57 protein-coding genes (2 of these 57 running past the window's edge) are annotated in these 56041 nt (G+C 62.8%); 16 read left to right on the forward strand and 41 right to left on the reverse strand.

Annotated elements, in window-relative coordinates; all coding sequences use genetic code 11:
• A protein-coding gene (mazG, locus tag M2267_RS25850; RefSeq protein ID WP_429118472.1) for a nucleoside triphosphate pyrophosphohydrolase crosses the window boundary here: on the forward strand, window positions 1–404 show its 3' portion. The gene continues 430 nt to the left of window position 1, outside the view; 404 of the gene's 834 nt are visible here — the last part of the coding sequence; the start codon falls outside the window, past its left edge; its stop codon occupies window positions 402–404.
• An 80-nt stretch (window positions 405–484) separates the two neighbouring features.
• Here the strand turns inward: mazG and hflX are convergent, their stop codons facing one another.
• The 9 genes from hflX to dusB all read right to left on the reverse strand — a co-directional run bounded on the left by hflX (window position 485) and on the right by dusB (window position 12028).
• Window positions 485–1810, reverse strand: a complete 1326-nt coding sequence (gene hflX / locus M2267_RS25855; RefSeq protein WP_043622194.1) for a GTPase HflX — start codon at window positions 1808–1810, stop codon at window positions 485–487.
• 78 nt (window positions 1811–1888) lie between these two features.
• Window positions 1889–2131 (reverse strand): RNA chaperone Hfq, encoded by a 243-nt coding sequence (hfq, locus tag M2267_RS25860; protein ID WP_003535434.1) that lies wholly within the window; start codon window positions 2129–2131, stop codon window positions 1889–1891.
• A 109-nt stretch (window positions 2132–2240) separates the two neighbouring features.
• Window positions 2241–3104 carry a D-amino-acid transaminase gene (locus M2267_RS25865; protein WP_429118480.1) on the reverse strand — a complete coding sequence of 288 codons (864 nt, stop codon included), beginning with the start codon at window positions 3102–3104 and terminating at the stop codon, window positions 2241–2243.
• Between the two features lie 10 nt (window positions 3105–3114).
• The gene (gene trkA, locus M2267_RS25870) at window positions 3115–4491 is read right to left on the reverse strand and encodes a Trk system potassium transporter TrkA (RefSeq protein ID WP_043622072.1); all 1377 of its coding nucleotides are present in this window, start codon (window positions 4489–4491) and stop codon (window positions 3115–3117) included.
• 48 nt (window positions 4492–4539) lie between these two features.
• Entirely contained in the window at window positions 4540–5904 is a 1365-nt protein-coding gene (gene ntrX, locus M2267_RS25875; protein WP_043622069.1) for a two-component system response regulator NtrX, read from the reverse strand.
• Window positions 5894–8164: an ATP-binding protein gene (locus M2267_RS25880; protein ID WP_429118483.1), complete on the reverse strand. Its 2271-nt coding sequence runs from the start codon at window positions 8162–8164 to the stop codon at window positions 5894–5896. The genes ntrX and M2267_RS25880 overlap by 11 nt, the downstream gene beginning before the upstream one ends.
• A 221-nt stretch (window positions 8165–8385) precedes the next feature.
• The gene (gene ntrC, locus M2267_RS25885) at window positions 8386–9840 is read right to left on the reverse strand and encodes a nitrogen regulation protein NR(I) (protein WP_034795776.1); all 1455 of its coding nucleotides are present in this window, start codon (window positions 9838–9840) and stop codon (window positions 8386–8388) included.
• The gene (locus M2267_RS25890; RefSeq protein WP_429118486.1) at window positions 9837–10988 is read right to left on the reverse strand and encodes a two-component system sensor histidine kinase NtrB; all 1152 of its coding nucleotides are present in this window, start codon (window positions 10986–10988) and stop codon (window positions 9837–9839) included. The genes ntrC and M2267_RS25890 overlap by 4 nt, the downstream gene beginning before the upstream one ends.
• The gene (gene dusB, locus M2267_RS25895) at window positions 10985–12028 is read right to left on the reverse strand and encodes a tRNA dihydrouridine synthase DusB (protein ID WP_429118489.1); all 1044 of its coding nucleotides are present in this window, start codon (window positions 12026–12028) and stop codon (window positions 10985–10987) included. Before dusB ends, M2267_RS25890 begins: the two co-directional genes overlap by 4 nt.
• Window positions 12029–12176: 148 nt before the next feature.
• Here dusB and M2267_RS25900 point away from each other — a divergent pair, with 148 nt between their 5' ends.
• Together M2267_RS25900 and M2267_RS25905 are read left to right on the forward strand one after the other, a co-directional pair.
• Window positions 12177–13382, forward strand: coding sequence for a bifunctional 2-C-methyl-D-erythritol 4-phosphate cytidylyltransferase/2-C-methyl-D-erythritol 2,4-cyclodiphosphate synthase (locus tag M2267_RS25900; protein WP_429118691.1), 1206 nt, complete (start codon window positions 12177–12179; stop codon window positions 13380–13382).
• Complete coding sequence (locus M2267_RS25905) at window positions 13382–13879, forward strand: CinA family protein (protein WP_429118694.1); 498 nt, start codon at window positions 13382–13384, stop codon at window positions 13877–13879. Before M2267_RS25900 ends, M2267_RS25905 begins: the two co-directional genes overlap by 1 nt.
• On the opposite strand, the gene M2267_RS25910 is transcribed toward M2267_RS25905, so the two are convergent.
• From M2267_RS25910 to M2267_RS25980, 15 genes are all read right to left on the reverse strand, one after another.
• Entirely contained in the window at window positions 13867–14316 is a 450-nt protein-coding gene (locus M2267_RS25910; RefSeq protein ID WP_043622054.1) for a type II toxin-antitoxin system RatA family toxin, read from the reverse strand. The two genes, M2267_RS25905 and M2267_RS25910, sit on opposite strands and share 13 nt — an antisense overlap.
• A gap of 9 nt (window positions 14317–14325) precedes the next feature.
• Complete coding sequence (locus tag M2267_RS25915) at window positions 14326–14916, reverse strand: AAA family ATPase (RefSeq protein ID WP_429118492.1); 591 nt, start codon at window positions 14914–14916, stop codon at window positions 14326–14328.
• Between the two features lie 85 nt (window positions 14917–15001).
• On the reverse strand, window positions 15002–15973 hold the full coding sequence (gene lipA / locus M2267_RS25920; RefSeq protein WP_043622048.1) for a lipoyl synthase: 972 nt from the start codon (window positions 15971–15973) through the stop codon (window positions 15002–15004).
• Window positions 15974–16103: 130 nt separating this feature from the next.
• A complete protein-coding gene (locus M2267_RS25925; RefSeq protein WP_043622045.1) occupies window positions 16104–16355 on the reverse strand; it encodes a GlsB/YeaQ/YmgE family stress response membrane protein in 252 nt (83 codons plus the stop codon).
• 74 nt (window positions 16356–16429) lie between these two features.
• A complete protein-coding gene (gene lpdA / locus M2267_RS25930) occupies window positions 16430–17875 on the reverse strand; it encodes a dihydrolipoyl dehydrogenase (RefSeq protein WP_043622043.1) in 1446 nt (481 codons plus the stop codon).
• An 18-nt stretch (window positions 17876–17893) separates the two neighbouring features.
• Complete coding sequence (locus M2267_RS25935) at window positions 17894–18475, reverse strand: GNAT family N-acetyltransferase (RefSeq protein ID WP_429118495.1); 582 nt, start codon at window positions 18473–18475, stop codon at window positions 17894–17896.
• A gap of 2 nt (window positions 18476–18477) precedes the next feature.
• Window positions 18478–19119, reverse strand: a complete 642-nt coding sequence (locus M2267_RS25940) for an SGNH/GDSL hydrolase family protein (protein WP_429118497.1) — start codon at window positions 19117–19119, stop codon at window positions 18478–18480.
• Window positions 19120–19185: 66 nt separating this feature from the next.
• Window positions 19186–20517 (reverse strand): pyruvate dehydrogenase complex dihydrolipoamide acetyltransferase, encoded by a 1332-nt coding sequence (locus M2267_RS25945; protein ID WP_429118499.1) that lies wholly within the window; start codon window positions 20515–20517, stop codon window positions 19186–19188.
• Window positions 20518–20532: 15 nt separating this feature from the next.
• Complete coding sequence (locus tag M2267_RS25950; protein ID WP_043618014.1) at window positions 20533–21903, reverse strand: pyruvate dehydrogenase complex E1 component subunit beta; 1371 nt, start codon at window positions 21901–21903, stop codon at window positions 20533–20535.
• 17 nt (window positions 21904–21920) lie between these two features.
• The gene (pdhA, locus tag M2267_RS25955) at window positions 21921–22967 is read right to left on the reverse strand and encodes a pyruvate dehydrogenase (acetyl-transferring) E1 component subunit alpha (RefSeq protein ID WP_043618011.1); all 1047 of its coding nucleotides are present in this window, start codon (window positions 22965–22967) and stop codon (window positions 21921–21923) included.
• 136 nt (window positions 22968–23103) lie between these two features.
• Window positions 23104–23424: an FtsB family cell division protein gene (locus M2267_RS25960; RefSeq protein WP_192447137.1), complete on the reverse strand. Its 321-nt coding sequence runs from the start codon at window positions 23422–23424 to the stop codon at window positions 23104–23106.
• A 146-nt stretch (window positions 23425–23570) separates the two neighbouring features.
• A complete protein-coding gene (gene eno / locus M2267_RS25965) occupies window positions 23571–24845 on the reverse strand; it encodes a phosphopyruvate hydratase (protein ID WP_034795843.1) in 1275 nt (424 codons plus the stop codon).
• A 135-nt stretch (window positions 24846–24980) separates the two neighbouring features.
• On the reverse strand, window positions 24981–25823 hold the full coding sequence (gene kdsA / locus M2267_RS25970; RefSeq protein ID WP_429118501.1) for a 3-deoxy-8-phosphooctulonate synthase: 843 nt from the start codon (window positions 25821–25823) through the stop codon (window positions 24981–24983).
• Window positions 25823–26713: a VOC family protein gene (locus M2267_RS25975; protein ID WP_429118504.1), complete on the reverse strand. Its 891-nt coding sequence runs from the start codon at window positions 26711–26713 to the stop codon at window positions 25823–25825. The genes kdsA and M2267_RS25975 overlap by 1 nt, the downstream gene beginning before the upstream one ends.
• A 547-nt stretch (window positions 26714–27260) precedes the next feature.
• Window positions 27261–28073 (reverse strand): class I SAM-dependent methyltransferase, encoded by an 813-nt coding sequence (locus M2267_RS25980; protein WP_429118507.1) that lies wholly within the window; start codon window positions 28071–28073, stop codon window positions 27261–27263.
• Between the two features lie 534 nt (window positions 28074–28607).
• On the opposite strand from M2267_RS25980, the gene M2267_RS25985 reads away from it, so the two are divergent.
• The 7 genes from M2267_RS25985 (at window position 28608) to M2267_RS26015 (ending at window position 33731) form a co-directional block, all read left to right on the forward strand.
• Window positions 28608–29252 (forward strand): lysophospholipid acyltransferase family protein, encoded by a 645-nt coding sequence (locus M2267_RS25985; RefSeq protein ID WP_429118696.1) that lies wholly within the window; start codon window positions 28608–28610, stop codon window positions 29250–29252.
• The gene (locus M2267_RS25990) at window positions 29249–30199 is read left to right on the forward strand and encodes a phosphatidate cytidylyltransferase (protein WP_043617993.1); all 951 of its coding nucleotides are present in this window, start codon (window positions 29249–29251) and stop codon (window positions 30197–30199) included. The genes M2267_RS25985 and M2267_RS25990 overlap by 4 nt, the downstream gene beginning before the upstream one ends.
• Window positions 30196–30594, forward strand: coding sequence for a hypothetical protein (locus M2267_RS25995; RefSeq protein ID WP_429118510.1), 399 nt, complete (start codon window positions 30196–30198; stop codon window positions 30592–30594). The genes M2267_RS25990 and M2267_RS25995 overlap by 4 nt, the downstream gene beginning before the upstream one ends.
• Window positions 30578–31234: a CDP-alcohol phosphatidyltransferase family protein gene (locus M2267_RS26000; RefSeq protein ID WP_429118512.1), complete on the forward strand. Its 657-nt coding sequence runs from the start codon at window positions 30578–30580 to the stop codon at window positions 31232–31234. Before M2267_RS25995 ends, M2267_RS26000 begins: the two co-directional genes overlap by 17 nt.
• Window positions 31235–31478: 244 nt before the next feature.
• Window positions 31479–32666, forward strand: coding sequence for a DUF418 domain-containing protein (locus tag M2267_RS26005; RefSeq protein WP_429118514.1), 1188 nt, complete (start codon window positions 31479–31481; stop codon window positions 32664–32666).
• Window positions 32667–32817: 151 nt separating this feature from the next.
• The gene (locus tag M2267_RS26010) at window positions 32818–33087 is read left to right on the forward strand and encodes an autorepressor SdpR family transcription factor (protein WP_429118517.1); all 270 of its coding nucleotides are present in this window, start codon (window positions 32818–32820) and stop codon (window positions 33085–33087) included.
• Complete coding sequence (locus M2267_RS26015; protein ID WP_429118519.1) at window positions 33084–33731, forward strand: SdpI family protein; 648 nt, start codon at window positions 33084–33086, stop codon at window positions 33729–33731. The genes M2267_RS26010 and M2267_RS26015 overlap by 4 nt, the downstream gene beginning before the upstream one ends.
• 93 nt (window positions 33732–33824) lie before the next feature.
• On the opposite strand, the gene M2267_RS26020 is transcribed toward M2267_RS26015, so the two are convergent.
• The 6 genes from M2267_RS26020 to M2267_RS26045 all read right to left on the reverse strand — a co-directional run bounded on the left by M2267_RS26020 (window position 33825) and on the right by M2267_RS26045 (window position 39240).
• On the reverse strand, window positions 33825–35462 hold the full coding sequence (locus M2267_RS26020) for a CTP synthase (protein WP_305877765.1): 1638 nt from the start codon (window positions 35460–35462) through the stop codon (window positions 33825–33827).
• Between the two features lie 138 nt (window positions 35463–35600).
• Window positions 35601–36092 (reverse strand): preprotein translocase subunit SecG, encoded by a 492-nt coding sequence (gene secG / locus M2267_RS26025; RefSeq protein WP_043617978.1) that lies wholly within the window; start codon window positions 36090–36092, stop codon window positions 35601–35603.
• A gap of 131 nt (window positions 36093–36223) precedes the next feature.
• Complete coding sequence (tpiA, locus tag M2267_RS26030) at window positions 36224–36994, reverse strand: triose-phosphate isomerase (protein ID WP_429118521.1); 771 nt, start codon at window positions 36992–36994, stop codon at window positions 36224–36226.
• A gap of 142 nt (window positions 36995–37136) precedes the next feature.
• On the reverse strand, window positions 37137–38030 hold the full coding sequence (locus M2267_RS26035) for a class I SAM-dependent methyltransferase (protein WP_429118524.1): 894 nt from the start codon (window positions 38028–38030) through the stop codon (window positions 37137–37139).
• A 59-nt stretch (window positions 38031–38089) separates the two neighbouring features.
• On the reverse strand, window positions 38090–38575 hold the full coding sequence (locus M2267_RS26040; protein ID WP_429118527.1) for a GNAT family N-acetyltransferase: 486 nt from the start codon (window positions 38573–38575) through the stop codon (window positions 38090–38092).
• Between the two features lie 185 nt (window positions 38576–38760).
• A complete protein-coding gene (locus tag M2267_RS26045; protein WP_156134116.1) occupies window positions 38761–39240 on the reverse strand; it encodes a hypothetical protein in 480 nt (159 codons plus the stop codon).
• A 193-nt stretch (window positions 39241–39433) separates the two neighbouring features.
• Here M2267_RS26045 and M2267_RS26050 point away from each other — a divergent pair, with 193 nt between their 5' ends.
• Both M2267_RS26050 and M2267_RS26055 read left to right on the forward strand, forming a co-directional pair.
• The gene (locus M2267_RS26050; protein WP_429118699.1) at window positions 39434–40054 is read left to right on the forward strand and encodes a cytochrome b; all 621 of its coding nucleotides are present in this window, start codon (window positions 39434–39436) and stop codon (window positions 40052–40054) included.
• A complete protein-coding gene (locus M2267_RS26055) occupies window positions 40051–40650 on the forward strand; it encodes a YceI family protein (protein WP_429118531.1) in 600 nt (199 codons plus the stop codon). The genes M2267_RS26050 and M2267_RS26055 overlap by 4 nt, the downstream gene beginning before the upstream one ends.
• A gap of 36 nt (window positions 40651–40686) precedes the next feature.
• On the opposite strand, the gene M2267_RS26060 is transcribed toward M2267_RS26055, so the two are convergent.
• The 6 genes from M2267_RS26060 to M2267_RS26085 all read right to left on the reverse strand — a co-directional run bounded on the left by M2267_RS26060 (window position 40687) and on the right by M2267_RS26085 (window position 47603).
• Window positions 40687–42138 carry an aspartate aminotransferase family protein gene (locus M2267_RS26060; protein WP_429118534.1) on the reverse strand — a complete coding sequence of 484 codons (1452 nt, stop codon included), beginning with the start codon at window positions 42136–42138 and terminating at the stop codon, window positions 40687–40689.
• A gap of 11 nt (window positions 42139–42149) precedes the next feature.
• Window positions 42150–43160, reverse strand: coding sequence for an NAD-dependent epimerase/dehydratase family protein (locus M2267_RS26065; RefSeq protein ID WP_429118537.1), 1011 nt, complete (start codon window positions 43158–43160; stop codon window positions 42150–42152).
• Window positions 43157–43597, reverse strand: coding sequence for an EamA family transporter (locus M2267_RS26070; RefSeq protein WP_192445983.1), 441 nt, complete (start codon window positions 43595–43597; stop codon window positions 43157–43159). The genes M2267_RS26065 and M2267_RS26070 overlap by 4 nt, the downstream gene beginning before the upstream one ends.
• Window positions 43598–43690: 93 nt before the next feature.
• The gene (locus tag M2267_RS26075; protein WP_429118540.1) at window positions 43691–45013 is read right to left on the reverse strand and encodes an FAD-binding protein; all 1323 of its coding nucleotides are present in this window, start codon (window positions 45011–45013) and stop codon (window positions 43691–43693) included.
• Window positions 45010–46452: a UbiA family prenyltransferase gene (locus M2267_RS26080; RefSeq protein ID WP_429118543.1), complete on the reverse strand. Its 1443-nt coding sequence runs from the start codon at window positions 46450–46452 to the stop codon at window positions 45010–45012. Before M2267_RS26080 ends, M2267_RS26075 begins: the two co-directional genes overlap by 4 nt.
• A gap of 230 nt (window positions 46453–46682) precedes the next feature.
• Window positions 46683–47603: an alpha/beta hydrolase gene (locus M2267_RS26085; protein ID WP_429118546.1), complete on the reverse strand. Its 921-nt coding sequence runs from the start codon at window positions 47601–47603 to the stop codon at window positions 46683–46685.
• 212 nt (window positions 47604–47815) lie between these two features.
• Between M2267_RS26085 and parE the strand changes: the two genes are divergently transcribed.
• Complete coding sequence (gene parE, locus M2267_RS26090) at window positions 47816–49876, forward strand: DNA topoisomerase IV subunit B (protein ID WP_112983712.1); 2061 nt, start codon at window positions 47816–47818, stop codon at window positions 49874–49876.
• Between the two features lie 84 nt (window positions 49877–49960).
• On the opposite strand, the gene M2267_RS26095 is transcribed toward parE, so the two are convergent.
• Window positions 49961–50431, reverse strand: a complete 471-nt coding sequence (locus M2267_RS26095; protein WP_429118550.1) for a GNAT family N-acetyltransferase — start codon at window positions 50429–50431, stop codon at window positions 49961–49963.
• 218 nt (window positions 50432–50649) lie between these two features.
• Here M2267_RS26095 and M2267_RS26100 point away from each other — a divergent pair, with 218 nt between their 5' ends.
• Window positions 50650–51063: a hypothetical protein gene (locus tag M2267_RS26100; RefSeq protein WP_429118553.1), complete on the forward strand. Its 414-nt coding sequence runs from the start codon at window positions 50650–50652 to the stop codon at window positions 51061–51063.
• 14 nt (window positions 51064–51077) lie between these two features.
• Here the strand turns inward: M2267_RS26100 and M2267_RS26105 are convergent, their stop codons facing one another.
• Complete coding sequence (locus tag M2267_RS26105; RefSeq protein WP_429118555.1) at window positions 51078–52097, reverse strand: SDR family oxidoreductase; 1020 nt, start codon at window positions 52095–52097, stop codon at window positions 51078–51080.
• 31 nt (window positions 52098–52128) lie between these two features.
• Window positions 52129–53265, reverse strand: coding sequence for a DUF2336 domain-containing protein (locus M2267_RS26110; RefSeq protein ID WP_429118557.1), 1137 nt, complete (start codon window positions 53263–53265; stop codon window positions 52129–52131).
• Window positions 53266–53339: 74 nt separating this feature from the next.
• Here M2267_RS26110 and M2267_RS26115 point away from each other — a divergent pair, with 74 nt between their 5' ends.
• Window positions 53340–54041, forward strand: coding sequence for an aldolase (locus tag M2267_RS26115; protein ID WP_429118560.1), 702 nt, complete (start codon window positions 53340–53342; stop codon window positions 54039–54041).
• Window positions 54042–54063: 22 nt separating this feature from the next.
• Here M2267_RS26115 and M2267_RS26120 read toward each other — a convergent pair whose 3' ends face one another.
• Both M2267_RS26120 and M2267_RS26125 read right to left on the reverse strand, forming a co-directional pair.
• Entirely contained in the window at window positions 54064–54666 is a 603-nt protein-coding gene (locus tag M2267_RS26120) for a flavin reductase family protein (RefSeq protein WP_192445974.1), read from the reverse strand.
• On the reverse strand, window positions 54666–55250 hold the full coding sequence (locus M2267_RS26125; RefSeq protein WP_034795936.1) for a nitroreductase family protein: 585 nt from the start codon (window positions 55248–55250) through the stop codon (window positions 54666–54668). Before M2267_RS26125 ends, M2267_RS26120 begins: the two co-directional genes overlap by 1 nt.
• Before the next feature lie 100 nt (window positions 55251–55350).
• On the opposite strand from M2267_RS26125, the gene M2267_RS26130 reads away from it, so the two are divergent.
• Window positions 55351–56041, forward strand: the 5' portion of a protein-coding gene (locus M2267_RS26130; protein WP_043616516.1) for a hypothetical protein. The gene runs 323 nt beyond the window's last position; only the first 691 of its 1014 coding nucleotides appear in the window; its start codon is at window positions 55351–55353; its stop codon lies off the right edge, out of view.

Genomic DNA, 56041 nt, shown 5'->3' on the forward strand with positions numbered 1-56041 from the left:
CAAACCATCTGGGCTCGGTGCAGCGCTCATTTCCGGCGCTCGTAGAAGCCCTGAAGCTGCAGGAGCGCGCTGCAAAGGTCGGCTTCGACTGGTCCGAGCCGGAACCAATCCTTGACAAAATCGAGGAAGAAATCGGCGAGTTGCGCCAGGCTCTGCGTGAAAAGGACCGCGCCAAGGTCAGCGACGAACTGGGCGACCTGATCTTCGCCGTCGTCAATATCGGCCGCCATGTCGGCACCGATCCGGAAATGGCGCTTCGCGGCACCAACACCAAGTTCCGCCGCCGCTTCGCCCATATCGAGCGTGAGCTCGGTGCTGCCGGCGAGACGCTGGATGAGGCAACGCTGGAGCGGATGGAAGAGCTCTGGCAGGCGGCGAAGGCGATCGAACGGCAACTGGGCTAGAGCGAGCGGGACGCGTGCTCGCATGCGTCCCCTTGCCCAAAACCGAGGCCGACAGTCGCCGACCCCGGGAAAGCTATGGCTTACCAGTCTTCCGCGACCGGCTTTGGCCCGTTTCCGAGGCGACGCTCCAGCTCGGAGGCCTCGTTCTCGGTCAGCCTGAGATCAAGGCTTACCCGGCCATCTTCGAGGTCTTCACGACCATCAACGATCGCGTGCTGGTAGACCCAGGGCAGAAGCTGCAGCTGATCGATGCCGAGAACGACCGTGCATTCCGTCAGGACACCGGAAAGACGGCGGCCGATTTCGGCGAGCAGTTCGTCGACACCGTCACCGGTGATCGCCGAAACGGCCACCGTGTTGTTGGACGTCGCCGCCTTGCCGCGCAATGCCTCGCGCGATTCGTCGTCGAGCCGGTCGATCTTGTTCCAGACCTCGATCAGGCGCTCGGAGGCTTCCTTCTCGTCGATGCCGAGATCGGAAAGGATTCTGAGAACGTCGCTTGCCTGCGCCTGGTTGTCCGGGTCAGAGAGGTCACGCACGTGCAGGATCAGATCCGCCTCCAACACCTCTTCAAGGGTCGCGCGGAATGCGGCGACGAGGTGCGTCGGCAGGTCGGAAATGAAGCCGACAGTGTCGGAGAGGATGACCATGCGGCCATGCGGCAGCTTCAGCCGCCGAAGCGTCGGGTCGAGCGTCGCAAACAGCATGTCCTCGGCAAGAACGCCTGCCCCGGTCATGCGGTTGAACAGCGTCGATTTTCCGGCATTGGTGTAGCCGACGAGAGCGACGATCGGGTGCGGCACCTTCTTGCGCTTGGAGCGATGCAGCTGCCGTGTGCGGCGCACCTGCTCCAGCTCGCGCTCAAGCTTGACGATGCGATCCTGCAGCAAGCGCCGGTCCGCTTCGATCTGGGTTTCACCCGGACCGCCCATGAAGCCGCCACCGCCGCGCTGGCGCTCAAGGTGGGTCCAGCTTCGGACCAGGCGGCCCTTCTGATAATTGAGGTGCGCGAGATCGACCTGCAGCGTGCCTTCCTTGGTGGAGGCACGGCGACCGAAGATCTCGAGAATGAGGCCGGTGCGGTCGATGACCTTAGCGTTCCATTCCTTCTCGAGATTGCGCTGCTGCACCGGCGTCAGCGGATGGTCGACGATGACAAGGCCAGCGTCGAGCTCGACGAGGATATGGCCGATCTCTTCGATCTTGCCGGTGCCGAGCAAGGTGCCGGGCTTCGGCTGCGCCACCGGAACGATGGCGCCATGCACGACCTCAAGGTCGATCGCCATGGCCAGACCGGTCGCCTCTTCGAGGCGACTTTCGTCCGAGCGCGTCGTGGTGGTCGAGAGGATATCTGCGGACTGCCGTCCGGTCTTTTTCAAGACCGGAACGATGACGACCGCGCGCATGTCGTCGCGGAGCTTCTCGAGCTCCGGAATGATCGACGACAACTTTGAATCACGTTTGGTAATGTGCCTAACGTCCCGTCAGGATGCGGCTTCTTCGTTCTCGAACATCTGCAGCGGCTGGCCGGGCATGATGGTCGAGATCGCGTGCTTGTAGACCAATTGCGAGTGGCCATCGCGACGCAGCAGGACGCAGAAGTTGTCGAACGAGGTCACAACGCCGGTAAGCTTGACGCCGTTGATGAGAAAAATTGTCAAGGAAATCTTTTGCTTGCGGACCGTATTGAGAAAGAGATCCTGCAAGTTTTGAGAACGTTCCGCCATCGCGCCGCTTCTTTCTTATTTGCCGGCGTTTTGCGCCGGTGCATTTTTGTCAAATTCAACAATCAGAGGCGCCACAAGTACCTTCCCCGACACCCCTTCAGAGTTGGTATCAAATCAATGTCTTTTCCGCAACGCCGAAAAAGGCTTCGCGAATATTCTGTGCTATGCTTCCTGGATGACCATTGCCGATCGGCTTGCCGTCGATCGAAACGACCGGAAAACAGATGCTGGTAGCGGCCGTAATGAAAACTTCGCGCGCCGCGAGCATCTCTTCCACCGAGAACGCCCTCTCCTCGATCTTAATCCCAAGCGGCACCGCCACATCCATCAATGTGGTGCGGGTGATTCCCTTTAGGATGCCGTGTTCTGCCGGTCGTGTGCGCAAGTTTCCGTCGCGATCAACAATCCAGACATTGGTCGCCGCGCCTTCCTTCACCGTGCCGTCGGCATCGACGAAGATCGCCTCCTGTGCGCCTTCCTCCTTGGCCTTCTGGCGCGCCAGCACGTTGGGCAGAAGCCCGACCGACTTGATGTCGACACGATCCCAGCGGTTTTCCGGTACCGTGATCGCCGCAATGCCATGGGTTGCCTTCCTGGCAATGGCTGCGGCGTCGGTGCGCTTCGCCGTTACCACGACCGACGGGCGTGTTTCCGCTACGGGAAAGACGTGATCGCGGCGCGCCACGCCGCGCGTGACCTGCATGTAGAACAGGCCGTTCCTTACCCGGTTGCGCCGGATGACTTCGCGGATCACGTGGACGAGCGCCGCCCTGTTCATCGGCCAATCGATGCGCAGTTCGCTGAGCGATCGACCGAGGCGGTCGAGATGGCGGGTGAGGTCGACGATATAGCCATGTCGCACCTCGCAGACCTCGTAGACGCCGTCGGCAAACTGGTAGCCGCGGTCCTCGATATGGACACCGGCGTCTGCGTGCGGCACGTAGGCGCCGTTGACATAGGCAATTCGGGACATCGTCTCGCCTTTAGAAATACTGGATGCTGACGCGGAACAGCTGCTCGACGTGGCGCACCGCATCGGCGGTGGCAAAGAGCACGACGCGATCCTTCGCCTTGATCCGGGTGGCACCATCAGGACGGATGAACGTCTTGTCGCGATAGAGCGCGCCGATGCGGATACCGTCGGGCAGTTCGAGATCGCGCAAGGCCTTGCCGACGAGCGGCGACGTTTCGAGAGCCTCGGCCTCGATGACTTCGGCCATGCCCTTCTGCACCGCATAGACCGAGCGGATGCGGCCCTTGCGGACATGCTGAAGCACGCGCGAGATCGTCACGGCGCGCGGGTTCACATAGGCATCGACGCCGGCGGTCGCAGCGAAATCCTGGTAGGACGGCTCGTTGATGAGGACGAGCGTGGACTTTGCGCCCAGGTGCTTCGCCATCATGCTGCCGAGGATGTTGATCTGGTCGTTGTTGGTCAGCGCCACCACGAGATCGGCATCCTGGACATCGGCCTGCGCGAGGATCCGTTGGTCCATGGCCGAGCCGTTGAGCACGACCGTGCTGCTCAGCTTGTCGGCCATCATCACCGCGCGGTCACGATCGCTCTCGATCAGCTTCACCCGCGTGCGCGACTGGTGGTCCTCGATCGCCTTGGCAACGAAATATCCGACATTGCCGCCGCCGAAAATGATGATGCGCCGCGCCTCCTGCTCTTCATGCCCGAACAGCGCCAGCGTGCGCCGCGCATGATCGCGATCGCAGACGACATAGGCGATATCGCCCGCCTGCAGCTGGTCGTCGGAATGCGGCACGATCACCTTGCCGTTGCGGAAAATACCGGTGACCGTCGCAAGCAAATCGGGAAACAGTTCGCTCAACTGCTGCAGCGGCGTGCCGACGACCGGGCAATCCTCCAGGCATTCGAAGGCGACCATGGCGATGCGGTCGTCGGCGAAACGCACGACGTCGATCGCGCCGGGAAAGGAAATGCGCCTGAGCACCAGCCGCCCGACTTCGACTTCGGGCGAAATGGTTACGTCGATCGGCACGTTCTCGCGTGAAAACAGGTTTGCGTACTCAGGCGCCAGATAGCTCTGCGCCCGAATGCGCGCGACTTTCGTCGGCACGTTGAAGATCGCGTGCGCGACTTCACAGGCAACGATGTTGACTTCGTCGGACAGCGTCACCGCAATCAGCATGTCGGCCTGGTCGGCACCTGCCTTGGCCAGAACGTCCGGGTGTGCCCCATGGCCGACATAGCCGCGCACGTCGAGGCTCTCGGTGATGTTGGCGATGAGCGCTGCCGACGTATCTATCACCGAAACGTCGTTGTCTTCCTGCGCCAGCCGCTCGGCAATGCCGTAGCCGACCTGCCCCGCGCCACAAATGACTACCTTCATGTCGTTCTTTCACATGCGAGCGCGGGCGGGTTGGCCGGGAATTCCGGTTCATACACCCAGCGACTTCAGCTTCCGATGCAGTGCCGACCGCTCCATGCCGACAAATTCCGCCGTGCGCGAAATGTTGCCGCCGAATCGGTTGATCTGCGCGATCAGATAATCACGTTCGAACATTTCGCGAGCCTCGCGCAACGGCAGCGTCATGATGTGCTGGTCGCCCTGCGCCGAGATCTTCGGCAGCGTGTCGCCCACTTCCGTCGGCAGCATGTCGGCCGAGATCGGCGTATCCGGACCGTCGCTGCGCGCAAGGATCATCAGCCGCTCGATGTTGTTGCGAAGCTGACGGATGTTGCCCGGCCAGTCATGCGCCTGAAGCACGGCCAGCGCATCGTCGCCGATCTTGCGCGGACGGATGCCTGCCTGCTCGCTGACCTGGCGCATGAACATGTCGACGAGGAACGGAATATCCTCGCGCCGTTCGGCCAACGCCGGCACGCGAACCGGAATGACGGCCAGCCGATGGAAGAGGTCTTCGCGGAAGAGGCCCTCGGAGATCATGTTTTCGAGGTTGTAGGCGGTCGACGAGATGATGCGGACATCGACCTTCACGCGCTTGGTGCCGCCGACACGCTCGAACTGCTGGTCGACGAGGACGCGCAGGATCTTGTTCTGCGTCTCGCGCGGCATCTCACCGATTTCGTCGAGATAGAGAATGCCGCCATGGGCTTCCTCAAGCGCGCCCGTACGGCGCGGCTGGCCCGGCGTGCCTTCGGTCCCGAACAGCGCGATTTCCATCCGGTCCGGCGTGATCGCCGCTGCGTTCAGCGCCACGAACGGCCCAGCGGACCGCGTCGACTTGCGGTGGATCATGCGCGCGACCAGTTCCTTGCCGGAACCCGAAGGACCCTGGATCATGATGCGGCTGTTGGTCGGCGCAACCTTTTCGACCGTCTGGCGAAGCTGGGAGACCGCAACGGACGTGCCGATCAGTTCGACCGGGTCGCCGGACTTCTTCTTCAGTTCCGAGACTTCGCGCTTGAGCTTGGAGTTCTCCAGAGCCCGCTCGGCGATCAGGATCAGGCGATCCGCCTTGAACGGCTTCTCGATGAAATCATAGGCGCCACGCTTGATGGCGTTGACGGCGGTTTCGATGTTGCCGTGGCCGGAAATCATGACGACCGGCAGATCCGGGTGGCGTCCCTTGATCTCGTCGAGCAGAGCCAAGCCGTCGAGGCGGCTTCCCTGCATCCAGATGTCGAGGAAGACGAGCCGCGGCACACGATCGCTGATCGCCGCCAGCGCGCTGTCGCTGTCGAAGGCGGTGCGCGTTTCGTGCCCCTCGTCGGACAGGATACCCGACACGATCTCGCGGATATCTTCCTCATCGTCCACAACCAGAATATCAGCGGCCATCGCTCGCACCCTTATCCTTCAAACTCTCTTCGCTGCCGGTTTCTCCGGCAGGCGGCAGGATCACGCGGATCATCGCCCCGACACCGCCGTCGTATTCGGCAGGCGCGTCGTGCAATTCCAATTGTCCGCCATGGTCCTCGATGATCTTCTTGACGATGGCGAGACCCAGGCCCGTGCCCTTCTCGCGCATCGTCATGTATGGCTCCAGAATACGGTGCCGGTTTTCCGTGGGCAGGCCCTTGCCGTTGTCGATGATATCGACGACGAACCGGCCTGTCGCCGCATCGCTTCGCGCACGCGCCACGATAACAGGCTGGCCGCGGACCGCGTCCGACGGCACCGCCTCGATCGATTCGACGGCATTCTTGACGATGTTGCCGAAGGCCTGGCCGAGCATGCGCTCGTCGAACAGGCCCTCAAGCGGCTCCTCGCCAAAGTCGCGCACGAAGTTGATGTGGTTGTTGCCCATTTCGCGCAGGAACACTGCATCCTTCAGGATCGCGCGAAGATCCGCCCGTTCCTTTGTCGGCTTCGGCATGCGTGCGAAGGCCGAGAACTCGTCCACCATGCGGCCGATGTCTTCCACCTGGCGCACGATCGTATCGGTGCACTGATCGAAAACGGCCTTGTCGTCCTGATTGATCTGCTTGCCGTAGCGCCGCTTCAGGCGCTCGGCCGAAAGCTGGATCGGCGTCAGCGGGTTCTTGATCTCGTGCGCGATGCGGCGCGCCACGTCGGCCCAAGCGGTCGAGCGTTGGGCGATGACGAGATCGGTGATGTCGTCGATGGTGATGACGTAGGATTCGTTCGCCTCGCCGCCCTCTTCCCGCGTCACCTGAACGTTCAGCGTGCGCTCGGTTCCGCCGCGCATGACGTTGATCTGCTTGCGGTAATCGTTGCGGTGGCGCCCTTCGGCCTCGACCAGCACCTCCTCGATCTCCGGCGCAACCTCCCGCAGGTCAGCACCGAGAAGATCCGGCGCCGCCTTCTTCAGGAAATCTTCGGACGACGGATTGGCGATGGTGATCTGGCGATCACGGCCAACACCGATGACGGCCGCAGTCACGCCCGAAAGAACCGCCTCGATGAAGCGGCGACGGTGGTCGACTTCGTCCTTGGCCTCCAGGATCTGCTCCTGCTGGCTGCGGATCTCCGAAACCATCTTGTTGAAAGTTCGCGACAGATTACCGACGTCACCATCGACGGCGCGCACCGGCACGACGACGTCGAGATTACCGGAGGCAACGCTGTCGGCGGCACCGATGAGCTGGCGGATGGGCCGAACAATCCGGTCGGCGACCGCGATCGCGGTCCAGATCGCGGCAAGCAATACGATGAGTGCAAAGCCGATATAGAGCACGCCGAAGGCGATCTGGGTGAAGGTTCGCCCGGCCTCGAGCATCTTGTACTCGGCGGTGTTCTCCTCCATCAGCCGGAGCGAGCGCATCACCTCCGGGTCGACGTTGCGAACCGTGTAGAGGAAGGTGCCGGGAATGTCGTCAAGCGGGATGACCGCGCCGACAAGGTTGGTGATGCCCGGCGGGATCAGGGTCGGCTGGCCGGAGACGGAGCTCTTCAATGCATCCGGAGGAATGGCCGGTAGCGGGCGGTCGGTCGAGATGCTGGCCTGCACGATGGGGCTGCCGTCGGCGCGCACAAGAAAGGCGCCCAGCATGCCGCGTCCCCGCGCCTGGCGCGTCATCAGCTCGGCAAAGCCCGTACGGTCGAGGCTGTAGAGCTGGCGATTGCGTTCGAGGTCGTTGGCCATCGACACGGTCTGGCCCTGCAGATAGCTCGCATTTTCGAGCACATAGGCCTGCGCGACGTTGATCGAGGAACGGACGATCGCCTGGGTTCGGAGCGAGAACCAGCGGTCGAGGCCGACATCGAGCGTGATGCTGGCAAAGATCGCGACGAGCACCGCCGGCGTGATCGCGACGATCGAAAAAAGCGCGACGATGCGCACGTGCAGGCGTGCAGCCGCGCGCCCCTTGTGGCGGGCGCGCAGGAGACGCAGAATTTCACGGGCAATCAGATAGATGAGGCCGACGACGAAGAGGCTGTTGATCGCCGCGCAGGCGATGACGACATTTCGTTCGAGCTTGATGGGCGTCAGACCGAGAAGCACGAGCAGGGAGACGGTCGCGCAGATCAGCGCGCCGGTTGCCAACATCAGGCCCGGCAGGGCAAAGGACCCACGACGATCCTGCGCCGCCAGTCCCTCATCTGTGCCCAGCGGCAAGGCCATTGCGTCCACCATGAAAAGCGTTCCCCCAACCGTCGCCGGCCGGCGGCGGCATCTCTTGCTTGCATTCTCGGGTCAAAGGTTGACCTCACCACCCAGCTGGGCTGCCGCGCTGCACCCCCGTCAATCGATTGGGTCAAATCGATTGAACAGGACGGCAACGACGCGCGATTCGGCGGCCGTCATCCGTTCAAGCAACGCATTGTGGCGAAAATGCAACGGTGGGTGTGACCAAGTCAAGCGCTGCGTGAGCTGCGATAGACCGAAACGCCGAGCTCGCGGATCTTCTTGCGCAGCGTGTTGCGGTTGAGGCCGAGCAGATCGGCCGCCTTGATCTGGTTGCCGCGGGTGGCGGTGAGTGCCGCAAGGATCAGCGGATACTCCATTTCCGCCAGCACCCGGTCGTAAAGGCCCGCCGGCGGCAAGGCCTCGCCGAAGCTTGCGAAATACTGGCGCATGTTCTCTTCGACCGCCTGCGAAATCGTCAGCGAGCCGGGGCGTGCCGCCGCCTTCTCGATCGGGCTGTCCGGAATCTCCGAGCGAAGCTCATTTTCGATGATCTCACGGCTGATGACGTCCTGTGGATAAAGTGCCGTCAGGCGCCGTACCAGGTTTTCCAGCTCGCGCACATTGCCCGGCCAGGGATGCGCCTTCATCAGTTCCAGCGCCTCATGGTCGAAGCGCTTGACGTCCAAGCCCTCCTTTTCGGCCTGCTGGACGAAGTGGCGCACGAGGTCCGGAATGTCCTCGGCACGGTCGCGCAGGGGCGGCAGCCGCAGCGGCACGACGTTCAGGCGATAATAGAGGTCTTCGCGGAACAGGCCCTGATTGATCGACTGCTTCAAGTCCTTGTTGGTCGCAGCGACGATGCGCACGTCGGAGCGGATCGGCGTGCGGCCGCCGACGGTCGTATATTCCCCCTGCTGCAACACGCGCAGGAGGCGCGTCTGCGCATCCATCGGCATGTCGCCGATCTCGTCGAGGAAAAGCGTGCCGCCCTCAGCCTGCTCGAAGCGACCGGTCGAGCGCATCTGCGCGCCGGTAAACGCGCCCTTCTCGTGGCCGAAAAGCTCCGATTCGATCAGGTCGCGCGGGATCGCCGCCATGTTGATCGCGACGAACGGGCCGTTGCGGCGCTTGCCGTAATCATGCAGCGCGCGGGCGACGAGCTCCTTGCCGGTGCCGGACTCGCCGGTGATCATCAGCGTCAGGTCGGTCTGCATCAGGCGCGCAAGCACCCGGTAGATTTCCTGCATCGCCGCCGAGCGGCCGACCAGCGGCATGCCGTCCTGGGTGTCGTCGTCGAGCTTTGCCGGTCGGCGCTTCGGCTCCGACAGCGCCCGGCCGATGATGCCGATCAGTTCAGTCAGGTCGAAGGGCTTCGGCAGATAGTCGTAGGCCCCCTTCTCCGAAGCCTTAATCGCCGTCATAAAAGTGTTCTGGGCGCTCATGACCAGCACCGGCAGGTCGGGACGCGCCTTCTTGATGCGCGGCAGAAGATCGAAGGCGTTTTCGTCCGGCATCACCACGTCGGTCACGACCAGATCGCCATCGCCCGCCGCAATCCAGCGCCACAGCGTCGCCGCGTTGGAGGTGATGCGGACATCGTAGCCGGCGCGGCTCAGCGCCTGGTTCAGCACGGTGCGAATGGCGGCGTCGTCATCCGCGACGAGGATCGTGGCACCGGTCATGCAAGGTTTCCTTTTGTCATCGGCATGTCGTCGTCATCCGCGGCCTGGCCCTTTGAGGCCGGCATCAGCACGCGGAAGGTGGTGCGGTTCTGCTGGCTGTCGCATTCGACGATCCCGCCATGGCCGCCGATGATCTTGGCAACCAGAGCGAGACCCAGGCCGGAACCGTTGGTCTTGGTGGTGATGAAGGGATCAAACAAGAGCGGCAGCAGGTCCTGAGGGACGCCCGGCCCGTTGTCGTGCACACAGAATTCCAGCGGCAGCGAGATCTTCTCGCGCGTTCCGGCAACCGACAGGCGAATGCCCGGCCGGTAGGCGGTCGTCAGCAGGATTTCACCGTCGTGGCGTTCGCCGATCGCTTCGGCCGCGTTCTTGATCAGGTTCAGGAACACCTGAACCAGCTGGTCGCGGTTGGCATAGACCGGCGGCAGCGACGGATCGTAGTGCTCGGCGAACTTGATGTGACGGGCAACCCCCGCCTTTGCGATCGCCTTCACATGGTCGAGTACTGAATGGATGTTGAGCGGCACGCGATCGACGGGGCGTTCGTCAGAAAACACCTCCATGCGATCGACCAGCGAAACGATGCGGTCGGTCTCGTCGCAGATCAACCGCGTCAGCGCGCGATCCTCGTCGTTGGCGGAGGTTTCCAGCAGTTGCGCCGCACCGCGGATGCCCGAGAGTGGGTTCTTGATTTCGTGCGCCAGCATCGAGGCAAGACCGGTCACCGAACGGGCAGCGCCGCGATGCGTCAGCTGCCGGTCGATCTTGTCGGCCATCGAGCGCTCCTGGAAGACGACGACGACCGCACCCGGCTCGGACAGGACAGGGGCGACATAGAGGTCGACGAGCTTGTCGGCCCCAAGGCGCGGTGAACTCAGGTCGACGCGATACTCGTTGACCGGCGCCTTGCGCTCACGCACCTGTTCGATCAAGGTCAGCAGCGGACTACCAAAGGGAATGAAGGCGCTGATGTCATGGCGCGCCAGGTGGTTGGCGCTGGCGCCGAAAAACGATTCGGCCTCCCAGTTGGCAAAGGCGACGAGGCCCTTGGCATCGACCATGATCACCGGGTTCTGGATGGCGTTCAATACCGCCATCGACAGGCCGTTGGCGACGGCATCCGGCATGCTCGGTTTCTCGGTCATGCGGCAATTCCTTCTGCGACCGCCTCGCCTTCCGGCTTGCCCGGGGCGGCGTCGAGCATCGCCGCGCAGGCCCTGTCGCGGACGAAACGGGCATCGGTCGATGTCAGGATTGCTGCCTTCTCAGCTCCCGCCATGTCGGGGGCGGTGCGATCGAGGTACCAGGCGACATGCTTGCGCGCGTGCCGCAAACCAACCTCGACGCCATAGAATTCGAGCATCATTTCGTAGTGCTCCGCAAAGATATCGGCGACCTCCGCCGGCGAAGGATGCTTCACGGCGCCGGCAAGGAGGCCGACGTGCCACGGGCGTCCCTGGGAGGAACGGCCGGCCATGACGGCGTCCGCGCCCGATCGGCGAAGGATCTCTTCGGCGTCGGCGACCGTCTCCACATCACCATTGGCGACCAGTGGCACGGTGACGACCTCGCGAACCAGCCGGATCGCATCCCAATCCGCCTTGCCGTTGTAGAACTGCATGCGCGTGCGACCGTGCACGGTGATCGCCTTCACGCCCGCCTCTTGCGCCCGCCTGGCAATCAGCGGCGCGTTGATCGAGTTTTCGTCCCAGCCGAGCCGCATCTTCAGCGTCACCGGCACATCGACGGCGTTGACTGTCGCCTCGACCAGCGACAAAGCGTGATCGGGGTCGCGCATCAGCGCCGATCCGGAATAACCGCCCGTCACTTTCTTTGCCGGGCAGCCCATGTTGATGTCGATGATGTCGGCGCCGTTGTCGGCGGCGATCTTCGCCGCCTCCGCCATCCAATGGGCCTCGCGGCCTGCAAGCTGGACGATATGCGGCTTGATCCCGGAGTTCTTCAGCCGCGCCCAGGATTCCTGGGCATTGCCGACCAGCTCACGGCTCGCCACCATTTCGGTGACGACGAAACCCGCGCCGAAGCGCCAGGCAAGCCGCCGGAATGGAAGGTCGGTGACGCCGGACATCGGCGCGAGCGCAACCCGGTTGCGGATTTCGATGGATCCGATGCGGAGCGGAGACGAAAGAGCCGGAATTGGCAAATGCATATCTTTCAGGCACATGTTGTTCCTGCACTATTTTTAGACATTGTTCTCGGACTTGCCAAGCGATTTCGGCGCGGCGCGCAAAATTCTAAGCTCGGCTGGCAAAGCACGACCCTTCGCGGTACATCACGGCGAAGATCGGCGAATGCGGGACCTCATACAGAAAATGCAGCCTCAAGAACAGCTCAAGTGCGGCGTCGTTATCGTTGCGGCAGGACGCGGCGAACGCGCCGGACAATCGGCCGAGGGTCCGAAGCAGTACCGAACCATCGGCGACCGCCCCGTTATCGCCCATACGCTTGACACTTTCGCGACATGGCCGGGCGCAGGCCCGATCGTCGTCGTCATTCATCCGGACGACGAGGCGCTGTTCGACGCCGCACGCAAGCGCTCCGCGGCCAGCGATGTGATCATCGTCCATGGCGGCGCGACCCGGCAGATATCGGTGCTCGCCGGTCTCGAGGCCCTGGCGGATATCGGCGCGCGCCGCGTGATGATCCACGACGCTGTGCGCCCCTTTGCCGATCACGCGCTGCTGTCGCGCTGCGCTGCGGCATTGAGTGAAGACGTCAGAGCTGTCCTGCCGGCGGTCGCCGTCGCAGACACGCTGAAGCGTGCCGGCAAGGATGGCATGGTCACGGAAACCGTGCCCCGCGACGGCCTCTACGGTGCACAGACGCCACAGACCTTCGATCTCCACGCCATTCTTGCCGCCCACCGGGATGCGGCGAGAAGTGGCCGCGCGGATTTTACCGACGACGCGTCGATCGCCGAATGGGCCGACCTCAAGGTCGTGCTCGTCGAAGGCGCCGTCGACAATGTCAAGCTTACGCTGAAAAGGGATATCGCCATGGCCGACGAGAAACTCAAGCGCATTGCCCTGCCCGATGTGCGCACGGGCAACGGCTACGACGTGCACCAGCTCGTCGAGGGCGACGGCGTCACGCTCTGCGGCGTCTTCATTGCGCATACCAAGAAACTCTCTGGCCATTCCGATGCCGACGTGGCGCTGCATGCGCTCACCGACGCGCTGCTCGCCACCTGCGGCGCCGGCGACATCGGCGATCATTTCCCGCCGTCCGACCCGCAATGGAAGGGCGCGGCGTCGCGCATTTTCCTGGAGCATGCGGCCAAGATCGTGCGCGAGCGCGGCGGCATCATCACCAACGCGGACGTTTCCCTGATCGCCGAAGCGCCAAAAGTCGGGCCGCATCGGCTGACGATGCGCGAGAACCTCGCAGACATGCTCGGCATTTCGCTCGAGCGCTGCTCAGTCAAGGCAACGACCAACGAACGCCTCGGTTTCGTCGGCCGCGACGAAGGTATCGCCGCCATCGCCACGGCGACCGTCGTCTATGGGAGCCTTTCGTGATGTGGCCCGCCGATATCGAAGTGAAGGCCGGTGAAATCATCGCCGCGTTTACGGCGCGCGGCCTCAAGGTCGCGACCGCCGAATCCTGCACCGGCGGCCTGATCGCCGGCGCCTTGACCGAGATCTCCGGCTCATCGGCGGTCGTCGATCGCGGCGTTGTCACCTATTCCAACGAGGCGAAGGTAACGATGCTCGGCGTCGAGGCGGCGACGCTCATCGCCCATGGCGCGGTGTCGCGACAGACGGCAATCGAGATGGCGCAGGGCGCCGTCGCGCATTCGGCAGCCGATTTCGCCGTTGCCGTCACCGGCATTGCCGGCCCGGGCGGCGGCTCTGACGACAAGCCCGTCGGCCTCGTGCACCTTGCGGCATCCGGACGAAACGGCGCATTGCTGCATCGGGAAATGCGTTACGGCGATATCGGCCGCAGCAAGATCCGGCTCGCAACCGTGCGCACCGCGCTCGACATGCTGACGGAAATCGCTCAGGCCGAATAGATGCTGTCGGCGCGCTTTTCGAAGGCGTCGGAGAACATGCGGAAAGCGCGATCGAACATAGTGCCCATCAGGGCGCCGAGAATGCGGCTCTTGAACTCGTAGTCGATATCGAAGTGCACGACCGACTGCCCCTCGCCCGAAGGCTCGAAGCGCCAGCGGTTGTCGAGATATTTGAACGGCCCATCGATGTACTTCACATCGATGGTGCGCTCGGCCTTGTTCAAGAGCACCTGCGTCGTGAAGGTCTCGCGGATTGCCTTGTAACCGACGGTCATGTCGGCAAGCAGCAGCACCTTGCCGTCGCGCTCCTTGCGGGAACGTACTTTCAGCGCCTCGCAGAGCGGCAGAAACTGCGGATACTGCTCGACGTCGGCAACGAGATCGAACATCTGGTCTGCGGTGTGCTTGACGACGTGGTTGGTTTCGAAATGCGGCATAAAGGGGAGTTAAGCGGGAGAACCGAGAAGATCAAGGAGCCTGCGCATCTGGCGCCGCGATTTCAACTGCAGAACCGGCACGTCGGGGCCGTGCTTCGCCAGACCTGCGACGATGTGCGGCGTAAATTTCTGCTCGAACGTCCAGATGAACTGAAGGAAATCCCAATCGACCTTTTCGATGCACCCCGGCGCCATCTCAGGACGGGTGCGGCCGAAGTGTTTCAGCCAGCGGGTAACGACGCCGCGTATGCAGACAAGCCGCGGCATGCGCACCCAGATCACGATGTCGCTTCTTGGCACCCGGATATCGAATGAAGACGGACTGGTGCCATCCATGACCCAGCGATCGGCGGCGATCTTCTCGACAATGCGCTGGCGCTGCTCCGCCCGGTCACGTTCAGCCCAACCCGGCAACCAGCGGATATCCCGATCGATCGAAATATAAGCTAGCTGGAACTGACGGGCGAGCTTCAGTGAAAGCGTCGACTTGCCGCCGCCGGAGCACCCGACAACGAGGATACGCCTGGCACTGCGAATACGGTCGGCGGCAACGGCATCGTCGACATAGTTGACGATTGCCGGTTTTGACGGCTGGTTCATGGAAACTCCCGCGAAATTCGGGAAGAATGAAACCCAATGTGAAACTCCGGCGCGGGGCCGGAGTTTCTTTTGATCAGCCAGGCTGTCAGCCTGCCACGGCCGCCAGCTTCTTCTCGCGGGCTGCACGCAGCCGCGCAAAGTCGTCGCCGGCGTGGTGCGAGGAGCGCGTCAGCGGGCTCGATGACACCATCAGGAAGCCCTTGGTGTAGGCGACGGTCTCGTAGGACTTGAACTCCTCGGGCGTCACGAACGCTTCGACCTTGTGGTGCTTGCGGGTCGGCTGCAGGTACTGGCCGATCGTCAGGAAGTCGACGTCAGCGGTTCGAAGATCATCCATCAGCTGCAGCACTTCGTTGCGCTCTTCACCGAGGCCAACCATGATGCCGGATTTGGTGAACATGGTCGGGTCCAGTTCCTTCACGCGCTGCAGCAGGCGGACGGAGTGGAAGTAGCGCGCGCCCGGACGGACCGTCAGATAGTTGCCGGGAACCGTTTCCATGTTGTGGTTGAAGACGTCGGGCTTGGCGGCAACGACACGCTCCAGCGCGCCCGGCTTCTTCAGGAAGTCCGGCGTCAGGATTTCGATGGTCGTCGAAGGCGATGCTTCGCGGATCGCCCAGATCACCTTCTCGAAATGCTCGGCGCCACCGTCTTCCAGGTCGTCGCGATCGACCGAGGTGATGACGACGTGGCTGAGGCCCATCTGCTTGACGGCCTTGGCAATGTTGGCCGGCTCTTCCATGTCGAGCGCGTTCGGCTTGCCGGTCGCGACGTTGCAGAAGGCGCAGGCGCGGGTACAGATCTCGCCCATGATCATGAAGGTGGCGTGCTTCTTGTCCCAGCACTCACCGATGTTCGGGCAGCCGGCTTCTTCGCACACGGTCACGAGCTTGTGCGACCGCACAAGCTCGCGGGTCTCCTGGTAGCCCTTGGACATCGGCGCCTTGACGCGGATCCACTCCGGCTTGCGCATCACTTCCGTATCGGGCTTGTGCGCCTTTTCCGGGTGGCGGACGCGTTGCGCCCGGTCAGAGACGGCATCGAATACCGTTACCATACTGTCTTCCTCGTCGCGGCGGGGCCGGCATCAGGCCGGGTGACCCATTTTCGCTCTATATAGACGGCCCGATGGCAAATGTCAGGCCGTCTTCATATCACGCCCGACGGAAGCGCAGATGCCCGGCAGGCTATCGTTTGACGGCGCGACCAACGGCGATCAACAGGCAGGCGCCGATGAAGCCGATGACCAGATAGGCAACCCAGCCGGCAAAGGTCATGCCGAAGGCCGCCAGGATAAAGTTCAGCACCACCGCGCCGATGATGCCGAGCAGTATGTTCATGAACAGTCCCATGTCGCTGTTCATGAACCTCTCTGCGAGCCACCCGGCCAAACCGCCGATGATGATCGCAGCCAGAATACCGACGCCGTTCACGCTCATTGTTATCTCCGTGCATTGAAAACGAGGCAGTAATCAATGCCGAAGCCGCGTGAAAAGTTCCGTCGCTACACCCTTTAGGCGTTGAGCGCGCGGCCGTAGGCGTCGAGCACGCTTTCCTTCATCGTCTCCGAGATCGTCGGATGCGGGAAGATCGTGTGCATCAAATCTTCCTCGGTCGTCTCGAGGTTCATCGCGACGACGAAGCCCTGGATGAGTTCGGTGACTTCAGCGCCGACCATGTGCGCGCCGAGCAGCTCGCCGGTCTTCTTATCGAAGATCGTCTTGACCAGGCCCTGGTCTTCGCCGAGCGCAATCGCCTTGCCGTTGGCAACAAACGGGAAGCGGCCGACGCGGATGTCGCGGCCGAGTTCCTTGGCCTTGGCTTCCGTCAGACCGACCGAGGCGACCTGCGGGTGGCAATAGGTGCAGCCCGGGATCTTAAGCTTGTCCATCGGGTGAACGTTCGGCAGGCCGGCGATCTTTTCGACGCAGATGACGGCTTCGTGCTCGGCCTTGTGGGCAAGCATCGGCGGGCCGGCAACGTCGCCGATCGCGTAGACGCCGGGAACGTTGGTCTTGCCATAGCCGTCGATGACGATGCAGCCGCGGTCGGTCTTGACGCCGAGCGTCTCAAGACCGAGGTTCTCGATGTTGCCCTGGACGCCGACGGCCGAGATCATGCGATCGGCAGTGATCTTTTCGACCTTGCCATCCTTCATCTCGACATGGGCGGTGATCGAGTTGGCAGCCTTCTCGACCTTCGTCACCTTGGCCTGAAGGTGGATCTTCATGCCCTGCTTTTCGAACTGCTTCTTGGCAATGTTCGAGATTTCGGCGTCTTCGACCGGCATGACGTTCGGCATGACTTCAACGACCGTCACGTCGACACCCATGGTGCGGTAGAACGAGGCGAACTCGATGCCGATCGCGCCCGAGCCCATGACCAGCAGCGACTTCGGCATTTCCTCGGGCTTCATCGCCTCGAAATAGGTCCAGATCAGCTTGCCATCGGGCTCGATGCCCGGCAGCGCGCGCGGACGGGCGCCGGTCGCAATGATGATGTGCTTGGCGGTGTAGGTGCCCTCGCCCTTGGTGTTCTTCGGCAGCGGTGCCTGTGGCTGAACGACGGGCTTCGTCGATTTGCCGACGACGATCTCGCCCGGCTTCGTCAGCTTGGCCTCGCCCCAGATCACGTCGACCTTGTTCTTCTTCATAAGGAAGCCGACACCGCCGTTCATGCGCTCGGCAATGCCACGCGAGCGGGCGACGATCGCCTTCAGATCCGGCGTCACCGTGCCTTCGATCTTGATGCCATAGGCGCCCGGATGCTGGGCATAATGAAGAACCTCAGCGGAGCGCAGCAGTGCCTTGGTCGGGATGCAGCCCCAGTTGGAGCAGATGCCGGCCAGATGCTCGCGCTCGACGACCGCGGTCTTGAGACCCAACTGTGCCGCACGAATGGCGGCGATGTAGCCCCCCGGACCCGAACCGATGACGATGACGTCGTAATTCTCAGCCATGTGTTTCCTGCCTTTGTCTCAAGCGACCTTGCGGGTGAAGAGCACCCAGTCGTGTTTCTTGCTTTCCTCAAAGAGCGGAACCGCTTCGACGCGCGCTGCCTCGCCGAAGCCGTTTGCCCTGTATAGTGCCTGCGCCCTCACATTGTGGCTTTCGGTGATCAGGCTCACCGGCGCCGATCCGGCGCGTTCGAATTCCTTTGCCAAGAGCGCCTTGCCGATCCCGCGACCGCGCTGATGGCGATAGACGCCGAGGCTCTCGATGAACCAGTGCCCGACGATCTGCCGTTGCAGCGCCAGCAGGGGCTCGAGAACCGGGTGCCTGGCGACAATCTCGGCCGCTTCCGGCCCAATCCCATAGCCGACCGACAGTCCGGCAACTTCGTCATCAACCTCGGCAACCAGCGCATCGCGCCAATTCCCCGGCCCAGGCTCCTCGCGCAGCTTGTTACGGCCGCGCTCGAAGGCCGTATCCGTCACCCCATGCTGAACCGCGCCGTACCAAAGCCAGGAGGCGAAGCCATGCGCGGCGATGTCGACGAGGATGGCAAGTTCCGCCGCCTCACGTCTTTCCGCCGGACGTATGGTGACGCCCCCCACCATGCTCAGACCCCGAGCATCATCCGCACGACCGGTTCCAGGCCGCGGCCGATCGCTCGCGTATTTTCCGCATCGAGATGTACGCCATCGAGCGGCGTGGTCTCCGCCACCGAGCCAGCGTCGAAGAAGCCGCAATCGAGTTCGTCGGCGAGGTCACGGTAAAGCGGCGCCAGCATCGCCGACTGTTCGATGCCGCCGGCAAACATGGCGGCAAACCCGGCATTGGCCGTTTCGCAGAGCTGCGGCGGCGATACGATCAGGATGTCCGGGCCTTCTTCGCCAGCGACGGGCCAAGCGTGCCGGCGCACCAGGCTGACGAGACGCTCGATCCCTTGCACGGCGCCGAACGCGGTCCCGTGAATGATCGGCTTCATGTCGTTGGCGCCGAGCAGCAGAATGACGAGATCGAGCGGGGCGTGGCTGTGCAGCACCGTCGGCAGCACCTTGGCGCCGTTGCGGTCGCAATCGGCGAGATGATCGTCATAGGCGGTGGTGCGGCCGTTCAGCCCTTCGGCAATGACCTGGACGTCCGGTCCCAGCGCATTCTGCAATACGCTTGGCCAGCGATCGGCAAGCGCATGACGCCCGCCATCGGTAGCATCATAGCCCCAGGTCAGACTGTCGCCATAGCAGAGAACTGTTTTCATCGTCCGGGCCCGCCTTCGACTGCGCGAAAAGGAACGGACCGGCCCGAAGGCCGGTCCTTATCCAACTCAGACCAGCATGCCCATCGGGTTTTCGATGTAGCGCTTGAAGGCACCGAGCAGTTCGGCACCGAGCGCGCCATCGACGGCGCGATGGTCGGTCGAGAGCGTGACGGTCATGACATTGGCGATGACCATCTGCTTGTTCTTCACGACGACGCGCTCCTCGCCGGCACCGATCGCGAGGATCGTGGCGTGCGGCGGGTTGACGACGGCGGCGAAGTTCTTGACGCCCATCATGCCCATGTTCGAGACGGCCGTGGTACCGCCCTGGTATTCCTCGGGCTTCAGCTTGCGGTCCTTGGCGCGCTGACCGAGGTCCTTCATCTCGTTGGAGATGGCCGACAGGCTCTTCAGGTCCGCCTGGCGCACGATCGGGGTGATCAGGCCGCCGGGGATCGACACGGCAACACCGACGTCGGCGTGCTTGTGCTTGACCATGTTGCTTTCGGTCCAGGAAACGTTCGCGTTCGGAACGTCGCGCAGTGCCAGCGCCAGGGCCTTGATGACCATGTCGTTGACCGAGAGCTTGTAGACCGGCTTGCCGCCCTGCTCGGGAGCAGCGGCATTGAGCTGTGCACGCAGCGCCAGCAGCGCGTCGAGTTCGCAATCGACCGACACGTAGAAGTGCGGGATCGTCTGCTTGGATTCGACGAGACGCTTGGCGATCGTCTTGCGCATGCCGTCATGCGGCACGAGTTCGTAGGAACCCGGCTCGAACAGCTTGAGAACGGCTTCGTCCGACGGGCCCTTGGCGAGCGGAGCGGCTGCAGGAGCAGCAGCGCCGGCGGCCGGTGCGGCGGTGGCCTTGGCAGTGCCGCCGGAGACGGCAGCTTCGACGTCCTTCTTGATGACGCGGCCATGCGGACCCGAACCGGCGATCGTCGAAAGGTCGATACCGGCGTCCTTGGCCAGACGACGAGCGAGCGGCGAAGAGAAGACGCGGGCGCCGCCCTCGGCCTTGGCCGGCTGGGCTGTAGCCGGCGCAGCGGCAGGAGCCGCAGCCGGAGCGCTCGGCGCTGCCGGTGCCTCGGCCTTGGCAGCAGGTGCCGGTGCTGCCGCGCCGTTGCCGCCCTTGGCGGCGGCAGCGACATCCTCGCCATCGGCGGCGAGAACGGCGATCAGCGCGTTGACCTTGACGCCTTCGGTGCCGGCGGGGACGACGAGCTTGGCAACAGTGCCTTCGTCGACGGCTTCGACTTCCATCGTCGCCTTGTCGGTCTCGATCTCGGCGATCACGTCGCCGGACTTGACCTTATCGCCTTCCTTGACCAGCCACTTGGCCAGATTGCCTTCTTCCATCGTCGGGGAGAGGGCAGGCATTGTGATGTTGATAGGCATCGAAGGGCCCTCCCCTTATTTGTAGCAAACGGCTTTCACCGCATCGACAACCTCTGCGACGTTCGGAAGCGCAAGCTTCTCGAGGTTCGCGGCGTAAGGCATCGGCACGTCCTTGCCGGCGATCGTGAGGATCGGGGCGTCAAGGTAGTCGAAGGCCTGCTGCATGACGCGGGTTGCGATCTCGGTGCCGACGGAAGACTGCGGGTAGCCTTCTTCGACGGTGACGAGGCGGCCGGTCTTCTTGACGGATTCGATGACCGTCGGCAGGTCCATCGGACGGATGGTGCGCAGGTCGATCAGTTCGACATCGATGCCTTGCGCTTCGAGTTCGGCAACCGCCTTGACGGCATAGGTCATGCCGATGCCGAAGGAGACGATCGTCGCGTCCTTGCCGACCTTGTGGATACGGGCCTTGCCGATCGGCAGAACGAAATCGTCAAGTTTCGGCACTTCGAAGGAGTGACCGTAGAGGATTTCGTTTTCGAGGAAGATGACCGGGTTCGGATCGCGGATCGCAGCCTTGAGCAGGCCCTTGGCGTCGGCAGCCGTGTAGGGCATGACGACTTTCAGACCCGGGATATGGCTGTACCAGGCGGCGTAGCACTGCGAGTGCTGGGCGGCCACGCGGGCAGCGGCACCGCTTGGGCCACGGAAGACGATCGGCGCGCCCATCTGGCCACCGGACATATAGAGCGTCTTGGCAGCGGAGTTGATGATCTGGTCGATCGCCTGCATGGCGAAGTTGAAGGTCATGAACTCGACGATCGGACGCAGACCGGTCATGGCAGCGCCGACGCCGACGCCGGCAAAGCCGTGCTCGGTGATCGGGGTATCGATGACGCGACGCGCACCGAATTCCTGCAAGAGGCCCTGGGTGATCTTGTAGGCGCCCTGGTATTCGGCGACTTCCTCACCCATGACGAAGACGTCGTCGCTGGCGCGCATTTCTTCGGCCATGGCGTCACGAAGCGCTTCACGAACGGTCATGGTGACCATTTCGGTGCCGGCCGGGATCGCCGGATCAGCGGCAACTTCGACCTTCGGCTGGGCTGCAACCGGAGCCGGCGCGGAAGCGGCCGGCGCTTCGGCAGCAGCTGCCTTCGGCGCTTCGGCCTTCGGAGCGGCGATATCGCCTGCGCCTTCGCCGTCCTGCAGCAGCACCGCGATCGGGGTGTTGACCTTGACGCCTTCGGTGCCGGCAGCGATCAGGAGCTTGCCGATCGTGCCTTCGTCAACAGCTTCGACTTCCATCGTCGCCTTGTCGGTCTCGATCTCGGCAATGACGTCACCGGAAGTGACCTTGTCGCCTTCGTTTTTCAGCCATTTCGAGAGCGTGCCTTCCTCCATGGTCGGGGAAAGGGCAGGCATAAGAATTTCTACTGGCATGTTTGTCCCTCCCCGGATCAAAGCAGGATGTCGGTGTAGAGCTCGGATGCATCCGGCTCCGGATCGGCCTGGGCAAAATCGGCGCTGTCGGCAACGATGTCGCGGACTTCCTTGTCGATCTGCTTCAGTTCGTCCTCGTTCGCCCAACCCTTTTCGGTCAGACGCGCCTTCACCTGCTCGATCGGGTCATGCTCAGAGCGCATCTTCTGCACTTCGTCCTTGGAGCGATACTTCGCCGGGTCGGACATCGAGTGACCGCGATAGCGATAGGTCTGCATCTCAAGGATGATCGGACCCTTGCCCGACCGGCAATGCTCAACAGCCTCGTCGCCGGCGGCCTTGACCGCACGCACGTCCATGCCGTCGACCTGGAAACCCGGAATGTTGAAGGAGACGCCGCGCTGCGAGAAGTCGGTCTGTGCCGAAGCGCGCGAAACGGACGTACCCATGGCGTAGCGGTTGTTCTCGATCACGTAGATCACCGGCAGCTTCCAGAGCTGCGCCATGTTGAAGCTTTCGTAGACCTGGCCCTGGTTGGCAGCGCCGTCACCGAAATAGGCAACGGACACGTTGTCGTTGCCGCGATAGCGGTTGGCGAAAGCAAGACCGGTGCCGAGCGACACCTGGGCGCCGACGATGCCGTGACCGCCGTAGAAGTGCTTTTCCTTGGAGAACATGTGCATCGAGCCGCCCTTCCCCTTGGAAAGACCGCTGCGACGACCGGTGAGTTCGGCCATGACGCCGCGGGCGCTCATGCCGCAGGCCAGCATGTGGCCATGGTCACGGTAGGCGGTGATGACCTGGTCGCCTTCTTTCAGCGCCATCTGCATGCCGACAACGACAGCTTCCTGGCCGATGTAGAGGTGACAGAAGCCGCCGATGAAGCCCATGCCATAAAGCTGGCCGGCCTTCTCCTCGAAACGCCGGATCAGCAGCATTTCGCGGTAGGCACTCAGATCTTCCTGTTTGGAGAATTCGGCGAACGTGCCGCCATTGAAGTCTTTCTTCGCCGGCTTTGCGGCACTCTTGCGGCTGGAAACGGACGCGGATTTTCGCGGAGCCATTCGTTCCTCCCAATGGTTAGCCTTTTGCGGTTACCATAGGGAAAGAAAGCAGACACAGCAATGCCATATTTGCATGGCTCACATTCCATGCAAACAATTGATTTTACTTTACAAATTTCAATTAACTGAATTCAGGTTAATTTGCGGCGCGGTGAAAAATAACGATCTCGTCACTTCGCGACATGTTGAGCGCGAGGCGAGCCTTTTCATCCAGCATGTCCCTTTCCAGCGACCCATCACTCATCAGTTGAACCTCCTTTTCAAGGATCAACCGTTGTTTCGTGAGCTTATCCAGCCGCGCCTGCCGCTCGACGATCTGGCGATCGAATTGCTCGGTCGCCTTCAGGCCATAGCCGCCGTGAATGGAATGATAGCCGAAGTAGGAGAGAAAGGCGACCGCGATCAGCGGCATCACCAGCCGTCCCAGTTTCCGTTTCTTATGATGCCGTGTCCACATGCATTCACGCCCTGATACGCAGTACGGCAATCAGATTAGCGGCGATTGATTAACCGACCGTTGACCATGAACGGCAGGAAAATAGAAACCCGCCCACACGGGGCCGTGTGGGCGGGTTCGATTTTCACACGAATATCAGGCGGCGATCAGCCGCGCAGGATCGAACGGCCGGCGTACTTCGCCTGCAGGCCGAGCTGCTCTTCGATGCGGATCAGCTGGTTGTACTTTGCGAGCCGGTCCGAACGCGCGAGCGAGCCGGTCTTGATCTGGCCGCAGTTGGTGGCGACCGCGAGATCGGCGATCGTCGCGTCTTCGGTTTCGCCCGAGCGGTGCGACATGACGGCGGTGTAGCGTGCCTTGTGCGCGGTCTCGACGGCGTCGAGCGTTTCCGACAGCGAGCCGATCTGGTTGACCTTGACGAGGATCGAGTTGGCGACTCCCATCTTGATACCGTCGCGCAGGCGGGCCGAGTTGGTGACGAACAGGTCGTCGCCGACGAGCTGGCACTTGTTGCCGATGAGGTCGGTCACGGCCTTCCAGCCATCCCAGTCGTCTTCGGCCATGCCGTCTTCGATCGAGAAGATCGGGTACTTGGCAGCGAGTTCCGCCAGGTATTCAGCCATGGCGCCCGGCTCGAGCGTGCGGCCTTCACCTTCGAGAACGTACTTGCCGTCCTTGAAGAATTCGGTCGCTGCGCAATCGAGCGCGATGAACATGTCTTCGCCCGGCTTGTAGCCAGCCTTTTCGATCGACTTCATGATGAAGTCGAGCGCTGCTGGAGCAGAGGCGAGACCCGGCGCGAAGCCGCCTTCGTCGCCGACATTGGTGTTGTGGCCGTCGGCTGCGAGCTGCTTCTTCAGGGTGTGGAACACTTCCGAGCCCATGCGCACGGCATCACGCATCGTGTCGGCGCCAACCGGAACGATCATGAATTCCTGGAAGTCGATCGGGTTGTCGGCATGCGCGCCGCCGTTGATGATGTTCATCATCGGAACCGGCAGAACGTGGGCGTTCGGGCCGCCGACGTAGCGGTAGAGCGGCAGGCCGGCAGCTTCGGCGGCAGCCTTGGAAACGGCAAGCGAAACGCCGAGGATGGCGTTGGCGCCGAGGCGCGACTTGTTGGCCGTGCCGTCGAGCTCGATCATGGTCTTGTCGATCTGGATCTGGTTCTCGGCATCGAGACCACCGATCGCTTCGAAGATCTCGCCGTTGACGGCTTCGACGGCGCGCTCGACGCCCTTGCCGAGGTAACGCGTTCCACCATCGCGCAGCTCGACAGCCTCATGCGCACCGGTCGAGGCGCCCGACGGGACTGCCGCGCGACCGAAGCTTCCGTCTTCCAGGTACACGTCGACCTCGACGGTCGGGTTGCCGCGGCTGTCCAGAATTTCTCGGCCGATGATGTCGATGATTGCAGTCATGATCTCTTCCCTGTTGAGGACGGTGGGTGGTCGGGGCCTGTCATACGCCAAGGCCTCGAAATTACAATGGCGCGCAATATGCAAAAACAACCGCGCCATTGCGGTTCATGAAAATTTCACGAAGCGTCGCGGGGCTCAGCCCTTGGCGATCGCGTCGAACGCCAGCAGCTTTTCGAGCAGCCGCGGCATGTCCTTCAGATGCACCATGTTCGGGCCATCCGACGGCGCATTGTCCGGATCCTCGTGCGTCTCGACGAACAGACCGGCGACGCCAACGGCAACGGCCGCACGCGCCAGCGTCTCGACGAATTCACGCTGGCCGCCGGTCGAACCGCCCTGCCCGCCCGGCTGCTGGACCGAATGAGTCGCATCGAAAACGACGGGTGCGCCGAGCGAAGCCATGATCGGCAGCGAGCGCATGTCGGAGACCAGCGTGTTGTAGCCGAAGGAGGCGCCGCGCTCGCAGAGCATGACATTGGGGTTGCCGCTCTCGGTGAACTTCGCCAGCACGTTCTTCATGTCCCAGGGCGCCAGGAACTGGCCCTTCTTGACGTTGATCGCGCGGCCGGTCTTGGCGGCTGCGACCAGAAGATCGGTCTGGCGCGACAGGAAGGCCGGGATCTGCAGGATATCGACCGTCGGGGCGACCAGTGCACATTGCTCTTCGGTGTGGATGTCGGTCAGGACCGGGAAACCGAACTCCTTCTTGAGATCGGCGAAGATTTCCATCGCCTTTTCGAGGCCGATGCCGCGCTTGCCCGAGAGCGACGTGCGGTTGGCCTTGTCGAAGGAGGATTTGTAGACGAGGCCGAGCCCGAGCTTGTTGCAGAGTTCCGAGAGCGCGCCCGCCATCATGAAGGCGTGTTCACGGCTCTCCATCTGGCAGGGGCCGGCGATCAGCGACAACTTCTCGGTCTGTGCGAAGGCGACCTGGCGGGCACCCTCCCCGACCACGACTCTGGCATTGGTTTTCATCATCAAGCTCCAAACGCGAAGATCACCCCTTGCCCCGGCATTTCGGGAACAATGAGGCGCCCGCCCATTTCTGCAAATTCGATATCGTTGTCGGCAAACAGCGCCCTCGTCGCTTCGAGATCGGCAACGCGGAAAACGACTGCCCGCCCGCGCAAGCCCCGTTCGGCATTGCGCACCGAGCGACCGAAGAACGCCTCCATGCCGGCGGCGTTCAGCACCGAGATCTTGGCGTTGGTGGTCGCGACATCCATGCCGAAGGAATGCGCCGAAACCTCGCGCTCATCGACCGCTTCCTGCAGCAGATACTGGAAATCGGTCGGATTGGCTTCCGACAGCACCACTTCGCTGATGCCGATCACACCGTTGTCGTGCCGCTCGAGCGCCGCCCGATCGGTGGGCAGCGCGCGAACGCGCTGACAGTTGAAGAGAAAGAGATCCGGCGCGCGAAGATCCGCGGCAAAGGCCAGGCGGAAGGAGCCCAGGCCCTCACGGCCATCCGGCAGCTTCATCGGCCGGGAAAATTCCAGCATGTCACCGCCGGAGATGCCGCACGCCCGAAAGCGGATGTGATCGCTCGCCGCGTCCTCGGTGCCGAAGACCAGCGCCGAAAGACCTTCCGGGCCTTGGCGGAACCGGAAAGCCTGATCGCGCGCCACAAAGGCGTTGCCGTCGAGTGCGGCCGCCTCGCATTCCTCTCGGGACGCTATGGCGAGCGGTTCGAGATAGGTGCCGTCGGTAAAGAAGACACAGGCATTTTCGGTGCCGAAGGGATGGCGGGCATCGTCGGCGACGGTAAAGCCGAGATCGGAAAGCCGACGCCGCGCCTGGGTAAGCGTATCCACCGGCAGCACGAGGTGATCGAGCGGGCGGGTGGTGCGCTTGGAGAGGCTCATGGCGTGTTCCCTGATGGTTCGCCGCTGTTTGCAACTTTTGGCCGGCGAATGCAAGCCGGGTCACCGCCAGGGAGCGGATCGACGGTCCGGGCTCGGGCCGTTGCTGCAAACGCGAACCATCCGCGGCCGGCTGCGCCCGCCGCGGATTATGCCTGTCGCCAGCAGACGAACCGCCGGAAGGTCAGTAGTAGCCCGGCGCCGTCGTGGCGTTGGCCGTGTTCCCCGCACCGAGACCGGGGGCGAACGTCTGGGGTTGCGTGTAGGACGTATTGGTCGAGGACGTCGAGGCACAACCCGAGAGCCCCAGCACGGCGACCGCCAAAGGCACGAACAACAAAGCGATGAAGCGCATACGGATTGACCCCTTTCCAGTTTCGCTGATGAACAGGAAAGTACGAAACCGATGCTTTGGCGAGTACGTAACAGTAACGCGAGGTAAAAAGGTGGCGACGAAGCCGGTTCGACAACCGCAGCGCCCTACCGGCCGCTGCGGTTGCTCTTGCTGCGCGTAAACCTTCGGCCCGGCCGGGACACCGGGCTCACTCCATCAGGGGCGACGATCGCTCTTGATGGCGAAGGTGGCGATGAAGGTCGGCACGAACCTGTCGATCAGGAAACGAGCCGACGGCTGCCAATCCTCATGAAAGCCAGCCAGCAGGAAACCGGCCTGCAATTGCCCCTCGATCTGCTGAGAAAGGCTGTGTCCGAACACCAGGGCCTCGCCGCGCCCGACCTTGGCCTGCACGACATCGGGAGGGAGATGCTCCGCTTCGGCAAAGGGGAGCCGGTAGGCCGGGCGGATAAGACCCATTTCCGCATGGGCCGGATCGCGGTCGCCGACGAAAACGATCGGATTGTAGAAGCTCGAAAGCAGCCGACCGCCGGTTTTCAGCACCCGGTGGCTCTCCCGCCAGACCGGACGGATATCTGGAACGTAGAGGTTCGAGATGGGGTGAAAGACGATATCGAAGGTTTCGTCGACAAAGACAGAGAGGTCGCGCATGTCGCCTTGCACGGCCAAAAGCGGCAACCCTTCGCGTTCGGCGACGCGCCGATCCTGTTCGAGCTGTCCCTCGGAGAGGTCAAAGACCGTAACGTCGGCACCGGCCGCAGCCAGAATCGGCGCCTGCTGCCCACCGCCGGACGCCAGGCAGAGGATCCTCTTGCCCTTGACGTCGGGCAACCACCCCTCAGGCAGGTCACCGGGCGTCAGCCGCGCCTGCCACTGACCCTTGCGGGCGTCGGCGATCATCTCCGGCGTGACCGGGCGCGACCATTCGCAGTCCTGGCTTGCCTGCCGGTCCCACGCCTGGCGATTGTGATCGATGATATCGAGATTGCAGGATGAGATATCTTGCATGTTCGGTCCCTGGAAACTTTGTCCTGATGTGACCGCTCATGAAGGCGAATGGAGATCACAGGCAGAAATGCCCTGGCGTTTGTCCGTCGATGCGGATCGCAGCAATGCCATCGTCCATCCCCTTCGCAAGCGAAGTTGAGGCGATTCGGTTTTCACCGGGCATTACTGGCGCATTGGACGACGCTCCTCTTACTGGAAGCCGCACGCTAGCGGCTGGGTTGCGGGTGGTCAACGCAAACAAAGGTCCATGCCGTGCGGCTTGCGGCCGCAAGGGTTCTGTCCAATCGCCCCGGCGAACGAATATCCGGCACGGTCTGCACGTTATCATGCTGCCTATGATTTCAACCGCTTGAGAAGCCGTCACAATTGCGTAAAATTCACCAATGCAGCCTGGAGTTATGCCGGGCAGCAGGCTGAGGGGCAGCATTTGATTATCGACTTGCAGGACAAGCAACGCATCCGGGCGCGGCCGAGGGACGCCAAACGGCGCATCGGGACGCTGACCCGGTTTCCAATCGGGCACACATTCACATGATGCGCGAGATGATGGCCAAGCTGGCTTCCATCGCCATCATGATGTTTGCGCGAGCGCTGACGGCGGCACGCGCCATCTGGCATGAGACCGGCCTGCCGCCAAAGCAGAGCATCTACTTCGCCAACCATTCCAGCCACGGCGATTTCGTGCTGATCTGGGCGGTCCTGCCGCCTTGGCTCAGGGAACGCGCCCGGCCGGTCGCGGGCGCCGAGTACTGGCTGAAATCGAAGCTTTCGGCCTTCATCGGCCGCGACGTGTTCGACGCCGTCCTAATCGAGCGCGACCCGGAAGCGCGCACGCAGGACCCGGTCGAGCAGATGGCGGCCGTGCTCAACGACGGATCGTCGCTCATTCTCTTTCCCGAGGGAACGCGCAACCAGACCGAAGCGCGACTGCTGCCTTTCAAGAGCGGGCTCTATCACCTCGCCTGCAAGCGCCCGGACGTGGCGCTGGTCCCCGTCTGGATCAACAATCTCAATCGCGTCATGCCCAAGGGGGAGTTCGTGCCGATCCCGCTCATCTGCACCGTCAATTTCGGCGAACCGATGCGCCTCAAGGCGCAGGAGACGAAGGAAGGGTTCATCGCCCGCGCCGAGGCCGCGCTGCTTTCGCTCGCGCCGTCATCGACGGATGACCGCGCATGAGCACAGCCAGCCTGGACATGCTCAAGCTGCTCTCCGGCGTCGGCGGCGTTCTCGTGCTGGCGTCGAGCGTCGGCTACGTGCTCAAGCAGAAGCTTTCGCCTGACGGGTCGAACGGCGCGATCGAGAACCTCAACGCCCGCATCAAGGCGTGGTGGGCGATGGTGGTCCTGATCGCGATCGCCTTCGTTGCCGGCCGGGTCGGCGTGTTGCTGCTCTTTGCCTTCTGCTCGTTTGCAGCGTTGCGCGAATTCATCACGCTCATCAACACGCGCCGCGGCGACCACTGGGCGATCGCGGCTGCCTTCTTCGTCGTCCTGCCGATCAACTACTTCCTGCTCTGGGCCGAGCAATACGGGATCTATTCGATCTTCGTCCCCGTCTACGCCTTCCTGCTGATGCCGATCGTCGCGGTCCTTCGCGGCGACACCCGCGACTTCCTGGTCCGGATCTCCGAGGTGCAATGGGCGCTGATGATCTGCGTCTTCTGCGCCTCGCACGTGCCGGCGCTGCTCACGCTGCAGATCCCGGGATACGAGGGACGCAACGTGCTCCTCATCGCTTTCCTCGTCATCGTCGTTCAGTCGAGCGACGTGCTGCAATATGTCTGGGGCAAGCTCTTCGGCAAAACCAAGATCGCGCCCACCCTTTCGCCGTCGAAGACGGTCGAGGGCTTCGTCGGCGGCGTTGCGAGCGCAACCTTGATCGGCGCCTCGCTCTGGTGGATCACCCCGTTCACGCCGGCGCAGGCGGCGCTGATGTCGCTCATCATCACCCTGATGGGCTTCTTCGGCGGTCTCGTCATGTCGGCAATCAAGCGGGATCGCGGCGTCAAGGACTGGGGCCATCTGATCGAAGGCCATGGCGGGCTCATCGACCGGCTCGATTCCGTCGTCTTTTCCGCGCCGATCTTCTTCCATCTGACGCGCTACTGGTGGTCGCTGACATGAGCGCCAAATTGAAGGGGCTGGCATCAAGCGGCGTCGTTCATGTGGCCTTCGCCTTTTTCGCCATGGGCGGCTGGGCGCTTTTCGCCAACCGCCATCACCCGATGCCGAAGCCGCTTGTTGCCGGCTTCGTCCAGGGAACGCTTTCGGCGCTGCTGACGCTCTACCTCAAGACGGCGATCGACACGCTTTCCAAGCAGTTCAGCGGCGCTTGGCGCCTGGTCCTGCCACCACTTATCGCCTGCCTTGGTTCCTCGGCCGTACTTGTCGCGATCCACGCGGCCAGCGGCACGCCCGAGATCCTGAAAACGATCGCGCTGCCGCTTACGGTTTCGACCACCTACGCCGCCATCTACAACTATTCCATCAGCCGAGGCGAACATGACCGAGACCGGTGACCGCAGGCCGCTCGCAAGTCGCAACACCCGCTGGGCGCAGGCCATTGCACGCCGCCTGGCATCGATGAACCTCACGCCGAACCGGATCTCGCAGGCGAGCATGCTGGCGGCCGCCCTAGCCGGCCTTGCCTTCTGGCTCGCGGGCGAAAGCGAGGATGGCGTAAGGGCGAGCCTGTTCATCGCTGCCGCCCTCTTTTGCCAGTTGCGCCTGCTGTGCAACCTCTTCGACGGCATGGTCGCCGTCGAGGGCGGCAAGGGCGAGGCAGACGGTCCTTTCTGGAACGAGTTTCCCGACCGCATCGCCGACATCCTCATCTTCGTCGGCGCAGGTTTTGCCATCGGCGTGCCGGCTCTCGGTTTTGCTGCGGCCACCTTCGGCGTGTTGACCGCCTATGTGCGCGAACTCGGCCGTGCCAATGGCGCGCCGAGCGACTTCTCCGGCCCGATGGCCAAACAGCACCGCATGGCGACGATGACGCTGGGCGCCGTTCTTTCGGCCTTTGAAGGCCTCTGGCTCGGCGATGGCGAAGTGCTGTGGATCGCGCTTCTTGCGATTTCGATCGGGGCAGCGCTGACGGCCGGCCTGCGCGCCCGTCGCCAGATTGCCTGGCTTCGGAAAAACGCGCCCAACAAAGGCTAAACACCCTCTTCACTCATCGTGAACAAGGCCGCCGCCACATCGCGCCGCCCCCTTGACGTGTGCCTACGCCAATTACTAGATAGACTAGTCTATTTATTAAATGCCGCAAGCGCCACCGATGAACGAATGCTCGCGCGCGCCGAGATCGGCGACGATCAGACCCGTGATCGCCGCCTCCTGAAAGCAAACTTTTTCAATCGGTTACGGCGCAAAATTGCAGCGCCTGCCGTTACGGAGAACACGAATGAGTACCCCGGACCGCATCGACGACGTCGACGCATTGCGCGGCTTTGCCTTGCTCGGCATCCTCCTGGTCAACATCATGGCCTTCGCCTCTGCCTTCTACGGACTGGAAATCGCCGACCCCGCCTTCGGCAGCATCCTCGATCGCAGCGTGCATTTCGTAATCGCGCTGTTCTTCGAGATGAAATTCTACCTGCTCTTCTCGTTCCTGTTCGGCTACAGCTTCACCCTGCAGATGCGCTCGGCGGAAAAATCCGGCGAGGCCTTCGTGCCCAGGCTTTTGCGCCGACAGATGGGCCTCTGGCTGATCGGGCTTGCCCATGCGGTTCTGCTTTTCCATGGTGATATTCTCACCACCTACGCGGTGCTTGGCATCGCCCTCTTGATGCTCAGAAACCGCAGCGATGCAGCCCTCTTCCGGCTAGCCAAATGGCTGGTCCTTCTCCTTGCACTGGTCTGGGGCGCACTCGGCATCCTCATCACGCTGGATCCGGTGCCGCTCGATCGGTCCGCCATTCTCTCCGCTGCGGAGGCGGCGGAGCTTGCCTTCCGCGGCGACTGGCAGGCCATCATCGGTCAGCACCTGACGGAGCTCAACTCGGTCTGGGTCATCCTCGTCCTGCTGCAAGCGCCGTGCGCGCTGGCGATGTTCCTGCTCGGCCTGATCGCCGGACGTCGCAAGACCCTGGCGCGGCCGGAGGAGAACAAGGCATTGTTCCAGCGCCTCGTGCGCACCGGCCTCTGGGTCGGCCTGCCTGGTGCCGTCATCTATGCCTATGTCAGCGTCGAGATGCCCGAATCTCCGATCGCGGTCATCGCACTTTCGATTGGCCTCGCCACCGGCCCGCTTCTCACCGGCGCCTATGTCGGCGGCATGATGCTGCTCTTCGGATCCAAAGCCGGCCATGGGCTGCGCAACCTGCTGGCGCCTGCCGGGCGCATGGCCCTTTCCAACTACCTGATGCAGTCCTTGCTCATGGCCCTGATCTTTCATGGCTTCGGCCTTGCTCTCATCGGCCAGGTCTCGCCGCTGGTAAGCGTGCTGATCGCACTTGCGATCTTTGCCGCGCAGCTCGTCATCAGCCGCTGGTGGATGGCCCGCTTCGCCTATGGACCGCTCGAGTGGCTCCTGCGCTTCATCACCATCGGCCGCGTGCCCAAATGGCGCCGCCCGGCGGAGGCGCGCTGACGGCAACCAGCCAATTTCCCCGAGCTGTACTGCCCGGCGCCTTAAACGCCGGGCATTTTCGTTTCCTGGCTTGAACCGCAGTTCGATCTATTTTGCTTTGACTCTAATTAGATGATTGTCTAAATATAAGAGCAACAAGCGAGCGGAGTCGATGCGGATCAACAGGGTTTTCGAGGCGCTTTCCCATCCGGTGCGGCGGCAGATCCTGGCGCTCCTGAAGGCCGGACCGATGAGTGCCGGCGAACTGGCCGAGCATTTCGACCTGACCAAGCCGACGCTTTCCGTGCATTTCAACAAGCTACGCGAGGCGGAACTCGTCGCCGTCGAGCGGCGCGGTACGAGCCTTATCTACCACCTCAACATGTCCATCCTCGAGGAGGCGCTCGGCGGCCTTCTCAGCACAAGGGATCCAGTACCATGAGCTTGCTTCCGCGCTCCCCAATCGCGCTGGCATCCGGCGGCGTTCTTCTTTCCGCGACGCTCGTCGGCTATCTCGCAATTCCTGCAGGGGTGCAGCTTCCCATCCATTGGGGCGTTGACGGCACGGCTGACGCCTTCTGGCCGCGCGACCGCGCGCTGGCCCTGGCACCGGTGGCAGTCGCCGTGCTTGCCGCACTCTCGTTCGCGGTCGGTCGGTTCGCGCCACGAGCCGAGCTTCAGGCGGGCCGGCATGTCGCCGAAGTCACTCTCCCCGCAATCCTCGCGCTCTTTGCCACCATTCAGACTGTGATCGTGCTGATCGGTCTTGGCGTCGACCTCTCGATGACGCGGGTGATCGCCTTCGGACTCGGGCTTCTGTCGATCGCCGTCGGCAACGTCCTGCCGAAATCGCAGCCGAACGGCCTTGCCGGCATTCGGCTGCCGTGGACGCTCGCCGATAGCGCCAACTGGCGGGCAACGCACCGGCTTGCGGGCCTGCTGATGATCTCAGCCGGTATCACCCTGGCGCTGTTGGCACTCGTCATGAGCGCGGGTCCGGCGCTTTCCGTCGCCACGATCACCGCCATGCTGCTTCCAGTCGCGATCGCTACGCTCTATAGCTACCGGCTCGCTCGTCGGACGTAGCCTCTCCCAGCGTCGCACTGGAGCCGCAGCGCCATCGCACGAACGAAAACGGCCGGTCTCGCGACCGGCCGTATCATTTCATTCCTGTGCGCCTCAGACGAGGCGGGACTGTTCAAGCGCCGCTTCGATGAAGCTTGCAAACAGCGGATGCGGATCGAGCGGACGCGACTTCAGTTCCGGATGGTACTGAACGCCGATGAACCACGGATGATCTGGGTACTCGACCGTTTCCGGCAGGATGCCGTCCGGCGACATGCCCGAGAAGACCAGACCGCAGGACTCAAGCCGATCCTTGTAGTCAACGTTGACTTCGTAACGGTGGCGGTGACGCTCAAAGATCTCGGTCGAACCGTAGATCTCGGCAATCTTGGTGTCGGCCTTGAGTGCTGCGCGATAGGCGCCAAGCCGCATCGTGCCACCGAGATCACCCGATGCGGAACGCTTCTCGAGTTCGTTGCCCTTCACCCACTCGGTCATCAGACCAACGACCGGTTCCTTGGTCGGGCCGAACTCGGTGGAGGACGCCTTCTCGATGCCGGCGAGGTTGCGGGCAGCTTCAACGACCGCCATCTGCATGCCGAAGCAGATACCGAAGTAAGGCACCTTGCGTTCGCGGGCAAAGCGCGCCGCGTTGATCTTGCCTTCGGAGCCGCGTTCGCCGAAACCGCCGGGAACGAGGATGCCGTGCACCTTCTCGAGGTAGGGTGCCGCGTCTTCCTTCTCGAAGACTTCCGATTCGATCCACTCGAGCTTGACCTTCACCCGGTTGGCGATTCCGCCATGGTAAAGCGCTTCGATCAGCGACTTGTAGGCATCCTTGAGGCCGGTGTACTTGCCGACGATCGCGATCGTGACTTCGCCTTCCGGCGTGCGGATGCGATCGGCAACCCGTTCCCAGGCGTCCATGCGCGGCTTCGGCGCCGGCTCGATGCCGAAGGCTGCCAGCACTTCGTTGTCGAGGCCTTCCTTGTGGTAGGCGATCGGAACGTCGTAGATCGATGCGACGTCGAGCGCCTGGATGACAGCCGACTGGCGGACGTTGCAGAAGAGCGAGAGCTTGCGACGCTCGGCTTCCGGAATTTCCCGGTCCGCACGAACGAGCAGGATATCGGGGTGGATGCCGAGGGCCTGCAGTTCCTTGACGGAATGCTGCGTCGGCTTGGTCTTCAGTTCGCCGGCCGCCGGGATGTAGGGCATCAGGGTGAGGTGGACGTAGACAGCGGTGCCGCGCGGCAGGTCGTTGCCGAGCTGGCGGATCGCCTCCATGAACGGCATCGCCTCGATGTCGCCGACGGTGCCGCCGATTTCGCAGAGGACGAAGTCGTAGTCGTCATTGCCTTCGGTGACGAAGTTCTTGATTTCGTTGGTAACGTGCGGGATCACCTGAACGGTTGCGCCGAGATAGTCGCCGCGACGTTCCTTGTCGATGATGTTCTTGTAGATCCGACCCGTGGTGATGTTGTCGGTCTTCGTCGCCGAACGCCCCGTGAAGCGTTCATAGTGGCCGAGATCGAGATCGGTCTCCGCGCCATCGTCGGTTACGAAAACCTCACCGTGCTGGGTCGGGCTCATGGTGCCCGGGTCAACGTTGAGATAGGGGTCGAGCTTGCGCAGTCTCACCCGGTAGCCACGCGCCTGCAGCAGTGCTCCGAGAGCCGCTGCAGCGATGCCTTTTCCGAGGGAGGAAACCACGCCGCCTGTGATGAATACATATCGCGCCATGGGAGTCACCGGATACCTTTTCACAAATGATTCCGCCACCGAAAAATTCATATTCCAGAACTTTTCGTCTTGGGATGGAGGCAGATTTCACACAAAACAAAACCGGCGGATGAAACATCCGCCGGCGGGTTCTTCAGAATTGCGACCTTACTGGCCGCTGGGAACTTGCGATCCCGTATTGCTGTTGGCGCCAGCGGCGGGCGCCGGAGTCGTTGCGCCGCCGGCCGGGGCTTCGCCCGTCGTTGCCGGTGCGGCGGTCGACGGAACGCCGTTGTCGGCCGGAGCGGGGTTGCCGGTTGCCGGCTGCTGTCCAGTCGCGCCGCCAGCCGGAGCCGGAGCGCCGCCACCGAGCGAATTGAGAACGCCACCACCGTTCGAGCTGGTGCCCGGGATACGGTCGAGGATGTCGGTCGCCTGCGGCTGGTAACGCGCGAGAATGCCCATGCCGAGCGCCAGGACGAAGAACAGCGCTGCAAGGATCGCCGTCGTGCGGGTCAGCGCATTCGCCGTGCCGCGCGCGGACATGAAGCCCGAGCCGCCGCCGATGCCGAGACCACCGCCTTCGGAACGCTGAATGAGTACGACGCCGATCAGGGCGACGACGACCATGAGATAGATGACGAGTAGTACGGTCTGCATCAGCTTCCAGTCCTGCCCTTGGGGCACACGAATCAAACCCTGCGCAAACTCGGCATGGCCGGGCGCAATTTTCGCGCCTCTTTATACCATGCCGTGCGCCATTCCAAGCCCCTGCCCGGTAACCCGGGCGATCAGGCCGTCAATTCTTCATAAGCCCGGTAGATGGCGAGGAAGTCTTCGGCTTTCAAGCTTGCGCCGCCGATCAGTGCGCCGTCGACATTGGCGACGCCCATCAATTCCTTCGCATTGGACGGCTTGACCGAGCCGCCATAGAGGATGCGCATCTTGGCGCCGGCGTCGGCAAAGCGCGCGACCAGCTCCTTGCGCATGAAGGCATGCGCTTCCTCGACGTCAGTGGCCGTCGGCGTCAGGCCGGTGCCGATCGCCCAGACGGGCTCATAGGCAATCACGGTGTTTTCCGCGGTTGCTGCATCCGGCAGGCTTTCGGCGAGCTGGCGCTTCAAAACATCGAGCGTCTTGCCCGCCTTGCGCTCGTCACCGGTCTCGCCGATGCAGACGATCGCGATGAGTTCGGCCGAATGCGCCGCTTCCGTCTTTGCGCGTACCAGCGCATCGCTTTCGGCGTGGTCGGTGCGGCGCTCGGAATGGCCGACAATGACGTGGGTGCCGAAGCAATCGGCGATCATCTCGGCGGAAAGGTCGCCGGTATGGGCGCCCGATTGCTTCTGATGGCAGTCCTGCGCGCCGATCAGGAGCGGGCTATCGTCGCAGAGCGCCGTTGCCACGTAGAGCAGCGTTGCAGGCGGGCAGATCAGCGTTTCGACGTTGGCGGAGAGTTCGCCCTTGACCCCTTCGGCCATCGCCTTGATCTGATCGAGCGAGGCGCGGGTTCCGTTCATCTTCCAGTTGCCGGCGACGAGCGGGCGGATATCGGGCGTCATGCAATTTCCTCCGGGTACTTTTCTCCGGAAGCGGCCTAGCAAATGCAGCCGGCAAATAAAAGCGCCGCCGGCGATTATTCATGGGCGGGGCCGGTTGCCCCGCCCCGCTGCAACGGATCGCAAGCCCTGCGCGTCGCCGGTATCATGCCGAAGGACGCCCTGCCTTTTCGCCATCTTCCGCCGCCGGCCCAGTCTTTGCGGCTGCAATCGCATACATCAGCGGCAGGCTCGGCATGCCCGCAGGCAGCGCCATCCGCCCGCCGCCAAGGTCGCGCATGCCTTCGAACGCCACCCAGCCATTGGCATAGGGATATTCCTTCAGAACTTCGATCCGCAGCCCAGCGTCGATCAGCGCCTGCACGACATCGGCTATACCCCAGTTGAACTCGAAGGACGGGTGCGGATTTGTGAAACCCACGACGCCTTCCTGGTAGCCGCCATGGGCAAGGCCTGCGCCCGAGTCGGCGACATAGTCACCGACGCCTGCCTCCGCGACCGGCTCCTTGGGGGCGTAATCGTAATGCAGCTTCCAACCTGGATCGAAGACCATCGCAAAGGGATGGAATTCGACGAAGGCGAAACGCCCGCCGGGCTTCAGCACATCGGCGATGCCGCGCGCCCAGATCCCGAGGTCCGACAGCCAGCAAATGGTGCCATAGGACGCAAAGACGCGATCGAAACGCCGACCGTTCGCACGGGCGTCATCGAACCAGCCGAAAAGGTCGGACCGCTCGAAGGTGGCGGCGATGCCGCTTTCCGTCGAAAGCCGCGTGGCAAAGGCGATCGCCTCGTCCGAGATATCGACGCCGGTCACGTTCGCACCGCGCCGCGCGAGACTCAGGCTGTCCTGGCCGGAATTGCATTGCAGATGGAGAACGTCGAGCCCGTCGATATCGCCGAGCAACTCGATCTCTTCCGGATAAAGCGTTGAGCCGCCGGCGCGGAAGTAGGCGGCCTGGTCGCCCTTGTGACTGTTGTGCGCGACGGTGGCGGCATTCCACGAGAGGCGATTGGCCTCATGAAGATCAATACTCATGTTTCACTCTTAAACATCTGAGAGAGACACGGGAGGTTTTTCCCGTGTCCCTGGTGCGCTTAGAATTTCAGCACCGCTTCGAGTTCATCGTCATAGTGCTCGCCCGTCGGCGTGAAGCCCAGGCCTTGGTAAAAGCCTTCGGGGCTGCCAGGGCCCTGTCCGTAGCTCGTGTAGAGCTCATGCAGGCCCCTAGCCTTCAGATCGCGTACGACAAGGGCGATCGCCTGCTTGCCATATCCCTTGCCCTGGAACGGCCGGGCGATCATGAAGCGCCAGAGATAGACACCCGGGCAATCGATGCCGTCATCCCAGTCGGATCCTTCGTGCAGCATGATGAAGCCAATGAGCGTCTCATCGGCATAGACCGCACGGAACCAGGCATTCTCGGAAAAATGCGCCTCGGCGATCGAGGTGCCGTTGTCCGCCACCATGTTGCGCTGTTCCTCGCTCAGCGTTTCGCTGAGCTCGCAGACGTCGCAGACGGTCAGGGCTGAGATGCGCCGAAGGGTAATTTCGGCATCAGACGGCAATACGGTTTCACTCATGGGAAACTCCTTAGAAAAATCAAAATGCTAAAAAAGGGCCCGAACCAGAACGGCGGACCTCGAATCACCCGCTAAAGGGGTAATCGGCGGATAAATTGAAATCATGGCGAGAAAACGCCAACATCAGAAATGCCGAGATCCCGCCAGATTCCGGCACCGCTATTACCAAGGATAAACGCGCGCCCTTACTTGGGGCGGCCGGCGGTCGGCTGGTTGCCGCCGTTCTCCAAGCCGGCGATCGCCGCGTGAACGTCGGCTTCCGCATCCTCGTCGAACTGCTCGAAGATCGCATCGCCGATCAGGGCGTGAACCTCGCGCAGATAGGGGGCCGCCGCCTCGCCGTCGCCGAGCGCCAGATAAGCGCGCGCGATCGAAAGCGACGAGAGCGGTTGGCGCCGCGCGAGCGTCCACTCACGGGCGAGCAGGGAGACGGCAATGCTCTCGCGATGGTGCCCGGCATCGCAAAGGGCGGCGCCGTAGCCACTCTTGACCCAATAATACATATCCGTGAGCGCAAGATGCACATCGGCGACGTTCGATGCCAGACGCCAGGCGTCGACCGCTTCGCCATAATTGCCTTCGGTTCCAAGCCGGATGCCCGTGCGGCCGTGTTCATAGGCTTCCCGCTCGTGCGGGCTCATTGGTGTGGTTTTCTTCTTTGTCATGTACGCCAGTCCACATGCTCCCGGGAACAACCCCTCCGTGTCCCCTCCACGAGCAAATGGACCATAGCTTGCCGAGATCAACAAGATCTCAGTGCAATTTTATGGTATTCTAGGCGAATAAAAGCGCGAGCTCATGAGTCTTACCGCAGTCGCCGAGCCGATCCTGGCCGGGCGAACGACCATGGGGTCGGACATGCTGCGCAACGACAAAACCGGATTTGGCTGGATCAGCATCGTCCTTCACTGGGCGATTGCGGCATTGATCCTTACCCTGCTCGGCCTCGGCTTCGTCATGCGGCGAACGCCCGTCGATCCGGCGCTGCAGTTTTCGCTCTATCAGTGGCACAAGTCGCTCGGCTTCACCGCACTCGGGCTGGCGACGATCCGCGCCCTGTGGCACCTCGTCGAGGTTCGGCCGCGTCCGCCGGCAGGCCTCAGCGCGCTTGAGCGCCGAGCGGCCAGCGCCACCCATCTCGTGCTCATTCTGCTCGCGCTTGCCGTTCCGCTTGCCGGCTGGGCGGTGGCCTCGACATCGACGCTGAACATACCGAGCTTCTATTTCAACTGGATCGTCATCCCCCATCTGCCGATGGCGAAATCGGAAGCGGCCGAAGACCTCTGGACACTCGTCCATATGACGCTCGCCTATCTGCTCTTCTGCTTCGTCGCGCTTCATGTTCTGGCCGCCCTCTACCACCACTTCGCACGCCGCGACGACGTCCTCGTCCGCATGCTTCAGACCGGCTCCCGCCAACGCGCTTCCTCCCAAGCGGCTGGTTCGGATCCGGTTATCGCCGGAAGGAAGAAACCATGACACCGCACTCGCAATCACCAACAAAGGCCATTTTCCTGACGCTGCTGCTGGCGCTCGGGAGCATTCCGTCGCCCGCTGCGGCAGCCGCACCGGACCTTGCCGATGCTGCCGGCAACTACGGCATCACGCCGGCTTCGCGTATTCATTTCACCGTGGCGCAAGCCGGTGGCGGCGGCATTGTCGGCGACTTCGCCAAGTTTTCCGGCAATTTCCGCATCGACCGAAATGATGTCGGCCACTCGACGGTCGAATTCACGCTTTACCCCGAGAGCGTGAAAACCGGAGAAAAACGGATTGAGGACTTCCTGAAGTCGAGCGCGGTCTTCGACACCGCCAACTTCAGCACAGTCACCTTCCGTTCGACGACCGTGAAACAGACCGGGCCGGATACAGCCGCGGTCGAGGGAACGCTGACGGCGCGCGGCATGTCGCGCAAGGAGCGCTTCTCGGTGACGCTGCTTGACTGGAACCGCGGCTCGATCGCCTTCAACATCCGCGGCAATATCCACCGGTCACCCTATGGCATGGATGTCGGCACGCCGATCTATTCCAACGTCGTCGAGTTCGACATGAACATCAAAGGGCAGAGGCGCTGAACGCCCCTGCCCTTTGCTAGTCGATAGGCGTCTCGATCAGCCGATCTGGCTTCCGACGAAATCCTTGACGATCCGCACGATGCCGCGGCCGAGCAGGTCGTCGAGGGCTGCGATGAACTGGTCGACATGGGCGCGCTCGCAGATCAGCGGCGGTTCGAGCCGGATGACGTTGCGATTGTATTCGGTGAAGGCCACCAGCACGTCGTAGTCCCGCAGGAGCAGCGCGCCGATGAAGCCGGAGAGCGAGCCCTTGAGCTTGTCGTCCAGCATCGAGACGACAGGACGCAGCACCATCGGCAGCGTCTGGCTGAAGTCCTGGAATTCCAAGCCGACCATCAGGCCCTTGCCGCGCACGTCCTTGATGATCTTCGGATACTTCTCCTTCAGCGCCTGCAGGCGTTCGAGCAGATAGTCGCCGCTGTCGGCGGCACGATCGATCAGGTGCTCGTCATAAAGCACGTTGATGCCTTCGATCGCCGTCACGCAGGCCTCGCCCATGCCGCCAAACGTCGCCATCGCGTGGATCATTGCCGTCTTCGGGGTGCCATAGGCCTTCATGTAGACGTCGCGGCGGGCAATCATCGCGCCGACAGCGGCCTTGCCGGCGCCGAGCGACTTTGCGAGCGCAGTCACGTCAGGAACGACGCCGTAATGTTCGAAGGCATAGAAGCGGCCGGAGCGGCCATAGCCGCACTGCACTTCGTCGGCGACCCAGAGCACGCCGTACTTGTCGCAGAGCGCACGCAGTTTCTGCCAGTATTCGGCCGGCGCCTGGATGATGCCGCCACCACCCTGGATGGTTTCGAGCACGATGACACCGATTTCCGGGTCGGACTTGAAGGCGTTCTCGACCGCGTCGATATCGGCGAAGGGCACGCGCACGGTGTTGTCGGTGATCTTGAAGTCGGCGCGGTAAAGCTGGCCGTCGGTGATCGCGAGCACACCCTTGGTCTTGCCGTGGAACGAATTCTCGGCATAGACGACCTTCGGCCGCTTCGGACCGGCGGCACGCTCGGCGAGCTTGACCGCGGCCTCCATCGCCTCGGAGCCGGAGGAGCCGAGGAAGACCATGTCGAGGTCGCCCGGCGAGCAGGCCGCGATGTTCTTCGCCAGTGCTGCCGCATATTGCGACATGAAGGCGATGGCGATCTCGTGGCGCTTTTCGTCCTGGAACTTCTGGCGGGCGTCGAGAATGCGCGGATGGTTATGGCCGAAGGCGAGCGAGCCGAAGCCGCCGAAGAAATCGAGGATCTTGCGGCCGTTCTGGTCGGTGTAGAACATGCCCTCGGCACTCTCGATCTTCACCTTGTGAAAGCCGAGGAGCTTCATGAAATGCAGCTGGCCGGGGTTCAGGTGATCCTTGAAGGCGGTGGTGATGTCGCCGATCGACATGGCCTTGGCCTCATCGACGGTGATCAGCGCGGGTCTTGCCACGCCGCCATCAAGCGAAGGGGCGGCAACGGCGACACGGTTCGGTCTGTCCAGCATGATATCTCCCCTCATTCGGCCGGCACGGCGACAGCTGCAGGAGCTGCGGCGCCCATCTTCTTGGCCCGGTACTCGTCATAGGCGGCGATCAGCATGTCGCCATCGTTGTATTCCGCGCGCCAGCCGAGCTCGCGCTTCAGCTTGCCCGTCTCGCGCACGCACATCTCGTCGGCGATCAGATACTGTTCCGGGTCCATGATCGGCTTGTTGATCAGGTCGAAGAAGGCCAGCGTCTGCTTGACCGCGAAGGCGGGCGTCGGCAGCAGAATGGACTTCGAGCCTGCATGCTTGACCAGGTTGCCGAGCAGTTCGCGCACCGACGGCGGATTGTCGGAGCCAAGGTTGTAGGCTTCGTTCGGAACGCCGCCCTTCCAGGCAAGCCGCGCGGCTTCGGCGCAATCGAACACCGAGATGAACTGATAGGGCACCTTGCCCGAGCCGATCATCGGCACCGGCAGGTTCAAATCGATCAGCTTGAACAGTTTCTCCAGGATGCCGAGGCGGCCGGGGCCGATGATCAGGCGCGGGCGGAAGATCGAAATGTTCATGCCCTGCTTGCGCCACTGCATGGCCAGCTGTTCGGTCGCCCATTTCGACTTGCCGTATTCACCGAGCGGCTTTGCCGGATGGTCCTCGGTCTGCGGCGACTGTACGGTGTGGCCATAGATCATGTCGGTGGTGAACTGCACCAGGCGCGACGCGCCGGCGGCATCCATCGCCTTCATGATGTTTTCGGCACCGTAATAATTGACGGGCCAGAAGAACTCCCAGCGCTTGGCGCGGACCTGCAACGGCGACAGCATCTTGGCCGCCATGTTGTAGATCATGTCGTCGGCGCCGATCCCGACCTTTTGGACGGCCTCCAGATCGGTGACGTCGCAATGGACAAAGCGCACGCGGCCGTAATGCGGCAGGTCGGACTTGACGATATCGGCGACGACGACCTCCTCGCCCTCCTTGACGAGGCGTTCCGCCAGATGACGGCCAACGAAGCCATCGCCACCAAAGATGATATGTTTCATGACTTGCTCCCGAATTCTGCGGTGCTCACCCCGGCGGCCTCAGTCGGCTTGTCTTCGGCATGGGATGAAATGCCCGACTGGGCGATAAGAACGGTTCCGGCGCAGATCAGCGCGATGCCGGCGATGCGCCAGGTGTTGAGATCTTCGCGAAAGACGAAATAGGCGAAGACGGCAACGAGAACGTAAGCCAGGCTCAGGAACGGATAGGCAAAGGAAAGCTCGACCTTCGACAGCACGTAGAGATGCGACGCCATTGAGATGACGAAGGTCGCAAGACCGGCAAAGACCCAAGGGTTGAAGACGATCTGAAACAACCGGACGATCGCGGTTTCGGCCGTCATCGAAATCGGTCCGAGCGTCATCATGCCCTGCTTCAGCATCAGCTGCGCGGCGGCATTGGTGAGCACGGTAAAGAGAATGAATGGAATATATTTCATAGTTTTACTCCCAGTCCCGAAAATCTACTTACGGGCAAGAGACGGATATTCCGTGAAGTTTGCGCATTTAATTGAATAAAATTGTCTGCATTCTCATTCTGGCAAAGCCAGAGCGGTGCGCTTCCAGAAGTTCGAAACCAGCGCCGGATCGCGCAACGTTTCGAGATTCCTCCAGAAAGGAAAAGACTTTTCAAAGACTTGCGAGCTCATGCGGGCATCCTTGTACGGATTGATCGCACCGCCTGCCTCGATCACGATGCGATCGAGCGCATCGAGCAGCTTTACTGTCCGTTCACCTTGATTGGCGAAGTCCAGCGTCAAAGTAAAACCGGGACGCGGGAAGGACAGGACGCCCCGGGAGCCGATATCGCCGAACCGCTTCAAGATCGTCAGAAACGACGCATGGCCGGCCTGGCGGGCGGTTTCCATGAGCTTGGCCGTGATCTGCGGCGCGTTTTCTGCGGGATAGACGCTCTGATGCTGGTAAAGCCCGCGCGGACCGTAGAGCCGGTTCCAGGCGCCGATCGCATCCAGCGGATAGAAATAGGACGTCCAGGGAACGGTCGTCACCGTCTCGCCCGGCTTCACCTTGCGGAAATAATACTCGTTGAAGCCTTTGAGCGTTGCCCGGTTGAGCAGGTTGAACGGCGGCGAAAACGGCACCGACAGCTTCAATCCCTTGGGGATGTCGGGCAGTTCGCAGGAACCATCGGCATGATCGCCGGCAAGCAGCACCCCCCTGCCCATGCGAGATCCTTTGGCGAGTTGGTCGATCCAGGCAACGGAATATTCATGCTCGGCATCGACGCCGTCGACGAGGGCAAAGTACTGGTCCAGGTTTTCGAATCGGATCGCGTGCTGCTGCACGTGCGGCGACGGCACCTTCATCAGCCGGATATCGACGGTCAGGATCAGTCCGGTCAGCCCCATGCCGCCGATGGTCGCGGCGAAGAGTTCCGGGTTTTCGACCGGCGTGCAGGTCAGCCGTTCGCCGGTCGAGCGCAGCAACGTAAAACGCGTCACGTGATTGCCGAAGGTGCCGCGTGCGTGATGGTTCTTGCCGTGTACGTCGTTGGCGACCGCGCCGCCGACGGTCACAAAGGCCGTGCCGGGCGTCACCGGCAGGAAGAAGCGATGTTCGATCGCCCGTTCCAGCACCTGGCGCAGCGTCACGCCGGCCTCGCAGGTCATCATGCCGGTGCCGGGATCGAAGGCGAGGATGCGGCCGTGAAGGTTGCTTTCGATCAGCGTTCCGCGATCGTTGTGGCAACTGTCGCCGTAGCTGCGTCCGTTGCCGAAGGGCAGATAGCCATCGGCCTCAAGGCTACCGAGCCGGTCTTCATAGTCGTCAGGCGAAATTCCAGGCCGCACGCGATTGTCGATGCGGCCCCAGCTTTCATGGTCTTGCAGCGTCATTGCGGCCCGATGGCTCCAAATAGGATCAGCAGCGCGCCGATCAGCATGGTCAGTTGGCTGCGCCAGTCGCGCATGATGAAAACGACCGGATCCTCATGCAGCATGCCGCGGCGCGCAAGCATCCAGATGCGCAGCAACATATAGAGCACCAGCGGGCAGAGCGGCCACAACGCCCAGGGCGTAGTGTACATCTCCTGCAGCTCCTTGCTGTGCACGTAGAGCGCCAGAACCAGGGCCGAGGTGAAGGCCGAGGCAACGCCGGCCTGACCGACCATCTCGAAGTCGACGGCGAGATAGCCACGCCCCGGCACGTTGCCGCCGTCCTTGTCCTCGAACTCGTGCAGTTCGACGTAACGCTTCACCAGCGCGAGACTGAGGAAGAAGAAGATCGCAAAGGAGACCAGCCAGAAGGAGAGTTCCGTACCGGTCGCGGCCGCACCGGCGACGATGCGCGTGGTGTAGAGGCCGGCAAGCGTGAACACGTCGACGAGCAGCTTGCGCTTCAGCACGAAGGTATAGGCCGTCGTCGCGCAGGCGTAGAAGGCGAGCACCCCGGCAAACTTCCAGGGCAACAGAAGGGTCAGCGCCACGGAAGCGACGATGAGGCAGCCGGCGAGAACCAGCGCCGTCGGCACGGACATCTGGCCGCTCGCGAGCGGCCGGAAGCGCTTCTTTGCGTGGCGGCGATCGTTGGCAAGGTCCGAGAGATCGTTGATGACGTAGACGGCGGAAGCAAGGAAGCTGAAGGCGAAGAAGGCGATGATGACGCTCACGATCGCATCGAAGTGCAGCACCTCGTGATTGAGGATCATCGGGACGCCGATGAGCACGTTCTTCGCCCATTGATGCACCCGGATCGACTTCAGCGGTGCAAGCGCGCTGACATTGCCGGTATCGAGCCGCTCGGCATCATGGTTGCGACGCCATTTTTCCGCGGCCGCATCGGGCGAGACGACGATTGCGCGGCGCGCCACCTCGAAGACGGCGATATCGTCACGGCTGTTGCCCATATAGTCGAAGGCGCCGTCGCCAAAGCGCTCGACCAGCGCCCGGCGCTTGTTGCTGCTCGTCAGGTTGAGCGCGTCGGTCGAATGCATGACCGAGGAGAACATGCCGACATGGGCGGCGATGTCGTTTGCCACGGACGGTGCCGCGCCGGTCACGAGCACGAGTTCGCGCCCGTTCTTCTTTTCCTCCGCAAGCCGGTCGATGACGGCCTGCCGATAGGGCCAATCTTCCGCCCGGCGGCCGGATCTAAGCGCCACTTCATGCTTCAGCCGTGCCTTGCCCTTTGCCAGCCAGAACAGCATCGGAAACAGCATCAGCGGATTGCGCAGCAGGATGATCGCCGCCCCTTCCCACAGGGTGTCGGCGGCCAGCAAAGTGCCGTCAAGATCCACACACAGCGGAATGTGCCGTGTCTCGGTGCGCGCGTCCATGAAGTCTATCCCAGCCATAGTTGCCGGTATCATCACGACTTCAACTTTCCAGAGTGGAAACGCGCGGCCCTGTTTCGCTCGCAAATTGGCGGGCTGGTTAACAAATCCGCAGCAGCAGGGAGACGCCTAATGTCTGTCGCGTGAAAGAGGTTTCACGCGACAGACATTAAGCTCTTGTTTTTATGCATGTCGTTGCCGCAAAACCGCTGCACACTTTTGCGCGACACGCATTAGCGGCTGCCAATCCAGTTTAGCGCATCGCGCCAGTCGGTCATGCGCACCGGCGTTCCGTGCGAGCCGCTTTCGAACAGCACGAAGCGCGTCGGGTAACCCTTGGCCTTGAGCGCGCGATAGAGCGCCTTCTGGCCTTCGGCCGGATAGACGCTGTCACGACTGCCATGGCTGAAGAACATCGGCAGCTTCGCCTTGTAAGCGGCGCTTTTCGTGAAGTCCGGATCACTGACGCCGCCCATCACCATCATGCCGGAGAGTGCCGCGACCGCGGAGGCGTCGCGCGAGACACCCCAGCAGATGAAGCTTCCCATCGAGGCGCAGGCGAGCACAACCGGACGACCGCCGGAACGTTCGGACGCGTATCGGACCAGGCCGACGATATCAGCGGCCCCTGCCGTATCGAAGGACCGGACGCTCGGGGCGTAATAGACGCCGCCATTGGCAACGGCGAGGTTCTTCAGCCGATTGAAGTTTCCTCCGAAGGAAAAGTCATTGGCACCCAGCCGGCGGTCGCCGCCGCGCCCATGGATGAAGATGACCGAAAACCCGGCGCCGCGATCGGGGCCGACACGGGTCACGTCGAGCGCGCGGCCGCCGATATCGAGCGTTTCGTTGACCTGCTCGCTCTTGACGCCAAGCGACACATAGGCGCGCTTCACCCGGCGCTCGGGGATTTCGTCGCGCTCGTTGATGTCCCGCAGTTCCTGGTAGTCGACCGTCAGGTCGTCGCCACCATCCTCCTGGCCGAGCACTTTGGCATAGGAGAACAGTTCGTCCTTGTAGGGCTTGAGCGTCTGAGCCTCTGCCGGCGAAGCGGCAATTGCCAGGGCCAGGGCGAACAGGCAGGCGCGAAACGGAAAAACAACTGTGGACACGGCCAAATGACGGGCTCCCTCTTTGGCCGCAAGCCTTGCCATTGGCCGCACCGCAAAGCAACACTTGGCCAGAAACACGGCCGTTCATGCGAAAAATCACCGGCGGGCGGCGCCAGAAATTCTCCTTTTGTTCGCGTATCCTGTGAGAGTCTGGCAGAATTCAGGTGATTCGACCGCCGGGGGATGGCGGCAAAGCCTGGGGCTTGCTAAGGCCTCTGGCATTCCCGAACGACAGGAACGATCCGAACGGCCCCATGGACGACAACAGCGACCTCTTCTCAATGCCCGAGCAACCGAAGCCCGTTCAGCCGAGCGCCAAGCCGGCCGTGGCTGCAGCCCCCATCGCGCGCGAAGAACCGCGCCCTGCCCCGAAGGGCAGCGATGGCAGCGATTACGATGCGTCGGCGATCGAGGTGCTCGAGGGCCTTGAGCCCGTCCGCCGTCGTCCGGGCATGTATATCGGCGGCACCGACGAGAAGGCGCTGCACCATCTCTTTGCCGAAGTCATCGACAACTCGATGGACGAAGCGGTCGCCGGTCATGCAAACTTCATCGAGGTCCATCTCGACGCGGACGGCTTCCTGACGGTCACCGACAACGGCCGCGGCATCCCGGTCGAAAACCATCCGAAATTCCCCGGCAAGTCGACGCTCGAAGTCGTCATGACGGTGCTCCATGCCGGCGGCAAGTTCGACGGCAAGGCCTATGAGACCTCGGGCGGTCTGCACGGCGTCGGCGTTTCCGTCGTCAACGCGCTCTCCGACGCGCTCGAAGTCGAGGTCGCCCGCAATCGCAAGCTCTACCGCCAGCGCTTCTCCCGCGGCATTCCGCAGGGCGGGCTCGAGGAACTCGGCGACGTGCACAATCGCCGCGGCACGCGCGTCCGCTTCCATCCGGACCCGGACATTTTCGGACCGCACGCACATTTCGAACCCGGCCGGCTTTTCCGCATGGCGCGCTCGAAGGCCTACCTCTTCGGTGGCGTCGAGATCCGCTGGTCCTGCGATCCGTCATTGCTGCAGGAAGGTTCGGAAATCCCGGACAAGGCGGTCTTCCACTTCCCGGGCGGCCTGAAGGACTATCTGGCGGCGACGCTCGGCAAGGAATTCACCGTCACCCGCGAGATCTTCGCCGGCAAGTCGGAGAAGGCCAACGGCCACGGCTCGCTCGAATGGGCGGTCACCTGGTATGGCGGCGATCAGCAGGTTCATTCCTACTGCAACACCATTCCGACGCCCGAAGGCGGCACGCACGAGGCGGGGTTCCGCATCGCGCTGACCAAGGGCCTGAAGAACTACGCCGAACTGAAGCAGAACAAGCGCGCGGCGCTCATTACCACCGATGACGTGATGATCTCGGCCGCCGGCATGCTGTCGGTGTTCATCCGAGAACCGGAGTTCGTCGGCCAGACCAAGGACAAGCTCGCCACCGTCGAGGCACAACGCATCGTCGAAAATGCGCTGCGCGATCCCTTCGACCACTACTTGACCGACAATCCGGCCGAAGCCGACAAACTGCTCGACTGGGTGGTCGAACGCGCCGAGGAGCGCGTGCGCCGGCGCAAGGAAAAGGAAGTCAACCGCAAGACGGCGGTGCGCAAGCTGCGCCTGCCCGGCAAACTTGCCGACTGCTCGCAGAACACCGCCGAAGGCGCCGAGCTCTTCATCGTCGAAGGGGACTCGGCAGGCGGTTCGGCGAAGCAGGCGCGCAACCGCGCCAACCAGGCAATCCTGCCCTTGCGCGGCAAGATCCTGAACGTCGCAAGCGCCGGTCGCGAAAAACTCGGCGCCAACCAGCAGATCGCCGACCTCATCCAGGCGCTTGGTTGCGGCACCCGCAGCAAGTACCGCGAAGAGGACCTGCGCTATGAGCGCATCGTCGTCATGACCGACGCCGACGTCGACGGCGCCCATATCGCCTCGCTGCTGATCACCTTCTTCTATCAGGAGATGCCCGAGCTGATCCGCGGCGGTCACCTCTATCTCGCCGTGCCGCCGCTCTATCGCATCAGCCAGGGCGCAAGGACGCTCTATGCCCGCGACGACGCACACCGCGAAGAACTGATGCGTACCGAGTTTGCCGGTCGCGGCAAGGTCGAGATCGGCCGCTTCAAGGGCCTCGGCGAGATGCTGCCGGCGCAGCTCAAGGAAACGACGATGGATCCGAAGTTCCGCACGCTGCTGAAAGTCGAGATCGACGATGTCGATTTCGAGGGCACGCGCGAGGCGGTCGACAACCTGATGGGCACGAAGGCGGATGCGCGCTTCCGCTTCATCCAGGAACGCGCCGTCTTTGCGGACAACCTGGACATCTGAGCCCTTCGGGTCACAACAGTCCAAATCAATACGGCGGCCCAACGGCCGCCGTTTTCGTTTACCGAGAATGTTGGCAGCCTGACCTCATGCCGTCGGGCGAACGGATTTTTCCATGAAGAGGCTTAGCGGATCCGGCTGATATTCACCGAACGGCGGGCGTTCGACATAGCCGGCCGCCTTGTAAAGGCCGATCGCTTCCGGCTGATAGATGCCGGTTTCAAGGCGGATTTCCGATAATCCAACTTGCGCTGCGCGCGCCTCCAACGCCTGCAGCAACAGCTTGCCGACCCTGAGCCCCCTCGCCTCGGGATCGACGAACATGCGCTTGATCTCCGCCGTCCCGTCACCGGCATCCACCAGGGCGCAGCAGCCGACGATATCGCCGTCACGCCTCGCAACGAAGAACGATACCTCCGGCTTTTCCAAGCTCGACAGATCGACCATGTGGTTGCTCTCGGCGGGATAGAGCGAGGCGGCGTAGGCGTCGGAGAGTTCCAGAAGACGCAGGACTTCTGCTTGGCGCGGCGTCTCCTGGGCTATGATTACGGCAGGCAATCGGTTCTTCCTTTTCATTCAATTGCTTTGCGCCAAACTACCGCCGGCAAACGCCTGGACCAATACGTCAAATGGCGCAGGTCCGCATGCCGCTCCATCAATCCGCCTAACAGGTTGAAACAATTTGTTCCGCGCTGCCGGCAACATCGCCCTATTTCGAGGAGAATCATGCAGGCATAGGTTGATCCACCACAACCTGCAAAGACGATGGGAACGCGATGCAAGCGGCGCTGATAGTCATGACCATTCTCGGCTGCGACCACGACGTCAGCCAATGCCAGTACATCTCGACGGTCAACGGGAGCTGGCCATCGATCGCGCAGTGCGACACGGAATCGAACGCGCAACTGCCGAAGTTTTCCAATGCGAACTACCCGGTTGTCGTCGCGGTTTGCGAGAGCTCGGCGCCAAGTGTGGCCGAAATGCCCGCGCCGCCGCCGGGCGCCCAGCAGAACCAGGCGCTGCCCGTTCCGGCGACGGAGGCAGAACCCGAGCAAGGATTGCCGAAACGCACGCTGGCCTTCCTGTCAGGCGCGATCCCCGATCGGGAAAAGCTGAAAAACATCGTGACGAAGCCGGTGCGCTATGTCGAAGATGGCTATTCCTGGGTCGCGCGCCGCTTTACCGACTGACGCGCCTGCATGCCTCAGACGAGGCCGGCCGAGATCAGGCTGTTCGCCGAGGCGATGACCGCGTCCTCCGCCGAGCGTGGCTGCCACCCGAGCACGCGTCGCGCCTTTTCGTTGGAAATGCGTGAGTCATGCCCGAGCTCGCGCACGATGAGACGCAAGCCCGCATCGAAGGGTGCGGCAAGTCCCGCCAGCCAATTGGGCAGGACGAACCTTGGAAGCCTGCCCGCGCGTTCAGGGAACCGGCGCCGGAGGATAGCGGTGATATCCGCAAGGGAAAGCGTCTCTCCCGCGATCAGGAAGCGCTCGCCCGCTGCCGCGGCGACGGTCAAGGCCCGCACATGCGCATCCGCCACGTCGCGCACATCGACAACAGGCACGGCGAACTTCGGCAAGGCTGGGTAATTCCCCTTGAGCAGGTTGCGCACCACGGCGACGGATGTGCCAATATCGTGGCCAAGAACCGGCCCGAGCACCATGCCGGGATTGACGACCGCAAGCTCCAGGCCACTTTCCGCCGCATAGTCCCAGGCTGCGCGTTCGGCAAAGGTCTTGGAGCGGTAATAGGGCGTCGCAAGCGGAGACTGCGGATCGCTCCAGTCCTCCTCCGTAAACGGCGCTCGCCCTGCCCCGTAGATCACCGCGGCGACCGACGACGTGAGCACGACGCGTTTGACACCGGCCGCATGGGCAGCCCTGAGCACCCGCAGCGTGCCGTCACGGGCCGGCCCGATCAGATCATCTTCATTGATGGGCAAGCGAGCCGGAAATGGCGAGGCGGTGTGGACGACGTAAGAAACGTCGGCAAAGGCCTCGGCCCAGCCCCGCTCCTCCAGGAGATCCGCCTCACCAAACGTCAGGCGCGCGGCATCGGTTCCTCCGGCCGCGCGAATGGATTGCTCGATCTCCTCGGCGCGCCCGAGCGTTCGAACCGTGCCGTGCACGGGATAGCCCTCGCGCAGCAAGGCGAGCGCGACGTGCCGCCCGACGAAACCGCCAATTCCGGTCACGGCAACGGTCGCGGTCCTCGCGTTCATATGTGCATACCTCGCTGGAAACGGGTGACGCTCAGGCGGCCTGGCGTGCGGCAAGCTCCGCGTAGTGGCGGGCCGACTGGCGCTCCTCGGCAAATGCCAGGCGCTCGAGCAGATCGATCATCGCGACTTCGGCCGGCGACGTGGCGCCACCGCGTCGAAGGCGCGCGAGCAGTTCTGCCGAGACCGTCGCATGGCTGTCGACTGCCGCCGGCCCGTCCTGACGCCACAGGAGGACGGCTGTTGCAAAAGTTTCGCTGACGTCGCGTCCAAGTCCGGCGCTTTCGAACAAGGCACGGATCGAGTGGATGCGTCCGCCGGACAGAATGGAGCGCACGCGTTTTTCGCTAACGCCCGAGAGGTCGACGATCACCGCCGAGAAAAACTCTGCGCGGCCGGTCACCAGCGCATGCAACAGGAAAGCAGGTGTCAGCCGGCCGGTCTCGCGCAGGTGCGTGACGAGGTCCGGCAGTTCCTCGACGGCGGTCGCTCCAACCATGCCGACGGCGGCGATATCGCAGGCCTCACGGGTGACCCGCTGCACGCGGGCTTCGCCAATCGTCACCTGCACGAGGCCGAAAGCGGCAAGCGCTGCGCCGACTTCTTCGACAAGCGCGTGGCGGGCGGCACTCGGCAGGTCGTTGCGCGCAAGAAGCAGATCACGAACGGAAGCCGAGTGGCCAAGGCGCTCGGCAATGCGCTTCAGCGAACGGCGCGACAGAAGAGCACCGGGGTTTTCCAGCAGGATCAGCATTTCGTCTTCGTCGCCGATTTCGGCGATCGCAGCGGCGACCCCGCGCGAAACGAAACTGCGCGCCGCAATCAGCGCGCGGGTCTCCAGCGTTCCGCGCGCGGCGAGGTCGACCAAGTCGTCGTCGGTCAGGACAGGAGAATGCGAAACGACGAGATACGCAATTTCAGGCTGGTCGCCGGCAAGGCCAAGAATGATGGCGCGCGGCACGGAGGAACAACCGCAAAGGGCTTCGGCCAAGGCAAGGCGAACTTTCGGCGACGGATCGTCCAACAGGAAGGTCATCGCCATTTCGGCGGCGCGACGATCGAGGCCATTCAACTGCGCATCAACATAGGCGCGACCGAGCGCGCTGGCGGCGCGAATGCGCTCACCCGTTCTCGCCGTTTCCACCCAGCGAAGAAATGCTTGTATGATCACCTACGCCCCACTAGACCACGCCAATGCCACCGATGTTCTGAGCCTAGCGAGCAAAGGTTTAAGATTGGTTCACCATGTCTGTTAACCGCCTCCAAACCATAAAGCCGCTGCTTCTTGCCGACGGCGACGCGCTCAGCCTGGACGTGAGCGTCCTCAACACATTGGCCGGGCTCATCCTGGATGCCGGCTCCGGTCACGAAACACGTATCGCCGCCCTCTCCCAGATGAAGGGACGCGCGTTCACGCTGCTCGCCCGCGTCGAACCGATCGAACTGCTCCATGAAGACGAACTAAACCGACTGCTTGGCGGCGGCATCGAGGGCGTCGTGCTTACCGGATGCCGCGGCCGCGCGGACATACAGAAGCTCGACGTGATGCTGCGGGTTGCCGAAGCAAGGAATGGCCTTCCGGCCGGTCGCACCAGGATCTACGCCGAATATGGCGCATCGCCCGAAGGCCTGCTGTCACCGCACACGCTGGCGGGATGTTCGCAGAGATTGGAAGGTCTGATCTTCAACGGTTCGGCGCTGGCAAAGGCGGTCGGCTGCAAGGAACCGGCGAGCGCTGCGCATCAGGGAGTGGCGGCGCCCGTGCTCGCGGGTCGCGCCAATGTGGTGCTAAGGGCCCATGAGGCCGGCATCCGCGCCTATGAGGTGCTGCCGCCCACGGCCGACGCGGTAGCCACGCGCTGGGCACTTTCACAAAGCACGAACGACGGGTTCGCTTCGGTCGTCTGCCGCTCGCCCGAGCAGGCAGTGATCGCCAGCGGCGCATGACGCCGAGCCTTCACTGCAATGGTCAGCGCGTCGGGCGGGTCATCTGGAAGACGTCGCCGCCGTCGCAGTAATCCATGTAGCCAAGGCGGGCGAGCGGCTTGACCGTCGACATGTCGAAACGGCCTTCGCGGATCGCATCCTCGCGAATGTGGATGCCCACGACCTGGCCGATCACGACGTAGTTGTCGGACAATGCGCCATCCAGATCCTTCGGCTGGAACATCTCGGTCATCCGGCATTCGAGCGCGGCATAGGCTTCGCCGACGAAAGGCGCGCCAACCAGCGCGCCATCGACCGGCGTCAGTCCGGCAATCTCGAATTCGCTCTCGCCATGCGGCGCCGGGATCGAGGTCTTGTTGACGGCATCCGCCAGATCACGACTGGCGAAGCTCGCCGTGAACTCACCGGTCGCCTCGATGTTGCGAACCGAGTCCTTGTAGCCGCTGGACGAAAACATCACGAGCTTTGGCCGGTCGCTGATAGCGTTGAAGAAGGAATAGGGCGCGAGGTTCAGCGCGCCCTCGGCCGACCGCGTGCCAATCCAACCGATCGGCCGCGGCGAAACGATCGCCTTGAAGGGGTCATGCGGCAGACCGTGACTGTTCGAGGTCGTATCGTAAAACATCAGGCTTCCTCGCCCACCCAGGTAACGATCTCGGCGAGTTCGGGCCGCGGCCGCTCCGTCGGCGGCACCATGGCGGTGCCGATGTGGATGAAGCCGGCAATTTTCTCGCCCGGCTTCACGCCCAACAGCGGATAGGCACGCTCGTCGAACGCATACCACTCGGTCAGCCAGTTGGAGGCGTAACCGAGAGCGTTGGCGGCCATCAGCAGGTTGAGGCAGACGGCACCGGCAGACATGACCTGCTCCCATTCCGGGATCTTGAAATGCGGCGCGGCGGTGCTGACGACGGCGACGACCACAGGCGCGCGCGACAGGCGGGTTTCCTCGACCTTGATCATCTCTTCCGACAGGTCTGGCTTCAGCTCGAGCGCCATCGCCTTCAGCTTGGCGCTGATGCGCACCCTCTCCTCGCCGCGATAGACGATGAAGCGCCAGGGCGCGAGCTTGCCGTGGTCCGGCACGCGCGAAGCGAGCTTCAGCATTTCCTCGACCTCGGCCTTGCCGGGGCCCGGGCCTCCCATCTGGAAAGCGGGGATGGAGCGGCGGGACGTCAGGTAGTCGACGAGCTTAATTTCGGTTTTCATGTCAGATGAATTCCACTAATTTGCCGCCCCACAGGCAGCCACGAAAATGCCATACCGGCGTCCCAAGTGGAGTCACTCAGTCAGGAAGTCAACTGTTCTCATGCGTGCACTCTCTCGTATTTTCCTTCAGACCGGCCTTGCGATCCTTGTCGCCGGCACCGCGACGGGAAATGTGTTCGCCGAGGATGCGACCCAGGCGTTTGAAAATTTCCCCTCGATCGCCGGCCCGCGCAAGATGCCGAAGCTGACGGGCTTCAGCCCGATGACATCGGATCCGCTCGCGGACGGTACACTGAAGGATATCAAGCTCGAGGCGCTGCTTGTCGAAAAGGGCGGCCCCGTCGAAGCTGGCCTGACCTGGCGCGTGTTCAGCCCGATCCCCGGAAGCGACGGCAAGCTGCCGCTTCTCGCAACATCGGAAGGCGGCTCGACCGCGTTCAACCTGGTGCCGGGCGAATACTTCGTCAATGTTTCCTTCGGACGCGCCTCGGCCACGCGCAAGGTCCGCGTGCCGGAGCAAGGCGCGCTCGACAAGCAGGTGCTTGTGCTCGATGCCGGAGGCATGAAGCTCAATGCCGTCTCCGGCAGCGACGTGCGCATCCCACCGGCCGAACTCAGCTTCGATGTCTATTCCGCCGACACCAAGAGCGACGGCGAACGGGCGCTCATCGTCGAGGACGTGAAGCCGAACACGGTGGTCCGGCTGGGTGCCGGGACCTACCACGTAACCTCCAGCTATGGCGGCACGACCAACGCCTCGACTGCGGCAGACATCCAGGTCGAGGCCGGCA

Origin of the sequence: Ensifer sp. KUDG1, from assembly GCF_050434285.1 — a bacterium.
In the GTDB taxonomy this organism is placed as follows: Bacteria; Pseudomonadota; Alphaproteobacteria; order Rhizobiales; family Rhizobiaceae; genus Ensifer.

Coding starts and splice junctions, on each gene's coding strand:
- hfq (WP_003535434.1), bottom strand. CDS start 2,131: ATGGCGGAACGTTCTCAAAACTTGCAGGATCTCTTTCTCAATACGGTC.
- M2267_RS25995 (WP_429118510.1), top strand. CDS start 30,196: ATGAGCGCCAAATTGAAGGGGCTGGCATCAAGCGGCGTCGTTCATGTG.
- M2267_RS25865 (WP_429118480.1), bottom strand. CDS start 3,104: ATGTCCCGAATTGCCTATGTCAACGGCGCCTACGTGCCGCACGCAGAC.
- M2267_RS25935 (WP_429118495.1), bottom strand. CDS start 18,475: ATGGTGGGGGGCGTCACCATACGTCCGGCGGAAAGACGTGAGGCGGCG.
- tpiA (WP_429118521.1), bottom strand. CDS start 36,994: ATGACGCCCGATATCCGCCCGCTCGTCGCCGGCAACTGGAAGATGAAC.
- M2267_RS25950 (WP_043618014.1), bottom strand. CDS start 21,903: ATGCCAGTAGAAATTCTTATGCCTGCCCTTTCCCCGACCATGGAGGAA.
- M2267_RS26125 (WP_034795936.1), bottom strand. CDS start 55,250: ATGAAAACCGAAATTAAGCTCGTCGACTACCTGACGTCCCGCCGCTCC.
- trkA (WP_043622072.1), bottom strand. CDS start 4,491: ATGAAGGTAGTCATTTGTGGCGCGGGGCAGGTCGGCTACGGCATTGCC.
- M2267_RS25915 (WP_429118492.1), bottom strand. CDS start 14,916: ATGAACCAGCCGTCAAAACCGGCAATCGTCAACTATGTCGACGATGCC.
- hflX (WP_043622194.1), bottom strand. CDS start 1,810: ATGCGCGCGGTCGTCATCGTTCCGGTCTTGAAAAAGACCGGACGGCAG.
- lipA (WP_043622048.1), bottom strand. CDS start 15,973: ATGGTAACGGTATTCGATGCCGTCTCTGACCGGGCGCAACGCGTCCGC.
- M2267_RS25900 (WP_429118691.1), top strand. CDS start 12,177: ATGCAGCCTCAAGAACAGCTCAAGTGCGGCGTCGTTATCGTTGCGGCA.
- M2267_RS25880 (WP_429118483.1), bottom strand. CDS start 8,164: ATGGTGGACGCAATGGCCTTGCCGCTGGGCACAGATGAGGGACTGGCG.
- lpdA (WP_043622043.1), bottom strand. CDS start 17,875: ATGGCTGAGAATTACGACGTCATCGTCATCGGTTCGGGTCCGGGGGGC.
- M2267_RS25990 (WP_043617993.1), top strand. CDS start 29,249: ATGAGCACAGCCAGCCTGGACATGCTCAAGCTGCTCTCCGGCGTCGGC.
- M2267_RS25890 (WP_429118486.1), bottom strand. CDS start 10,988: ATGACCGAGAAACCGAGCATGCCGGATGCCGTCGCCAACGGCCTGTCG.
- M2267_RS26075 (WP_429118540.1), bottom strand. CDS start 45,013: ATGACGCTGCAAGACCATGAAAGCTGGGGCCGCATCGACAATCGCGTG.
- M2267_RS26000 (WP_429118512.1), top strand. CDS start 30,578: ATGACCGAGACCGGTGACCGCAGGCCGCTCGCAAGTCGCAACACCCGC.
- M2267_RS26010 (WP_429118517.1), top strand. CDS start 32,818: ATGCGGATCAACAGGGTTTTCGAGGCGCTTTCCCATCCGGTGCGGCGG.
- M2267_RS26050 (WP_429118699.1), top strand. CDS start 39,434: ATGCTGCGCAACGACAAAACCGGATTTGGCTGGATCAGCATCGTCCTT.
- parE (WP_112983712.1), top strand. CDS start 47,816: ATGGACGACAACAGCGACCTCTTCTCAATGCCCGAGCAACCGAAGCCC.
- M2267_RS25940 (WP_429118497.1), bottom strand. CDS start 19,119: ATGAAAACAGTTCTCTGCTATGGCGACAGTCTGACCTGGGGCTATGAT.
- M2267_RS26100 (WP_429118553.1), top strand. CDS start 50,650: ATGCAAGCGGCGCTGATAGTCATGACCATTCTCGGCTGCGACCACGAC.
- eno (WP_034795843.1), bottom strand. CDS start 24,845: ATGACTGCAATCATCGACATCATCGGCCGAGAAATTCTGGACAGCCGC.
- M2267_RS26085 (WP_429118546.1), bottom strand. CDS start 47,603: ATGGCAAGGCTTGCGGCCAAAGAGGGAGCCCGTCATTTGGCCGTGTCC.
- M2267_RS26080 (WP_429118543.1), bottom strand. CDS start 46,452: ATGGACGCGCGCACCGAGACACGGCACATTCCGCTGTGTGTGGATCTT.
- M2267_RS26045 (WP_156134116.1), bottom strand. CDS start 39,240: ATGACAAAGAAGAAAACCACACCAATGAGCCCGCACGAGCGGGAAGCC.
- M2267_RS26115 (WP_429118560.1), top strand. CDS start 53,340: ATGTCTGTTAACCGCCTCCAAACCATAAAGCCGCTGCTTCTTGCCGAC.
- M2267_RS26015 (WP_429118519.1), top strand. CDS start 33,084: ATGAGCTTGCTTCCGCGCTCCCCAATCGCGCTGGCATCCGGCGGCGTT.
- M2267_RS26055 (WP_429118531.1), top strand. CDS start 40,051: ATGACACCGCACTCGCAATCACCAACAAAGGCCATTTTCCTGACGCTG.
- M2267_RS26105 (WP_429118555.1), bottom strand. CDS start 52,097: ATGAACGCGAGGACCGCGACCGTTGCCGTGACCGGAATTGGCGGTTTC.
- pdhA (WP_043618011.1), bottom strand. CDS start 22,967: ATGGCTCCGCGAAAATCCGCGTCCGTTTCCAGCCGCAAGAGTGCCGCA.
- ntrC (WP_034795776.1), bottom strand. CDS start 9,840: ATGACCGGTGCCACGATCCTCGTCGCGGATGACGACGCCGCCATTCGC.
- M2267_RS26040 (WP_429118527.1), bottom strand. CDS start 38,575: ATGAGTGAAACCGTATTGCCGTCTGATGCCGAAATTACCCTTCGGCGC.
- M2267_RS26060 (WP_429118534.1), bottom strand. CDS start 42,138: ATGCTGGACAGACCGAACCGTGTCGCCGTTGCCGCCCCTTCGCTTGAT.
- dusB (WP_429118489.1), bottom strand. CDS start 12,028: ATGTGCCTGAAAGATATGCATTTGCCAATTCCGGCTCTTTCGTCTCCG.
- M2267_RS25925 (WP_043622045.1), bottom strand. CDS start 16,355: ATGAGCGTGAACGGCGTCGGTATTCTGGCTGCGATCATCATCGGCGGT.
- secG (WP_043617978.1), bottom strand. CDS start 36,092: ATGCAGACCGTACTACTCGTCATCTATCTCATGGTCGTCGTCGCCCTG.
- M2267_RS25945 (WP_429118499.1), bottom strand. CDS start 20,517: ATGCCTATCAACATCACAATGCCTGCCCTCTCCCCGACGATGGAAGAA.
- kdsA (WP_429118501.1), bottom strand. CDS start 25,823: ATGATGAAAACCAATGCCAGAGTCGTGGTCGGGGAGGGTGCCCGCCAG.
- M2267_RS26070 (WP_192445983.1), bottom strand. CDS start 43,597: ATGAAATATATTCCATTCATTCTCTTTACCGTGCTCACCAATGCCGCC.
- M2267_RS25975 (WP_429118504.1), bottom strand. CDS start 26,713: ATGAGCCTCTCCAAGCGCACCACCCGCCCGCTCGATCACCTCGTGCTG.
- M2267_RS26065 (WP_429118537.1), bottom strand. CDS start 43,160: ATGAAACATATCATCTTTGGTGGCGATGGCTTCGTTGGCCGTCATCTG.
- M2267_RS26035 (WP_429118524.1), bottom strand. CDS start 38,030: ATGAGTATTGATCTTCATGAGGCCAATCGCCTCTCGTGGAATGCCGCC.
- M2267_RS25985 (WP_429118696.1), top strand. CDS start 28,608: ATGCGCGAGATGATGGCCAAGCTGGCTTCCATCGCCATCATGATGTTT.
- M2267_RS26120 (WP_192445974.1), bottom strand. CDS start 54,666: ATGTTTTACGATACGACCTCGAACAGTCACGGTCTGCCGCATGACCCC.
- ntrX (WP_043622069.1), bottom strand. CDS start 5,904: ATGGCCGCTGATATTCTGGTTGTGGACGATGAGGAAGATATCCGCGAG.
- M2267_RS26005 (WP_429118514.1), top strand. CDS start 31,479: ATGAGTACCCCGGACCGCATCGACGACGTCGACGCATTGCGCGGCTTT.
- M2267_RS25980 (WP_429118507.1), bottom strand. CDS start 28,073: ATGCAAGATATCTCATCCTGCAATCTCGATATCATCGATCACAATCGC.
- M2267_RS25960 (WP_192447137.1), bottom strand. CDS start 23,424: ATGTGGACACGGCATCATAAGAAACGGAAACTGGGACGGCTGGTGATG.
- M2267_RS25910 (WP_043622054.1), bottom strand. CDS start 14,316: ATGCCGCATTTCGAAACCAACCACGTCGTCAAGCACACCGCAGACCAG.
- M2267_RS25905 (WP_429118694.1), top strand. CDS start 13,382: ATGTGGCCCGCCGATATCGAAGTGAAGGCCGGTGAAATCATCGCCGCG.